This is a genomic window from Chryseobacterium geocarposphaerae (genome assembly GCF_002797535.1).
Taxonomy (GTDB): Bacteria; Bacteroidota; Bacteroidia; order Flavobacteriales; family Weeksellaceae; genus Chryseobacterium; species Chryseobacterium geocarposphaerae.
Map to the genome: position 1 here is coordinate 173015 of NZ_PGFD01000002.1, position 55972 is coordinate 228986.

A 55972-nucleotide genomic window follows, 5' to 3' on the forward strand; every position below is an offset into this window, starting at 1 on the left:
ACAAGGTTTTTCTTAGCGTCTTCAACTGCTTTAGCAATTGCAGAAGCAACCTCTTTAGATTTTCCTAATCCGTAACCGATAACTCCATCTTCGTTACCTACAACTACGATAGCAGAGAATCCGAAAGCTCTACCTCCTTTAGTTACTTTTGTTACTCTGTTAACAGCTACGAGACGATCTTTAAGTTCTAATCCTCCCGGTTTTACTCTTTCTATATTATCTAGTCCTAACATATTTCCGAAATTTTAATGATTAGAATTTAAGTCCACCTTCTCTCGCACCATCAGCTAGAGCTTTTACTCTTCCGTGATATACGAATCCGTTTCTATCAAATACAATATTTTCGATTCCTGCAGCGATAGCTTTAGCAGCAATAGCTTTACCTACAGCAGCAGAAACTTCAGTCTTAGTTCCGTTAGCGTCAACACCTTTCTCTCTAGAAGAAGCAGAAGCTAAAGTTTTTCCACTGTTATCGTCGATTAACTGAGCGTAAATTTCCTTATTACTTTTGTATACAGATAATCTTGGCAATTCAGAAGATCCAGAGATTTTTCCTCTTACTCTTCTTTTGATTCTTATTCTTTTTTCTAATTTACTTAATGCCATAATACTTATAATTTATTAAGCAGATTTACCAGCTTTACGTCTAACAATTTCTCCTACGAATCTTACCCCTTTACCTTTGTATGGTTCAGGCTTTCTGAAAGAACGGATCTTTGCAGCTACCATCCCTAGAAGTTGGTTGTCGTGAGACGTTAAAGTAATAATTGGGTTTTTACCTTTTTCAGTCAATGTATCCACTTTTACTTCGCTTGGAAGCTCTAGTACGATACCGTGAGAGAATCCTAAAGCTAACTCAAGTTTTTGACCTGCGTGAGAAGCTCTGTATCCTACCCCTACTAATTCTAGTTTCTTTTCGAAACCTTGAGAAACACCAACAATCATGTTGTTGATTAACGCTCTGTATAAACCGTGAAGCGCTTTGTGTTGTTTAGCATCAGATGGTCTGTTAACGTTAAGTTCGCCATCTTTTTGTTCTATAGTAATTCCTGCTGTAAGTTCCTGAGAAAGTTCTCCTTTAGGTCCTTTTACAGTCACTACACTGTTATTTTCAGTGATTGTAACTCCTGCTGGAATTGTTATAATTGCTTTACCAATTCTTGACATTTTCCTTTGATTAAAAATTAATAAACATAGCAGATTACTTCACCACCTACTTTTTCTTCTCTAGCTTTCTTGTCAGTCATTACTCCTTTAGAAGTAGAGATGATAGAAATACCCAAACCGTTTAGTACTCTTGGAAGTTCAGCTGAACCTTTGTACTGTCTCAAACCTGGTCTAGAAGCTCTTTGGATAGACTTGATAGCTGGTTTGTTAGTTTGCTTATCGTACTTCAAAGCGATTTTGATCGTTCCTTGAACAGCGTTATCTTCAAACTTGTAGTTTAAGATATACCCTTGATCAAATAAGATCTTAGTAATCTCCTTTTTGATTTTCGATGCAGGAATTTCCACCACTTTGTGGCCTGCGCTTTGTGCGTTCCTTACTCTTGTTAGGAAATCTGAAATTGGATCTGTTACCATTTTTCTTTTAAATTATTGGTTAAAGAACAATCAGTATTGTAAAGACTTGAAGAGTAAAATATCAGACTTCAGAAATCTTCGGTCTGATATTTTGTATCTTTAGTATCTAGACAACTTAATTGTCCCGATTTTTTAATTAGTAATTATTACCAACTAGCTTTTTTAACTCCTGGGATAAGACCGTTGTTTGCCATTTCTCTGAAAGTTACTCTGGAAATACCGAACGTTCTCATGTATCCTCTTGGTCTACCTGTTAGTTTACATCTGTTGTGCAATCTTACAGGAGAAGCATTTTTAGGCAATTTTTGAAGTCCTTCGTAATCACCAGCTTCTTTAAGAGCTTGTCTTTTAGCAGCGTATTTAGCAACTAGTGCTTCTCTTTTGCGCTCACGCGCTTTCATTGATTCTTTAGCCATTTCTTAGTTCTTTTTAAATGGTAAACCGAAGTGAGTTAATAATGCTTTAGCTTCTTTATCTGTTTTCGCAGTTGTAACGAAAGTGATGTCCATCCCTTGGATTTTTTTCACTTTGTCGATTACGATCTCAGGGAAGATGATTTGTTCAGTGATACCTAGGTTATAGTTACCTCTACCATCAAATCCGTCAGCTTTAATACCAGAGAAATCTCTAATACGAGGCAATGCAGAAGAAGTTAATCTATCTAAGAACTCATACATTTTATCAGCTCTAAGAGTAACTTTGGCACCTACAGGCATACCTTTTCTCAATTTGAAAGCAGCTTCGTCTTTCTTAGAGATAGTACCTACAGCCTTCTGACCAGTGATGTTCGTTAATTCTTCAACAGCATAATCGATGATCTTTTTATCAGCAGTAGCGTCTCCTAAACCTTGAGATAAAATGATTTTCTCAAGTCTTGGTACCTGCATTACTGACTTGTATCCGAACTCTTCCATCATTGCTGGAACAATCGTTTCTTTATATGCTTTTTTGGGTCTTGCTATATATTCCATGTGTTATTTAAAATTATAAAGTTTCACCCGTTTTTTTGTTGATTCTTACTTTCTTATCTCCTTCGATTTTGTAACCTACTTTGATAGCTTTTCCGTCTTTTCCAACTAAAGCTACGTTTGAGATATGAATAGAAGCTTCTCTTTCAACGATTCCTCCTTGAGGATTTGAAGCTGAAGGCTTAACGTGTTTTTTGATGATGTTAAGTCCTGCAACAACTACTCTAGGGTCTCTTCCTTCTTTTTTGATCACTTCAATAACTTCACCTGTACTACCTTTAAGACCTTTCTTACCTGTAGTTACGATTACGTTATCTCCTCTTTTTATTTTTAACTTTGACATTTTTTTACAATTTTAAATATTAAAGTACTTCAGGAGCTAATGAAATGATTTTCATATATTCTTTGTCTCTCAACTCACGAGCAACTGGTCCGAAAACACGAGTTCCTCTCATTTCTCCCGCTGCGTTTAGTAATACACAAGCATTGTCTTCGAATTTGATGTATGAACCATCTTTTCTTCTAACCGCTTTTTTAGTTCTTACTACTACAGCTTTAGATACCTGACCTTTTTTAGCGTTTCCTGATGGTGTAGAATCTTTGATAGTAACAACGATTTTATCACCAACTGAAGCATATCTTCTTCTGGTTCCTCCCAGAACTCTGATAACCAATACTTCTTTAGCACCTGTGTTATCAGCAACTTTTAATCTTGATTCTGTTTGTAACATTATTACTTAGCTTTTTCAATGATTCTTACTAATCTCCATCTCTTGTTCTTGCTCAAAGGTCTAGTTTCTTGGATCAAAACTGTATCTCCCTCGTTACATTCGTTGTTCTCGTCGTGTGCAGTATATTTTTTCGTTTTCAATACGAATTTACCGTACATCGGGTGCTTGATTCTCATCGTTTCACTAACAACAATGGTCTTTTCCATTTTATTGCTGGAAACCACTCCGATTCTTTCTTTTCTTAAATTTCTATCCATTGTAAAATGAAATTATTGTTTGTTAGTTAACTCTGTGTTTAATCTTGCGATTGTCTTTCTCAAATCTCTGATTTGAATCGGGTTTTCAATTGGGCTGATTTTGTGAGCCAATTTCAATTTTTGATATTGAACTTTTGCTTCAGTCAATTGAGTTTGAATATCACCCGCGCTTAAATTTTTAATATCAGCTTTTTTCATTGTATTCAAAGATTATAGAGGTTTAACAAAATCGTTAGCAACTACGAATTTAGTAACTACTGGTAATTTCTGTGCGGCAAGTCTTAGTGCTTCTTTCGCTACTTCGTAAGGAACACCTCCGATTTCGAACATAATTTTACCTGGTTTTACTACAGCTACCCAATATTCCACAGCACCTTTACCTTTACCCATACGTACTTCCGCAGGCTTTTTAGTAATTGGCTTATCTGGGAAGATTTTGATCCATAGCTGACCTTCTCTCTTCATATATCTTGTCGCAGCGATACGCGCAGCTTCAATTTGTCTTGCAGTGATCCAAGCACCTTCTGTTGCTTTGATTCCGAAAGTTCCATAAGCTAGTTGATTACCTCTCTGAGCAATCCCCTTCATCTTCATCTTATGAACTCTACGGAATTTGGTTCTTTTTGGTTGTAACATAATTTTCTAAATTTTAGATTTTAGATTTTAGATTTTAGATTTTAAAAAAGTAACGGCAATTTAAAATTCAAAATTTGCAATCTAAAATTTTTAATTATTATTGTTTCTTCTTGGTTTTCTGTTCTCTCTGTCTCCTCTCTCTCTGTTTCCTCCTCCTGCTGGACCTTTCTTCTGTTGTCCCACTAGTGGAGAAAGTTCTCTTTTACCGTAAACTTCTCCTTTCATGATCCAAACTTTAACTCCTAACTTACCGTACTGAGTTAATGCTTCACCGATATGATAATCGATATCTGCTCTGAAAGTTGACAATGGAATTCTTCCTTCTTTGAAAGATTCTGATCTTGCCATTTCAGCACCATTCAATCTACCAGAGATTTGAACTTTGATCCCTTCTGCGCCCATTCTCATTGTACCAGCCATTGCCATTTTAACAGCTCTTCTGTAAGAGATTCTGTTTTCAATTTGCTTAGCGATACTATCAGCAACTAATACTGCATCTAGTTCAGGTCTTTTGATTTCGAAAATGTTGATTTGAATATCCTTACCAGTAAGTTTCTTCAATTCTTCTTTCAATTTATCAACTTCCTGACCTCCTTTACCGATGATAAGTCCCGGTCTTGCAGTTGTGATTGTAACTGTTACTAATTTAAGTGTTCTTTCAATATAAATTTTTGAAATACCACCTTTAGATAATCTAGCTTCAAGGTATCTTCTGATTTTGTAGTCTTCAGCGATTCTGTCTCCATAATCGTTTCCACCAAACCAGTTAGAATCCCATCCTCTGATGATACCTAATCTGTTACCAATTGGATTTGTCTTCTGTCCCATACCTTGATTAATTTTCTTTATTACCTAAGATTAATGTAACGTGGTTAGATCTTTTTCTGATTCTGTACCCTCTACCTTGTGGAGCTGGTCTCAGTCTCTTCAATTGTCTTGCACTATCCACGAATATTTCTTTAACGATAAGGTTTGCTTCCTCGATGTCAGCACCTTCGTTTTTAGTCTGCCAGTTTGCCATAGCAGAAAGAAGTAATTTCTCTAACTTGTTAGATGCTTCTTTTTTAGAATATTTAAGGATATAAAGAGCTTTATCTACCTGCTCTCCTCTAATGATATCAGCAACTAATCTCATTTTTCTTGGAGAAGATGGGCAGTTGTTTAATGAAGCTTTAACAACGTCCTTGTTTGCTTCTTTTCTTGCGATTGCGCTATCTTGTTTTCTTGATCCCATGATTATCTGCTTCCTTTGTTTTTGTTACCACCATGACCTCTGAAAGATCTTGTTGGAGAAAATTCGCCTAACTTGTGACCAACCATGTTTTCTGTAACGTAAACTGGGATAAAAGATTTCCCGTTGTGTACAGCAATAGTTTGTCCTACGAAGTCCGGAGAGATCATAGATGCTCTAGACCAAGTTTTGATAACTGTCTTCTTACCAGACTCTATATTTGCCTGAACCTTCTTATCTAAAGTATGATGAATGAATGGTCCTTTTTTAAGTGATCTTGCCATAATTATTTTCTTTTAGATACGATGTAACGGTTAGACACTTTGTTTTTCTTTCTAGTTTTGTAACCTTTAGATGGTTTACCGTTTCTAGATCTTGGGTGACCTCCAGAAGAACGTCCTTCACCACCACCCATTGGGTGATCTACAGGGTTCATTACTACCGCTCTTGTTCTTGGTCTTCTACCTAACCATCTGCTTCTACCAGCTTTACCTGATACAGTTAATTGGTGATCAGAGTTAGAAACTGAACCAATCATTGCCATACATTCAGTAAGGATCATTCTGGATTCTCCTGAAGGCAATTTGATGATTGCATATTTTCCGTCTCTTGAAGTTAATTGAGCTGAAGAACCAGCACTTCTTGCTAAAATAGCACCTTGACCAGGCTTCATTTCAACACAAGAAATTACAGTACCCAATGGAATATTTTTCAATTTCATTGCGTTTCCTACGTTTGGCTCAACGCTTTCACCTGAAACTACTTTTTGGTCTACTTTAATACCGTTTGGAGCGATGATATATCTCTTTTCTCCGTCTGCGTACTCTAATAAAGCGATAAATGCAGTTCTGTTTGGATCGTATTCTACAGATTTTACAGTTGCTTCAACGTTTGCTTTGTTTCTTTTGAAGTCAATAATTCTGTATTTCTTTTTGTGTCCACCTCCGGTGTAACGCATGGTCATTTTACCTGTTTGGTTACGTCCACCTGACTTTTTAATACCAACTGTTAGAGATTTCTCTGGTTTGTTAGTAGTAATTTCCTCAAAATTGTTTACAATTCTGAATCTCTGTCCCGGGGTGATAGGTTTTAATTTTCTAACAGACATTACTATTATTTATAATTAATAATTAATTTACAGCAAAAATATCGATAACCTCACCTTCAGCAAGTTTGATTACCGCTTTTTTCAATTTGTTTGTCTTTCCTACTTGAAGACCTTTTTTAGTGTATTTTGAAGAAACCTTCGGAGCATAAATCATTGTGTTAACGTCTGCTACTTTTACACCGTAAGCTGCTTCAACAGCCTTTTTGATCTCGATTTTATTCGCCTTAGTGTTTACTAAGAAAGAATAAGAACCTCTTAAATCTGTAAGGTAATTAGCCTTTTCTGAAATAACTGGTTTAATAATAACTGACATGATTTATTTCTTTAAATTTTCCTGGAATTTTTCAACTGCACCTTCGAAGAAAATGATCTCACCAGCGTTTACTAAATCGTAAGAACTGATTTCGTTGAAGTTCATTACTTTAGCTTTAGGTAAGTTTCTTGAAGATAAATATACATTCTTGTTAGCTTCAGGAAGAACGAATAAAGATTTTTTACCGTTAAGTTCCAATGCATTTAATACATTGATGAAATCTTTAGTCTTAGGAGCTTCAAAGCTCATATCTTCTAAAACTTTAATGCTGTTGTCTCTCATTTTCTGAGATAAAACAGATTTTTTAGCCAATCTCTTAAGAGCTTTGTTCAATTTGAATCTGTAGTCTCTTGGTTTTGGTCCGAATACTCTACCTCCACCTCTGAAAACTGGAGATTTAATATCACCATATCTAGCAGAACCAGATCCTTTTTGCTTCTTAAGTTTTTTAGTAGAAGCAGTGATTTCGCTTCTTTCTTTTGCTTTATGAGTCCCTTGTCTTTGTGCAGCAAGGTACTGTTTAACTTCTAAGTAAACCGCGTGCTGATTTGGCTCAATTCCGAATACTGTTTCGTCTAGAGTTACTTTTCTTCCGGTCTCTTTTCCTGATGTATTTAATACTACTAGTTCCATTTTCTGATAATTACATAAGAATTTTTAGCTCCCGGAACAGCACCTTTTACTACTAAAAGATTTTGTTCTTGATCCACTTTTAATACCTGAAGGTTTTGAACAGTTACCTGCTTACCTCCCATTCTTCCAGCCATTCTCATCCCTTTGAATACTCTTGAAGGGTCAGATCCAGCACCGATAGAACCTGGAGCTCTAAGTCTGTTGTGCTGACCATGAGTTGCCTGCATTACACCTCCAAATCCGTGTCTTTTAACAACACCTTGGAAACCTTTACCTTTAGAAGTTCCTGTTACGTCTACATATTCACCTTCGATGAATAGATCAACTTTCACTTCCTCTCCTACTTTAACATCCGTGAATCCATCGTGGAATTCAACTAATTTAGCTTTAGGAGCAGAACCAGCCTTTTTGAAATGACCAGCTAACGCTTTACCAACGTTCTTCTCACTCTTGTCATCGAAACCTAATTGAACAGCTGCATAACCGTCAACTTCTAAGGTTCTGACCTGTAAAACCGAGCATGGACCAGCTTGAATAACTGTACAAGGAATGTTTTTTCCCTCTTCGTTAAACAAAGATGTCATACCGATTTTTTTACCAATAATACCTGACATTGTTTATGTTATAATAAAATTTATCCTTTATTTATCACCATTTTTAGGAAGTCTGAAGTAATTTCTACGTTTGATATAGGCATACTACGCCCCTAAAATGAGTGTGCAAATTTATGAATAATTTTGTAACCCACAAATATTTACAGCAAAATATTTTGATTTTTAATCATTTAGACATTTTTGAAAAATAATCGTTCAATTTTCGTAGAATTATTTTTTGTTTTGTGGAAAATTTAAAAATAGATTCATTTTTATTTAATACTACTATTTAACTGTAGTACTGAACATTTTTCAGAAAGCAACATAAAAAGCTGGGAGAAGAGAGATTTTATTTTCTACCGAATAAATATCCGTAATTTTACGGTGCAATTTTTGTTAGGATATTTTTAATTTTGAACAAATTTTGTGACCACACTATTTCCTCAAAATTTTCACATTGTTTTTTCTGCATTCTCAACTATAAAGAAATAACCATCACTTCACATGAAATTTCTCAAATTACTATTTTTCGGTTTTATCTTCCTGATGTTCTCCTGTAGTAAAAAAGAAAGTCATTCCTATGGTTTTTATTATTGGAAGACCAGACTTGCTCTAAATGATACCGAAAAGAAAACATTGAACCAATCTACGCTACCCTATTTATACACCCGCTTTTTTGATGTTGACAAAATTGCCAATACCTTTCAGCCTGTAGGAGCCATTACGAAAGACAAAAGTTTTGAACCCGGAAAAAAGATCGTCCCAACAGTTTTTATTACCAACCGGACTTTTCTTTACATTAAAAAAGACGAAACAATTTTTCTCGCTAAAAGTATTTACACACTCATCCAAAAGAAAATTGCGGAATATCATCTTATAACAAGTAGTGAAATTCAGATTGATTGTGACTGGACCGCCGGAACACGGAATGACTATTTTAAATTTTTAAAGGAATTAAAAAAAATATCAGGAAAAGAAATCACCTGCACACTTCGTCTTCATCAGATAAAAGATAAGGCCCAGACAGGAATTCCTCCCGTAGAAAAAGTTTATCTGATGTGTTACTCCACTTCTTCACCACTGGAAAACTCTGATAAGAATTCTATTCTGGATGTCAATATTTTGAAAAGCTATCTTTCAAAAATTGATGAATACCCTATCAGGAAAATAGAAGTTGCCCTGCCAATTTATTCATGGGGAATTGTTACCAATCATCTGGAGAAACATAAACTCATCAATGCATTATCTAAAAAAGATCTGGAAAACCCTAATTTCAAAAGGATTTCTGAAAATACAGCAGAAGTTCTGAAAGACGGATTTTATTTTGGGCATTACTTAAATAAGGGCTTTACCATAAAAGTTGAAGAAATCTCCTATGATCAGCTAAAAGATGTCGTTCAGTTTCTCGAAAACAAAATTCATAATTTTAACATTATATATTATCAATTAGATAGTAAATTTGTACTCAATAAGGATTTTAAATTTTAAAATCAACACTAAAAAACACCATATTAATATGAAAAAGTATATTCTTTCACTCTCCGTTTTGGCTCTTTTTTATACCAAGACAAACGCCTGTGCATGGTCAGATCCGGATTACGAGTATTTCAACCTGTTCACACAGAGTATTATCAAGGACAAATCTTATCTGCCTTTTCTTCTTAGTTATTCTACAAGGTTTTATGATCAGTATAAACAAGGCATGATCCCCGATGAAAATATAGAATCCTGGAAAAAGTTTTTCAACAACCAGCTTTCCTATTCAGAAACAGATTATCTGGTTCATAAGATCAGCCTGAATGACCTGAATGATCTGAAGAAAGGAGTACCCAATAATCCACTTTTAAAAAAACTGGGTGTTGGATTTTATCAAAAATATAAAGAAGGAATTGATTATTTGATTGAGGCCAAATATCTGGAGCCTTATATGCGAATCAACTTTGTGGAAAATGAAAATTCATTTTACTACAGTGGAAGCGGCAATGATAAAAACGCTACAAATCTTGATTACTACAAAACAATTGCAGCATTAACTTCTTTATACAACGCCGCAAAAAATCCTGAAATCAAACAACGATATGGGTATCAGATTGTTCGTTTCAATCATTATACAAGGAATTATGATGCTGCAACACAGGCTTTCAAAAAGTATGTTCAGCCCGTTAAACTGAAAGGCACTCCTTATTTTATGGCACTTGATCAGCTTGCGGGAGCACAAAGAGGATTGGAAATGAATTCTGATGCCAACTGGAACTTTTTCCAGGTTTTCATGAACAGTAAAAGCCGTAAAGAATCTGCTTTTGTCTCTATGAAGCTTTCGGACACCGCCTCTTTTAATAATATCATGAAGAGAGCCGGAACCAATGAGGAGAAAAACATGGCTTACTTTCTTTTAGGATACGAAGATTTCAACAACCCTATTCCGATCATGGAGAAAATGTTTGAAATTGATCCTAATTCTGAAATACTGAAAGTGATGGCCGTAAGAAGTATCAATGAACTTGAAAGAAGCTATCTTCCGATTTACTATTATTCTGACAACAACAATACTGTCGTTCAGAAAAACACAAGCGATAAAACTTCATCTGAAACAACCATAGTAAAAAAAGAAGAGAAGCTTTCTATCTGGCAAAAAATTGTACGCTTTTTTAAGAATCTTTTCGGAGGCTCAAAAAAATCTGACAAGAGTAAAGATGAAAACAAGGCTGACCAAAGTGATGATGAGTTACTTGAAAACCCCAACAGAATTCCTGTCTTTTCTAAAAACAACTATTGGTATGATGAAAAGACCAAAGACTATCTGGATGACCTTGAAAAATTTACCGCTAAAACCAAAGAGAAATCTGACGATGAATATTGGCAGATTGCAGATGCCTATCTGAAATTTTTGAAAAAAGACTATAAGGAAAGTACCGAAATTTTAGAAGATATTAAAACCAGCAATCCGGAATATCTTGAACAGATCAAAAGAATGAAAGTACTGAACGATATCGTTTCGCAGCCTAAAATAGATGCAGAATATGAAGATCACCTCATGAAAGATTATGCAGAATATTTTGTGGAAAAAGAAATCAAAAAAGACAGTACAAATACGGATGATTATGACTATTATGGTTCTGTTCCATCAACTGCAGATTTTCTCAAGGATGTTTTAGCTAACCGATATTTCCTTCAGGGTGAAGATGGGAAATCATTCCTGATGAACAATAAGCTTTCCGATCTTCAGTACAATCCGAACTCGAGTTTAGTAAAGAGCGTAGAGGATTTCTACAGAAAACCGAATAAAACTCAGTTTGAACAACAGATCATTGCTAAGAACATGGATAATGTAGGTAATATTGAAGCATTTTTCGCTAACATTTACGGTGACAGAGCTATGAGGACTGCAGATTTTGAGAAAGCGAAATCTTACTATCAGAAAGCACAAAATTTCGCCGGAATTCCAAGAGAAGACTACGAAAAGTACAATCCGTCAACAGGAAAATATGAAAAGCTTGTTTATACCGGGACAAATTATGATGGCTTTAATAATATTCCTGATTATGTTTTCGGGCACAATGTATGGGAGAGTTTTGGAAGTCCGGATGATCAGAGTATGGAAAATGAAAATTATACCGCATTTCCATTCATCAAGCTTAAGATGAATAAACTTCAGCTTGCCGATGCTTTAATTCAGCTTAAAAAAATAGGAAATGGAAAAGACGAAAAATCTGCTAAAGCCAATCAGCTGATCGGAAATCTTCTGTACAATACATCCATTTTGGGATATTACAGACAAATTTTTGTCATGGATATTGATAACAGCAACGGAGGAAAGTATGACTTCTGGCGGACAGAACTGGAAAACCCGTATCAGTATTATTATAAAAATTTCTTAGACAAATCGTTCATTGAACCTGATAATTTTGATTTAGCCATTAATTATTACAAAAAGGCATTAAACCTTTCGACTAATAAAGAAGAGAAGGCAAGAATACTCTTCCAGATGGCAAGTGCCGAGCAAGGAAAATATTACCAGTATGAAGCCAAAAACCAGGCGAATATTGATTATTCAGATCCTAAATGGTCTGAAAAAACAGATGCGCATCAAAAAGAGATGGACAATATTAAAAACCAAAAATACAGAACCTATTTTGCATTACTGAAAACACAGTATGCCAATACGGAAACAGCTAAAAACCTCATAGGAAGCTGTTCTTACTTCGGTTATTTTATGAAATAAATTTAAAATAAAAAGGAATCAAATTGATTCCTTTTTATTTTGCCTTTCCAGCCATTCTTCATGTTTCTTTTTGAAGAATTCGTGCTTATAATCCTGGTTCCTTTGTGCTGCATCTATCGAATGTGAAGTATGAATATCTGCGTCTTCTTTAGCAAAGACCGCCAGTTTTTCATAATAACAGTGGAGCTGGTCAAGCTCTTTTTCTGTAAGGTCTTCAATATCTACAATCCGGTTACTTGCTTTTTCATGTGCTGCAATGAGCTCATTGAGCTTTATCTGAATAGCTTTCGAATCCTTATTTTGTGATTTTTGAATTAAGAATACCATCAAAAATGTGATAATGGTAGTTCCTGTATTGATGACGAGTTGCCATGTTTCTGAATAATCAAAAAGAGGCCCTGTAACCGCCCATCCAACCACAATAGCAGTAGCTCCTATGAAAGCATAAGGGCTTCCTGTAAATCTTGTCGCCCAATCTGAGAATCTCTCAAAAATACTTTTATGTAATTCCGCCATTTGTATCAGTTTAACAAATTATCAACATCAAAAACTCCGCCGAAATTGGTAGAGTTTAGTTTTAATTCATTGGCTGATCATTCATATTTCATTGCTTTATCCCTTTCGATAGGATTATTGCTTTTACGAAGCATTTCCTGAAGTTTCTTCGTAAGATCATTAAATTGTTCTGCTTTGGTAACTTTTGTTCCCATTACAAACATTTCACCCTGCATATTTTCTTTAAAATCTCTTCTCATATCCTGAAGAGGGTCGTTGTAAAAATCCAGTTTTTTCCGGTTTCTTACTTTTTCGGATACCTCCAGAGGCTTTGTTCCGTAATACGTTTCCACAAATCCAACGGTATCGTAAGTCTCCTTCAAATTATTGTTTTTAATTAATGTGAAAATGAAATTGGATCCTGAATCTTCAAGCCGAAAAATCAATCCCGGAAGCCCACGAAACTTATAAGGACCTTCCGAAATATTAACCTCTTTATTAAACCACGCCACCCAGCTTCTTCCTCCAAAATTTGCCGTCGCTTTTTGCAGTGTATTCTCTCCAAACTTTTTGGTTTCATTGGTTAGGTTCCATGAAATTTTATCCTCAGATGGAAATGAAAACATATCATGACCAATCAGTTCATAATTTTGATTTTTATTTGAATTTCTTTCTCTTTTCAAAGAAGGAAACCAGCCACCATATTGATGGTCATATCTTCCCGTTGCCTTATTAATTGAGTCTGATCTTAAATAATTATATTCATAAAATTTAACATCTTTGGGGTTGACGTCTAAAACATAGTTAATTTTCTCATACCGGCTCTGGGTGGAATCCATCTTAAATTGCAATTCATAAATAAATCTCTGGGTCTGTGCATTGATGCAAAAACTCATCATTATTAATAATAAAAGTATTCTTTTCATAGTAATATTTTCAGTAAATATACAAAATAAAAAGAACCTTGCAATACACAGTAGTAATTTATACAATTGAATATATTTTAATCGAACAATAAGGGAAATTTGAGCAGCATAATACCTTATTAATCAAAAATTTAAAATAATTCATTAACAATTGAATTTTTTATTTAATTTTAAAATGTAAATAACCATTAAAACAAATTATTATGAAAACAATCTCAGACGAAGAATTTTATGCAGGTCTAAAAGACCTCCCACAAATCAAGTATCCTTTTCAAGACCTAATTCATCCTGAGTTTCAAGAGGCTCGTGAAATATATTACGACTGGATTGATGAGGAATACGGTTTTCACAGCTTAGAAGCCCGCGAAAAACATAAAAAACATAATTTCGTAGATATTGCAACTCGAGGAATGCCCTTTTTAAAATCGCTGGCGGAATATCATCCTGTATCTGTTTACACTGCAAACGGATCCATGATGGATGACTATTTTGATAAATGTACATTGGAGGAAATGTATACAATAAGTGATCGAATAGATGACCTTCTAACCGGCAGAGAATCTGAAGAGCCGAAGGAAAAAGGCATTTACCATTTTTATTGGCGATTACGTCAGTATGCTATAGAATGTGACTTTCCCGAACATTTATATAAGAGATTTGTAAGCGCAATACATAGAGTATTTAATGCTTATGCTGAAGAAAAGGCTTATTACAGAACGAATACCATACCGCCATTGCACATTTACACCTTAATTCGTATGGATAATAGCGGTGTTCCTCCATTTAGCATTTATGTAGCTTTACAGAAAGACTATCGCACAATTCCAGATGAAATTTTCGACCATCCTCATATCATAAGAATGCAGAATTTATGCGCTTTTATGGTCGGAATACATAATGATTTCATTTCTTTACCTAAAGAACTTCACAGAGAGGGTGATACCATGAACCTTATAAAAGTAATGCAGAATGAATACAATTTACCCCTACATGATGCTTATATGAAAGCTCTTGAGCTTCATGATCAATATCTGGATGAATTTTTAGTTCTGCAAAAGAACCTTCCGTTTTTTGGTGACTTCCAGAATCTTGTAGCTGATTATGTAGCCGACCTTGGAATAATGGTAGCAGGAATATACAGATGGCATACTGCCGATACTTCCCGATATGTAAACGGGGGTTATGTGGAAGGAGAATATGTGAGCCAGCAATAATTTGATTCATCATAAAAAAATAAGAATCCGTTCCTTTTTGGAACGGATTCTTTATAATCATTGCAAAGTATGCAATTATCACACTTTAATTTCTACATCTACACCTGAAGGAAGTTCTAACTTCATTAGAGCATCCACAGTTTTAGAAGAAGAAGAGTAGATATCCATCAATCTCTTGTGAGCTGATAATTGGAACTGCTCTCTAGCTTTCTTGTTTACGTGTGGAGATCTCAACACTGTGAAGATTCTCTTGTTAGTTGGCAATGGAATTGGTCCGTTTACAACAGCACCAGTAGCCTTTACCGTTTTTACGATTTTCTCTGCAGATTTATCTACCAAGTTGTAATCGTAAGATTTAAGTTTTATTCTGATTCTTTGTGACATTTTAATCTAATTTAATATTAACCTTTAGCCTTAGCGATTACTTCTTCAGCAACGTTCTGTGGAGCAGCTTCGTATCTTTCGAATTCCATAGAAGATGTAGCTCTACCTGAAGATAATGTTCTAAGAGAAGTTACATAACCAAACATTTCAGAAAGCGGAACGAAAGCTTTGATAACTTTAGCGTTATTTCTGTCATCCATACCGTTTACTGTACCTCTTCTTCTGTTAAGGTCACCTACGATATCACCCATATACTCTTCAGGAGTTACTACTTCCAGCTTCATGATTGGTTCCATGATAACTGCTTTAGCAGCTCTACCAGATTCTTTGAAACCTAACTTCGCAGCAAGTTCGAAAGATAATTGGTCAGAGTCAACCTGGTGATAAGATCCATCTTTCAATGTAATCTTCATAGATTCAACCTCAAATCCAGCCAAAGGACCGTTCTTCATAGCTTCTCTGAATCCTTTTTCAACTGAAGGGATAAATTCTTTAGGAATGTTACCACCTTTAATTTCGTTGATGAATTCAAGACCAGTTTTACCTTCGTCAGCAGGACCGATTTCGAATACGATATCAGCGAACTTACCTCTACCTCCAGATTGCTTTTTGTAAACCTCTCTGTGGTTAGCTTTTTGTGTAAGAGCTTCTTTGTATTCTACTTGCGGTTGACCTTGGTTAACTTCTACTTTGAACTCTCTTCTCATACGGTCTACGATGATATCCAAGTGAAGCTCACCCATACCAGAGATAATAGTTTGTCCTGAAGCCTCGTCAGTCTTAACCTGGAACGTTGGATCTTCTTCAGCTAATTTAGCTAGAGCGTTACCCATTTTATCCTGGTCAGCTTTAGTTTTAGGCTCAACAGCGATACCGATTACCGGATCCGGGAAGATCATAGATTCAAGAACGATTGGGTTCTTTTCATCCGATAATGTATCTCCTGTTTTGATATCTTTAAATCCTACAGCAGCACCAATATCTCCAGCTTCAATAAATTCAACCGGATTTTGCTTGTTAGCGTGCATCTGATAGATTCTTGAGATTCTTTCTTTGTTACCAGATCTTGTGTTCAAAACATAAGAACCAGCATCCAGTCTTCCTGAATAAGCTCTGAAGAATGCCAATCTACCTACGAATGGGTCAGTAGCAATCTTAAATGCTAATGCAGAGAATGGCTCTTCTACAGATGGTTTTCTTTCGATGTCAGCATCAGTTCTTGGGTCTGTTCCTTTGATATTATCCTTATCTAGTGGAGAAGGAAGATATTTACAAACAGCATCAAGCATGAACTGTACTCCTTTGTTTTTGAAAGAAGAACCACAAGTCATTGGGATGATAGAAAGATCAATAGTAGCTTTTCTAAGTGCTTCGTTGATTTCTTCTTCAGAAATTGAATCCGGATCTTCAAAGAATTTCTCCATCAAAGTCTCATCATAATCAGCTACAGCTTCTACTAATTTCTCTCTATATTCAAGAACTTCATCTTTCATGTCTTCAGGAATTGGAACTACTTCATAAGTAGCACCTTGTCCAGCTTCATCCCAGATGATCGCTCTGTTTTTAATTAAGTCTACAACCCCTTTGAAATCTTCTTCAGCACCGATTGGTAAAACGATTGGAACTGCATTAGATCCTAACATTTCTTTTACTTGTTTTACAACGTTTAAGAAGTCAGCACCTTGTCTGTCCATTTTGTTTACGAATCCCATTCTTGCAACTTTGTAGTTGTCAGCAAGTCTCCAGTTTGTTTCAGACTGAGGCTCTACTCCGTCTACTGCAGAGAAAAGGAATACCAATCCATCTAATACTCTCAAAGATCTGTTTACTTCTACAGTGAAGTCAACGTGTCCCGGTGTATCGATGATGTTGAAGTGGTAAGGTTTTGTTTCAGGTAATTTCTTACCTTGATCTGTTGGGAAATTCCAGTTACAAGTAGTTGCAGCAGAAGTAATAGTAATACCTCTTTCTGCTTCCTGTTCCATCCAGTCCATTGTAGAAGCACCATCGTGAACCTCTCCAATTTTGTGGTTTACACCTGTATAGAATAAAATCCTTTCTGTAGTGGTAGTCTTACCTGCATCAATGTGAGCAGCAATACCAATATTTCTTGTAAATTTAAGATCTCTTCCCATTTCAGATTAGAATTTGAAGTGCGAGAAAGCCTTGTTAGCTTCCGCCATTTTGTGAGTATCAGTTTTCTTTTTGAAAGCTGCACCTTCTTCTCTTGAAGCAGCTACAACTTCGTTAGCTAATTTCAAAGCCATAGACTTATCATTTCTAGCTTTAGAATATTTGATTAACCATTTCATTGCCATAGAAATTTTTCTATCAGCTCTGATTGGCATAGGGATTTGGAAGTTAGCTCCACCTACTCTTCTAGAACGTACTTCTACGTGAGGCATTACATTAGTCAATGCATCTTTCCAGATTTCAAGTGCAGTTTTTTCGTTATCTCCTTTTTTAGTTTCTACGATATCCAATGCATCATAGAAAATTTTGAATGCAATTGACTTCTTACCGTCAAGCATTAGGTTATTTACGAATCTAGTTACCAATTGATCATTAAATTTCGGATCTGGTAACAACGGTCTTTTTTTCGCTTTCGTCTTTCTCATTGTCTTATTCCTTATTTAATGATTATTTTTTCTTTCCTTTTGCTGGTGCAGCTGCAGCCTGACCTGGTTTAGGTCTCTTAGCCCCATACTTAGATCTTCTCTGTGTTCTTCCATTTACACCTGCAGTGTCTAATGCACCTCTTACGATGTGGTAACGTACTCCCGGTAGGTCTTTCACCCTTCCGCCTCTTACCAATACTATCGAGTGCTCTTGAAGATTATGTCCTTCGCCCGGGATGTAGGCGTTAACTTCTTTACCGTTAGAAAGTCTTACCCTTGCAACTTTTCTAAGTGCAGAGTTAGGTTTCTTCGGTGTAGTAGTATATACTCTCGTACATACACCACGTCTTTGTGGACAAGAATCAAGGGCAGCCGATTTGCTCTTCTTGGCAAGCGTGGCTCTTCCTTTTCTTACTAATTGTTGAATAGTAGGCATTTAATTGCTTTTTATTTTAGGGTGCAAAAATAGTAATATTTTTTTAATTAACAAGCAGTTATGTAGAAATTATAGCCAATATTAATTTTTAATTAAAATACAGCTACGGGCAGAGTGTTTGGTAAGAAAGTAATTTCAAAACAATTATTTAAGTTTCAATTGCGACGTATACAAAACTTTTGATTTATCCTGAACCGTATCATTCAGCAACCATTTTATTTTAGGATTCAGAGAACCTGCAATATTTTCTTTTAGACTTCCTTTCTGACTATTTGTATGCTTATATTTAAATGACTTATGTATAACAGGAAAATCATAAGTGGTAATGGTAACCAAATCCTCCTCATCATTATATAAATACTTTTTACCAGTAAATTTAGACATCTGAGGTTTTATAATATTTCTATTTCTCAAAAAATTCCCCGGATCTTTTAAATTATATAATGTGTGAAATACGAAAAATAAACAAGCTATCCGCCAAAGCCATTTATCCGAATCCGAATTTTCAAAATATAAGATCAGAAAAGAAAAAAACAAACAAATATTTGATGCCGCCATCATTCTCACATTCATTTCCTCAATCTGCTGAAACCAGCCCGACACCCACAGAGAGACCCCATACACCAAAGCAGTAGTCCATAATATAATATGGAAAAAATTCAGCTTTCCCTCTTTTGCTTTTTTATAATATTTAAAAAAATAAACAGCTACCGCAATATCCAATATAAAAATTAAGAACTGGAAAATCATGCTTGGCAAACTAATAGAAGCCGGCTTCAGTCCCACAAAAGGATTCACCAAATTGAACAATCCTAAAATATTCCTTATAGTATATATAGAAAAACCGCTTGAAGGCAATCCTCTTTCATTCTCCCCCACCATACTTCCGAAATACAAATAATTAAAAAGTAAATACATTACTACACCAAAGCCAGACATCAAAATACAAAACAATAGAGGTTTAAAGTAGTTTGCGTTTTTTATCCTGTTAAATATCATCCCAAATGAAACAATAAACCCCAATAATATATATATCCCGGAGTATCTCGTTACAAACATACAGATCAGCATTAAAGCAGCATAAAATGCATACATATATTTATACCTCTCTTTCATAAAGATTTCATGTAAAAAATAAAACAGGAAATACATAAAGAAAATAAAGGGACCTTCTGACATGGTCTGAATAAAAACAAAAAAGAGTGTTTTACCAGTAAATAATAAAACCGTCTCCCGAAAGTAAAATTTCTTCCAATAAGAAAAACCTAAAATACCCCCTATAAAAAAGAGACTCAATATTCTTGAAGACAGGAAATAATCATTACAAAATTCATAAACCACTCTTAATAAAACCGGGTAACCCAACGGAAACAAATTAGTTTCCGGAAAAGGCAAATCTGCTGCAATCCCAAAATAAGACAGACTATCCGCTCCAATTCCTCCGTTTGCAATAAAAAATGGCTGAAAAAAATAAATAACAACAATAAAAACCGCTAAGATTTTATATTTAAGCATACCTGATACGTCATTTTGAGCAATAATAAGGAAACTTATCCAAACTATTTTAAGAAAATCAGCAATAGCGAGCATCTATTATATTTAACAGCAGTTCGGCACGGTATTTTCTACCTTTGCGATATATAAATAATAAACCTATGAAAAACGCAAGTATTATTGGATTAAAAGAAGCCGATTGCAAGAAAATTGCTGAAAAACTAAATGTCCTTTTAGCAAACTATTCTGTTTTTTACCAAAACACAAGAGGCTCTCACTGGAACATTAAAGGTGAGCAGTTCTTCACCCTTCATCCAAAATTCGAAGAGCTTTATAATAGCCTGGTACTTAAAATAGATGAAATCGCCGAAAGAATCCTGACATTAGGAGCAACACCTGCACACAACTATTCTGAGTATTTAAAAGTTGCAACCATTAAGGAAAGCCAGGAAGTAAGTGACGGAACTAAAAGCGTGGAAATTATCTTAAATTCTTTCAAAGTGGTTATCGATCTTCAAAGAGAACTTTTAGACATCACCGAAAAAGCAGGAGATGAAGGTACCAATTCTCAAATGAGCGACTATATCACAGAGCAGGAAAAAGAAGTCTGGATGTACAACTCTTATCTTGGCAAATAAGCATAAATTTATCCTTATAGATTAAAAAAATCACCTTACATTTAGGTGATTTTATTTTTAATGACTAAATTTGCGTATAAAATACACAATAATGCACGACATACGACTCAATTCCATCTTGGATAACGATTTCTATAAAATAACCATGCAAAACGCTGTGGTAAAATTATTCCCAAGTTCCATCGTAAAATATGAATTCATCAACAGAGGAAAACATCAGTTTCCGGAAGGTTTTGATACTGCATTAAGAGAAGCCGTAAATAAAATGGCCGAACTTAAGCTTACAAAAGATGAAAAAAGATTTATGGCAAGAACATGCCCTTATATTGATCTCCCTTACCTGGATTTTCTTGAAGGATATCATTACGACCCTTCCGAGGTAAAAATAATTCAGACAGGAAGCGATCTTTCTGTAACCGTAGAAGGTCTTTGGTACAGAACCATACTGTGGGAGGTTCCATTGTTAGCTTTAATCAGTGAACTTCATTACGAAATGAATCATATGGAAAGAGATTCCAATGAAGTTGTAATGAGCAAAACCCTGGAAAAAGCTGATGGGTTAGGAAAATTAGGTGTGAATTTCGCAGAGTTCGGAACAAGAAGAAGACATTCTTATAAAGTACAGAATCTGGTAATGGAAGCTTTAACACAAAAAAAGGATTCAACTTTTATCGGAAGTTCAAATGTTCATTTCGCAATGAAATACGGAGTAAAGCCAATTGGAACACACGCCCACGAATGGTTCATGTTCCATGCTGCCGAATACGGTTTTAAAATGGCCAACGAATTAGCTTTGGAACATTGGGTAGATGTCTACAGGGGCGATTTGGGAGTTGCGCTTTCAGACACCTATACAACAGATGTTTTCTTCCAGCAATTTGATAAAAAATTTGCTAAACTTTTCGACGGTGTTCGTCATGACAGTGGAGATCCACTGGAATTTGCGGACAAAACCATTGCCCATTATCAAAAACACGGAATCAATCCATTATTCAAGTATATTATTTTTTCCGATGCTTTAAATCTGGAAAAGGTAGAGGAAATCACCAATTACTGCAGAGGAAAAATCGGAATTTCATTCGGAATCGGCACTAATCTGACCAATGATGTCGGTTTAAAGCCCATGAATATTGTTATGAAACTTATAGGAGTTCAGGCACCTAATCATGATTGGATTCCAACCGTAAAACTTTCCGACGAACACGGAAAATACACCGGTGATCCAAAAATGATCGAGCTGGCAAAAGAATTTTTAAGAATAAAAAACTAACCATATGAAAGCAAAAATCCTCGTAGCAGTTTTCATTTTCACAGTATTTTTTTCATTTGCTCAAAAGACAACAGAAAAGCCAAAGTTTAACCAACAACTGGCCACAGAACTTGGTGCCGACAAATACGGAATGAAAGCTTATACCATTGTAATGTTAACAACCGGAGCAACCAAAATAGATGACAAAAATAAGATGGGAGAATTGATGAAAGGACATTTGGCTAATATTGGAAAATTAGCAGACGAAGGAAAAATAATTGTTGCAGGACCGTTTTTAGAACAAAATAAGCAGAACTTTCGTGGAATGTTTATCTTCAACACCAAATCAAAGGAAGAAGCTGAGCAATGGGTAAAAACCGACCCCGCAGTTCAGGCAGGAGTTTTCAGTTACGAAATTTTTCCATGGTACGGTTCTGCTGCACTTCCAATGTATTTGGAACATCATAAGGAAATTTCAAAAGAGAATCCGTAAAACTTTAAAATGAAAAAACTAATTTCCATTCTTTCACTTCTCGTATTCGGAGTTTTTTTTGCTCAAAATAAAATCAATGCTGTAGATGTTTCATCCGTACAGTTGCGAATTATGCAGAAATACAGGAATTCAGACTCCATTCAAAAGAAAAAAATTTATTCCGACTCCATCTATTCTCCCTATCAGAAACTATGGAACGGATATCTGGGAAATTCCGACAAAGTGATTAAATGGCACAATGAAAATGAATCGCAAATCAAGGCATGGCAACAGAAAAGTGAAAAGATAAATGGAAAACAAATCTCCAGTTCATTGCAGAAGTTTTCTAAAGAAATGAAGAAACTAACCGGATATGACACCAAAGGAACTTGGTATATATTATTCGGTCCGGCATGGACAGATTTAGGTGGCTTAGGGAAATATGCTATGGTTATTGATCTGTCTCACGAAAACAACACCTCAATAGAAAAAGTAGAATTGATTTTACCACATGAAATCACTCATCAGATTATGATGACAACAAACAAACATATTGACAAAACTGCGCTTGAGCCTATAATAGGAGAAGGCTTTGCCGTATGGATGAATCAAAAATACTGGAAGAAAAAATACTCTCTTGCACAACATCTTGGATATACGGACTCCGAATTGAAAGCATGTGAACAAAACCTTCAAAATATAAAAGATTTCTTTGAAAAAAATAAATTCTCCGAAGACAAAGATATTATTGATATTCTCCGAAGCAGAGAAACAAAGCTAAACGAAAAACTACCCGGAGCTATAGGATATTATATAGGCTATAAAATTATTGAACAGTATGTTTTAAAAAACGGGAAAGACTCATGGAAGGATGTTTTCACAAAATCTCCTCGTGAAATCTATGAAAAAAGCGGATTCTGATTAATTTTATCACAAAACTAAATACCATGAAAACCATCGAAGAAGTTCTTAAAAAATTAGACGCAATCATTATCTGGTGTAAGGAAAACAAAAGCCCGGCCGGATATTTTGCCTGTACTTATAAAATTATGACCGCACAGGTTTTAAAAGGAATTCAGCAGAAAAAATTTGAAGATAACTCAAGAATGATCTTGCTGGATATTGCTTTTGCTCAAAGATATCTTGAAGCATGGGAGAATTATCAGAAAGGTAAAAAATGTACTAACGCCTGGTATTTAGCTTTTGAAGCGGCAAAAAATAAAGAGCTTCTTATTTTACAGCATATTTTCTTAGGGATGAACGCCCATATTAATTTAGATCTGGGAATATCCGCAGCTTCTATTATGCCTTACAGAAAAATAAATCCCTTAAAAACAGACTTTGAAAACATCAACAATGTTATCGCTTCCATCAACCAAAAAGTTCAGGATTCATTAAATAAAATATGTTATCCTGTAGAACTGATCGACAAAATATCGAACGGAAAAGACAACACCGTTCTAGACTTTGCCATATCCAGAGCCAGAGAAACTTCCTGGGCAACAGCAGTCATTGCATCAAATACTCCTAATTTTCTAAGAGATTCGGTTATCGGAATTGTAGATTATGCTGCAGCAAAAGTGGCCACACAAATTTTAAAACCAAGAATTCTGACACCTGCTTTACTTAAAGAATTAAAAAAATGTGAAAGCAGTGATGTAGTGAAAAATATAGAAATCCTTGCTTCAACAAAGAATATTTAATTAAATACATAAAATAGTGCCTTGAATTTTGGCGAAAAATTTTACGGTTTTCCATAAAAGAAATCCACTTTCGTTTTTGTAATTTTGACAAATGGAAATGAGTTATTTGATCATCGGATTTATTGTTGGAGGAATTTCAGGAGGTCTCATCCTTTATTTCATGGTGAAATCATCCAGAGTTTCCAGAACTTCATATGATGAACTTTCCCGTCAAAACATTAAAATGATCTCTGATCTGGAAAATGTAAATGAAAAAGTTCAGGATCTTCAAACTCAGATTTCAAGAGAAAAAGATTCTTACTTAGTTCAGAGCGATCTTTTAGACGATCTCAAAAATGAATTTGCAAAAATATCTGCAGAATACACTTCCATTCAATCTCAATTCGAAGACCAAAAATTAACGCTTTTCAATCAGACTCATCAGATTGAAAAACTTTTGGATGAAAAGCAGGATCTTATTGCTAAAAACGCAGAGCTTTCCGCAGTAAACCAAAACCTCAAAACTTCTCTGGAAACTCAGAAAGAAGAAATTTCAAAAATTCAGGAAGAAGGAAAATTGCAATTTGAAAACTTAGCCAATAAAATTCTAGAAGAAAAAAGTGAAAAGTTTACGTCTTTAAATCAAACCAATCTAAAAACGATCCTTGAACCGTTTCAGGAAAAGATTAATGATCTCAAGAATAAGGTAAATGAAGCCTATGAAAAAGAGAATAAAGAACGTTTCTCACTGGCTGAAAAAGTAAAAGAATTAGCCTTACTGAACCAGCAAATTTCTGAAGATGCAAAAAGACTGACAAAAGCATTAAAAGGAGAAAGCAAAACTCAGGGAAACTGGGGCGAAATGATATTGGAAAGTATTTTAGAAAAATCAGGACTGGTAAAAGGCCGCGAATATTTTCTTGAACATGAGCTTCGCGATGAAGACAACAAAGCACTTTTTTCAGAATTTTCAGGTAAAAAAATGCGTCCCGATGCAGTCGTAAAATATCCGGACGAAAGAAATGTCATTATCGATTCAAAAGTTTCTTTAACCGCCTTTACGGAATTAGTGGACGAGACCGATGCAGAAATCTACCAGATAAAAATTAATCAACACCTCAATTCCATTAAAAACCACATCACACAGCTAAGTCAAAAAGCATATGATGATTATGGAAAGTCTTTAGATTTTGTGATGATGTTCATTCCCAGCGAGCCCGCTTATATTGCAGCCATGCAGGCAGATCAAAACCTATGGAATTTTGCTTATGAAAGAAGAATTTTACTTCTCAATCCAAGCAATCTTATTACCTCTCTGAAACTTATTGCAGATCTCTGGAAAAGGGAATACCAAAACAGAAACTCTATTGAGATTGCAGAACGCGGTGCGAAACTTTATGATAAATTCTCCGGTTTTGTAGAAAATCTTGAAAAAGTCGGCAAAAATATAGACCAGGCAAAAAATGTTTATAATGACGCATTTAAGCAGCTATACACTGGAAATGACAACCTGATTATCCAGACTCAAAAATTAAAATCATTGGGAATTAAAAATAAAAAAGAACTTCCTCAAAGTCTGATTGACAATTCCCAAACTCCATTAGAATCTTAACAATATGATAGAAAGCTTTCAAAACGAAAAAATAAAAAATCTTACCAAACTTATCACTGACAATCGTCACAGAAAGAAATCGAATGTTTTTGTCGTAGAAGGTGATCAGGAAAACGAAAGAGCTCAGAAGTATGATTTCGAGCCTGTAGAGTTCTATATCTGTGAAAGTATCTTCAAAGGCAAAACTCCCCTGGGAAAAATTCACCTGGTAAGTGAAAAAGTCTATGAAAAAATAGCGTACAGAGGAAGCTCTGAAGGAATTATCGGTATTTATAAAACCAAAAATGAGAATCTGCAAGCATTTAAACCCAAAGAAAATTCAACCATAATTATTGTAGAAGGAATAGAAAAACCCGGAAATTTAGGAGCCATATTAAGAAGCTGTGAAGCATTTGGAATAGACGCTCTTATTGTATCTGATGGGAAAACCGATTTTTATAATCCTAACGTTATTCGTTCAAGTGTAGGTTGCTTGTTCGGTATGAATGTATTTCAGTCGGAAAATCAGGAAACGCTAGATTTCTTGAAAAAAAATCAATTTAATATCTATACAACCATTATGGACGAAACCGCCGAAAATTTACCTCAAAGAGATTTTACACAGAAGTCTGCTATTGTTTTCGGAACAGAACATTCAGGATTAAGTGATTTCTGGCTGAATAAAGGACAAAATACCCTTATTCCAATGAGCGGAAGTATTGACTCTTTAAATCTGAGCAATGCCGTAGCAATTACCTGCTATGAAGCATTAAGGCAAAAAATGATTTAAAAATATAACCTTTACCTTTAGAACATAAAAAAACCGCTTCAAAAATGAGGCGGTTCTTTTATTGTAAGATAAGTTAGAATTATTTCTTAACTTCTTCTTTTTTAACTTCAGTAGTTGTAGTAGTCTTAACAGCTGTAGTATCAGCAGCTTTAGTAGCTGTAGAATCTGTAGTTGGAGCAACTGCTGTAGAATCTGTAGTAGGAGCAACTGCAGTAGAATCTGTAGTTACAGCTGTAGAATCTGTAGTAGTAGTTGTAGCTTCACCTTTTTTACAAGCAACCAAAGAAATAGCAGCGATAGCAGCTACGAATAATGACTTTTTCATAATAAATTAAATTTAATTTTGTTAATATTGTTTTATAAAACTCTTTTCTGTTCTATTATTTGAACGAGACAAAGGTAGAGCAGATAGAAAATTTGTGTATGAAAAATAATTGTAATACTTTTGTAAAACAATTTTACAAATAAACACAACTGAATTTCAACAACTTAATCATTTAAACTAAAATTGACAGATTTAGATCTATTGCATTTTGAGCAGCTAAAAAAGGACGTACAGGCTCAATATTTGGAACAACACACCCCTTCTTTTGAGGATATTTCAAAATGGAAGGGTATTGATATCATCTATTTCCAGGAAGATCTTCGTAAAAAAGCAAAAGGCAACATCAGCGAAAAGTCTTTTTATACTTATTTCAAAACTTCTCCAGTCACCAAGCTTCCCCGAATTGATATGCTCAATTTATTGAGTGTTTACACGGGTTACGAATCTTGGTACGATTTTAAAAAGCAACACCTTTTTGCCGGAGAATTACTCACAGAAGATGAAAAATTAACCGAAGAAGAAAATAAAGAATTAGAAAAAACGGTATCAGCATCACTTAATTTACCCAAAACCGAAAATTTGGCAGCAAAAACAGAGTTTACGCCTCAGGAAAATGCCAATTTACAAAAAAACAACACTGAAAATCAAATAATTAATAAAAATATTCAGAAATCAAACAGCTCTGATTCTGAGGTCCAAAAAACCAAGAAAAATTTCTTCAAAAGGAACGCTTGGGCCATCATTACTTCAATTTTAATTCTTATTACAGGGTTACTTGGTTTCAAGGATGTCATTTTTCAAAAAACTTACACCTATTGTTTTACGGATGCAGATCGCGCCGTTTCGGTGATGAATACGATTGAGATAAAAGTTATCAAAGAAAATGAATCTCCTATTCTTTATAAAATTAAACCCGGAGAATGTTTTCGTTATTCTACCAAAGATAAGAACCTAAAGCTCCAGATAAGCGCGCCTTTTTATGAAGATCTTGAAATAAACAGAAGTCTTGAAAATGCACCTGAAGAGGAAATGATTGAATTAAAACCTGATGATTACAAAATGGCTGTCAATTATTTCTCAATAAAAGACGCCAATGGCAACCCTGAACTACTGAAACAGAAACGTAAACAACTGGACAATCTCATCAGTGACAACGCTATCATTTATCAGGTTTACGACAACGCCACCTATGGTATCGAAACTTTAGACAAACAAAAATATATTACTCTGGTAACCACTCCTACGACTTCTCTTAAAAACCTAAGCGTTATTGAAATGAAAAGAGAAAAAGGAAAAATAGTATCTATTAAATTTAAAATTGCTAATACAGATGAAAATAATAAATAATCTTTTAGTCTTGGCAGTAATGCTTTTCGGTTTAGCATCATGTAACAAAAAAAGCGCTGAAGTAAGCGATTTAGATAAATTAAGAAACAGCAACAACAAAAAAACGTATCCTGCTGTACAAATGGACAGCGCACAAGCGATTAACTTCATTACCAAACAAAAAGTCCAGGAATTACTGGATCTTTCGACGCTTTATCTCTCAGGAAACAAAGACACAGAAATTGATACTGTTATCTATTCTCAAATGCAAAGCTACTTCAATAAACCGGACAGTCTTACGTTCAAAAGATTATTCCGTGAACTTGACAGCTTAAAGGTCAAAACAGTAAAAGTAAACAATCTGGAAGTGTATAAAGATGTTCATAAAAAAGACACCTTAGATTTCGCAAAATTCAGTGTTGAATATTTTGATAACAAGAATAAATCTATCGGGGTTTTTGAGAAAAATGCACAATATATCTTGCAATCCGCACCCGTGAAATTTAAAAAAGAATTTAAGTTTTATTTCTTAAATTTCTATTCTAAACCTTTACCAAAAGACAGTACATCAGTCGGAGTTACCAAGTAGTCGAGCGGAATATCATTTTCCCAGACATCATCGATATTTTCATCGGGGTTAAAGTAATTAACTCCGATTTTTTTTACGTCTTCGGAAATATTTTCAAAAAAGTTATCATAAAAACCTTTTCCATACCCCACTCTATTTCCTTTTGTATCACAATATAAAAGCGGAGTAATTACATAATGAAAGAAAGCCTCCCCCGAATCTTCGTTGGAAACAGGTTCAGGAATTCCCCAATAGCTGTTTTCAAAGAGAGTATCTTCAAAAATTTCAATATGAATTAATTGATCAGCAACAACCTTAGGGACAAAAACACGAATATTCTGTTTTAAAAAGTAATCAATGAATATTTGAGTATCAATTTCTTTTTTTTCTACAATAGGAATAAAGAGATGCACTTTTTCTCCTTTTTCAGGCTTAAAGTAACCAATGAAATTTTCAAAAATCTTTTTAGATAACAAGAAAGCCTCATCAGTTGACAAGGCTTTTCTTTTTTGCATATATTTTTTTCTAAGCTCAGCTTTTAACATAATGGTTATGCATTTTCAGACGGCTGCGTAATTTTATATAATTTATCAGACAAACGAACTCTGAAAGGAAGCTCAAAAGTAATCTGATCTCCTGCTTTTGCAGAATCACTAAAGTCACCGTTTACAAAAATCTGAGTAATGATAATTTCCTGATCGCCCGTTGTTGGTCCGGAAATTAAAACTTTATCTCCTACAGAAAGCTCTTTATTCTCAATTAAAAACTGTGCAATTTTTGATTTTGAATAATAATGTTCAGCTTTTCCGATTAAAGTCTTTTTAACTTTTATTTTCTGACGGATATCTTTTGTTTCAGGTTTTGCTTTTGCTAAGGTTTGGGTTGATAAATCTCCTGAATTTTTAAATTTCAAAGCTTCAGATTTTCCTTTTCTGAACACTTTGTTACCAACCTGTAATCCTTTTCTTAATTTGACCTGCTCTTCCCAAGGTAAGTGAATCGTCTCAAGACATTCGGTAGAACAAGTATTTTCCATCGCCGCTTTACACTCATCACATTGAATAAATAATAAATGACAGGCGTCGTTGGCACAATTGGTATGGTTATCACAAGGCTTTCCGCATTGATGACACTGAGCGATAATATCATCTGTAATTCTTTCTCCCAAACGGTGGTCGAATACGAAGTTTTTACCAATAAACTTACTTTCAATCCCCTCCTCTTTTATCTGGCGGGTGTATTCAATAATTCCGCCTTCCAACTGGAAAACATTTTTAAAGCCCCGATGTTTGAAATAAGCACTCGCTTTTTCACAACGGATTCCCCCGGTACAATACATCAACAGGTTTTTATCTTCCTTAAAATCCTGTAGCTGATCATTAATAATCGGTAAGCTTTCTCTGAAGTTCTCTACATCCGGAGTAATGGCCCCTTCGAAATGCCCCACTTCACTTTCATAGTGATTTCTAAAATCCACTACAATCGTGTTCGGGTCTTCCAGCATCTCGTTAAATTCACGGGCTTTTAAGTGAACTCCCTTATTGGTAACATCGAAAGTTTCATCATTCAGACCGTCTGCAACGATCTTGTTTCTAACTTTGATGGTTAGTTTTAAAAAGGAATGATTATCCTGCTCCACTGCTACATTCAATCGAATGCCTTTCATAAAGTCATATGCTTCCAGCGTATCACGAAATGCTTCAAAATTGTCCGCAGGAACGCTCATCTGAGCATTAATTCCTTCATGAGCAACATAAATACGTCCCAATGCATCAAGCGCATTCCAGGCTATAAATAAATCGTCGCGAAATTTTTTTGGATCTTCAATTTTGGCATACGCATAGAAAGACAATGTAAGACGTTCCTTACCAGCTTCATCAATTAGTTGAGCTCTTTCTTCTGCGCTTAAGGTGTTGTACAGTTGCATGCTATAAACGTTTTAAGTGAGAAAAATTTTTGCAAAGGTAATCATTTAATTTTAATTGAATCCTGGTTGATCAGTGATTAATATTAATAGTATAGTATGCTGTTTATTACGTTTTGGAATAAAATTTATAGTTTTAAAACACAGAATTTAACTTTTGAATCTATCTGTTAATCTTACACTATGTCATATTGTCATTTAATAAAATTTTAAGATTAGTTAATAGTGACAAATAATTACCACATAACATCTAAAATAATGTTATTGTAGTTAAATTTTAGTTAAAAGTGAAACATTTAATACCGATTGCATACCTATTTAGCATTAAATTTGTTTACAATAAAACGAAAAGATAAATAACATAAATAATTAAGAAAGATATACAATGAAGAGTACTTTAAAAAAACTATTACCATTTGCAGTAGTAGGCGTTATGTCCGGAGCTACTACCGTTGGAGCATTGCAATATTTTAATCATGATTCCAACAACGGAGACCAATCATATTTTACAAAATCAGCGTCAAATGTTTCTTTTGCAGGAATGAATTCTGCAGCCGTAGGTGAAGATTTTGTGAAAGCAGCAAAAACAACAGTTCCTGCAGTAGTTACTATTAAAAACTATCAATCAAGATCAACGAGCAGAGCTTCAGAACAAGATCTTTTTGATTTTTTCTTTGGTCCACAAAATGGGAGAGGTCAGCAAAGACAGCAACAACAGGCTCCTGACAATATGCCATCGGGAATGGGATCAGGAGTAATCATTTCGCCAGACGGTTATATTATTTCAAACAATCACGTGGTAGCCGGAGCGAATAAGCTTGAAGTGGTTTTAAGCAATAAAAAATCTTATATAGCAACCTTGGTAGGAACCGATCCGAATACGGACATTTCTCTATTAAAAATTGAAGAAAAGGGATTACCTTATTTAAATTTTGCGAATTCTGACAATATTGAGGTAGGACAATGGGTGCTTGCCGTAGGAAATCCGCTTGGATTAAATTCTACAGTTACCGCAGGTATTGTATCGGCTAAAGGAAGAGGAATCGGGATTTTAAGTTCACAAGGAAAAGCAGCCAACCCTATTGAAAGCTTTATTCAGACGGATGCGGCAATTAATCCTGGAAACTCCGGAGGAGCTTTGGTAAATACGAACGGAGACCTAATTGGTATTAACTCAGCGATTCAGTCTACAACAGGTTATTATCAGGGATACGGATTTGCAGTTCCTTCAAACCTGGCCAGAAAAATTGTTGAAGACATTAAAAAATTCGGTATTGTACAAAGAGGATTCCTTGGAGTAACAACGATAGATCTTTCAAATGATCAATTAGTAGCGGCTTACAATAAAGATCAAAAGACTAATATAAAAGCCGGATCTGGTATGTATGTTACAGGCTTTGGAGAAAATAGCGGTGCGGAAGATGCAGGCATTAAAAAAGGAGATATCATCACTAAAATCGACTCTTATGCTATTACAGACTTTGCCGATCTTTCTGCTGCCATTGGAAGTAAAAGACCTGGAGATAAAGTACAGGTTACTTATCTAAGAAATGGCAAAGAAAATGTAACAACAGCTACCCTTAGAGATCAAAAAGGAGGAACTTCTACAAGAACCAAGGCAGATCTTAGTGTTACAGAAAGAATCGGGGCAGAATTCAAGCCTTTGGATGAGAGATTCAAAACTGATTACGGATTAAACAGCGGAGTTATCGCGACCAATGTAACAGAAGGAGGCGAAATTGCCAAAATCGGAATTGTAGACAATTATATCGTAATCGAAGTGAACGGAAAACCGGTAAATTCACAGAAAGATGTTGAGAAAATCCTTGATAAATATTCAGGAAATGTACAGGTGAAATTTGTGGATGCTTACGGACAGATCTACACAAGAGGTTTCAAAATGCCTTAATTAAAAGCTAAACTTAAACTTCATACAAAAAACGCTGCAATCTGCAGCGTTTTTTATTATTTATGATTTATTCATTTTCTCAGCGATTCTTTTTTTCTTACTACGTTCATACAGCACTTCAACAATTTTTCCTCCGATCCAGGAAAATGGAAAAAAGGTAAGGAAAATAGAGATCTTATAAAATGTAGGATGATATGGAAAAATGATAACATCCAACATTGCTATAAACAGCATGATGAAACCAATAAGAATAGCATAAGCCACTTTAGCATATTTAACGATAATTGCCGTTGCCACTCCTCCTACTGTAGTTCCTAAGCCGGAAATAAACAAAAGGAATCCGAAGAAAGCTTTATCATTCTGCATGCTCTGAAGAAATCTTTGCCAATGCTCAAACGGAGCAAAAGCTTCAAAAGTAACCCATTGTGGAAACACTCTTATCCCAAGAGTAATAATAAGCCCCGCAATACCGAGCCCTACAATAACCGCCAATGTATTTCTTAAAAAGTTCATGAATTACTGCTTAATCCTGATGTGCAATCATAGAAATTTCGATATCAACATTCTTTGGCAGACAAGAAACCTGAACCGTCTCACGGGCAGGATAACTATCAGCATCTAAATAAGAAGCATAAATATCATTCATTACTGCAAAATCATCCATATTTTTAAGGAAAATTGTTGCCTTTACAACGTTTTTAAATGTCATTCCAGCTTCTGTAAGAATAGCTTCAAGGTTTTTCATTACCTGGTGCGTTTCTTTTTCAATTCCTTCCACCAATTTACCAGTTGCAGGATCTACAGGAATCTGTCCGGAAATATACAAAACTCCGTTTGCAAAATTAGCTTGTGAATAAGGTCCGATAGCTGCAGGTGCATTAACTGTGTTGATTATTTTTTTCATTAGAATTTATTTTGGGTGCAAATATAAAATTTATATTCCATTTCTCTCCTTCAATATCACTTCCATCTTAGAAAGGTGCATTTGGCTGCGTAAAGCTTCTGTCTTTATACTTCAATGCGTCACTTAAAATGTTCGCTTTTATCCCGATAAAGAAGTCGTATACCTTATAGCGTCCAAAAGGAACCCAGTTAAAATTGATGGTAAAACTTCTCTGATCCCTTGAAAAACCAATACGCGTTAAAGCCAAATCTTTCGTCACTAAATCATAATGCGTACTTCCGGTAATATTCCAATACGGTGTTAATTTAATGCTTCCGTCAAGCCCCAGAGAAGCCATTCTGTTAGGAGTTCTGGACAAACCTTTTGAATACTGATAGTTTGTACTGATATTAAGTGTCCAGGCCTGATCAAAATGAGCATAATTATCGTCATCAAAATAATAAACTTCATTTCGGATATCTCCTTTTGCAGGATATTTTTTAGGATAATCTACTTTTTCACCAAAAATTTCACTGCTCAAAGGATAAGACATCTGTACATTAAAGCCCTGTAAACTAAAATGACCAAAGTCTTCGGTTCTTATCCCGGTTTCTGCTCCCGGCTCAAATATAATTCTATAGGGGTCTAATGATAAACTTGTATTTACAGTAAGCTTGTTATTAAAAAAAGACGATTGCCCGTTGATTGTCATTATAGACCAAGGATGATCTTTTGCCGCAAAATTATAATTCCCGGCAAGGCTTAGTGATTCAAAGATTTTTACTTTTTTCAATCCGGTGGAATCACTTTTTGATTTTACTTTCATTTCAATATTGTTTCCAATATTAAAATTAAGCGCTCCTACCATTCCTGTAGTTGGAGATCCTATAATTCCGTTATTTTCAAAAATAGAATAAGGTGTAAGCGCACCATTTGCTGTATAATAATTTTTATAGTACCCGAATTTTGTATCTCCAAAATCAGGGGAATAAGTAAACCCAATGCTTGGTGTCACCACATGTCTGATTGCTTCAATAGTCGATCCTTTTTTAAAGTTTGCCTGACCGTATAATGTAGTCTGAATACTTGCAGTAGTAGAAAAAGTGGAATATCCTGCAATTTTATTATTCATTTTATTCACCACTTCCATTTCAACAGGATCATAATACTTCGTTAATGTTTTAGTGGTTAAAGCATTGTCAATATTCGCCCCTAAACTAAAAGTAAAATATTTTGCAACTGTAGTATTCGTTCCCAGTGTAATATTATTCTTTATTCCGGTCTGCAATTTATCCCACATTGCTTTTTTAAACAATTCACCACTATTGGCCTGAACATAATTATTAAGGTTCAAACTTGTATTCACAGTAATATTTTCAAGAAGCCCACTTCTTGTTCCGGTTTTTGACTTGAACAAATAAAATTGGTTTACCGCTACATTCATCTGAGGAAGTCGCAAATCTGAAAGCCCGGTTGCAAAGTTTTGTGAGTAAGAGGCAGTTCCTGTAATTGTAATAGGCAGTGTTAGGAACCTTTTGGTAAGCGTTAATGTTGAATTCTGTTGTGTCTGCAGCACACTCTGATCCAAAATATAACCATTGTTTACCGTATTATTATAGAATGTCTGGCTGGTTGCATTAACAGAAGCAGAGAATGTTAAAAACGGATTAGCTTTTGTATCCTGTGTATGGGTCCATGCAATCCTATAAGTTCCTGTTTCGGTATAATTTTCAAGTCCTTTTATTCCTCTAATAGTCTTTCCTATGTCCGCTGAAAAGCTACCCGAATACCTATATTTTTTTAAATAATGCATTTCGGGACGTAAGTTCCAGCTTCCTTTTGTATAAATATCTGCTAGAACTTTGAGATCGAAATGCTCCCCGATAGGCTGATAATATCCGATCCCGTTTAAAAAGAATCCTACATCCTGTCGCTCTCCAAAACTAGGAATTAAAATTCCGGCAGATCTTTTAGAAGAAAAAGGAAGGATGGCAAAAGGCAAGATGAGTGGAGTCGGAATCTCCTCAATATACATCCTGATGGGTCCTGTTACAATCTGGGAATTGTTTTTTGTCTTGATTAATTTAATATTGGAAGCCCTCATTTTATAATCGGGCAAAGTATCTTTCTTTTGGATAAAATAAGTATCAGTAGTGTAATCTCCGTTCTTCATTGCAAATACAGTATCACTGTATTTCTTTGTTTTCTGTGCTATGATAACTCCTTCACTTTCTTCCGTTCGAGCATTATAAGCAATAGCCTGCCTGGTTTTGGTATTATAGCTGAATTCTGTTGTTTCATACTTTTTCCCCCCTTGATTGGTGATTACATTTTCTATAATCTTTCCGGAAGCATCCTGCTTTCCTCTTGCATAAATCAAACTTCTTTCATGATCTATCGAAATATAATCTGCATCTATCTGCATATCCTGGTATTTCACCTGGGCATTTTTCAACAGATAGGTCATTTTCTTCTGAACATCATTTCGCTCTTCATCAGCTTTTGTTCTCAGAACATCTTCTAAAGATTCTTTTTTTACAGCAATGGTATCCTTTTGGATAATAGTATCATTAACCGCACTTTTAGGCAATTTTTCAGGCGTTTTCTGTGCTAAAAAATTGTTAAAAATTAGGATAATTAAAATTTGTAATATATTTTTGGAGACGGTTTTGGCCAATTTTATGTTATATAATTAAGGTCCAAAATTAATATAATTTTTAAAACTGTAAGATGTACAAACAAAATTTTAAAATAATTTTATCATTTCTTGCGATACTCCTTTTCAACTTTTCCTCTGCTCAAAAAAAATTCACCGTAGTCTTAGATGCAGGTCATGGCGGAGGAGATATAGGAGCCAACAGAAACTACTCTGATATAGGGCTTGTACAAGAAAAAGACGTTACACTCGGCATCGTTCTTAAACTGGGAGCCATGCTTGAGAAAAATAAAGACTTTAAAGTCATATACACCCGTAAGATTGACGAATATCCTTCTTTAACGGACAGAACCAATATCGCCAACAGAAGTAAAGCGGATTTATTTATTTCCGTACACGTAAACTCATCTCCGAGTAAAACAGCTACCGCAAGAGGAACAGAAACCTTTGTACAGGGGCCTGCCCAAAACAGAGAAAACCTGGAGGTAGCAAAACAGGAAAATAATGTGATTTACCTTGATGAAAAAGATAAAGAAACATTCTCCTCTTATGATCCCTCCTCACCGGAATCATTGATTGCCTTAAAATTACAGCAGAGCAAATATCTCGAAAACAGTCTTATTTTAGGAACCTTTGTGGAAGATAATTTTGCTAAAACAGGAAGGTATTCCCGTGGAGTAAAACAGGAAAACCTCCACATCTTAAGAAGAAGCGCCATGCCTTCTATTTTAATTGAAACTGGTTTTGTCAACAATTATGATGATGCAGCATTTTTAAATTCCGAACAGGGACGACAAGAGACTGCTGAAAATATTTATAAAGCTATTATTGATTATAAAAAGGCGGTGGACCGAAAAACTTCTTCAGGTACCATTGTGAAAAAACCTGAGCCGGAAAAACCTGCCGAAGTTGCTTTGAAAAACGATTTCAGAATACTTCTAATCACTTCATCTGTAAAATATAATGACGGAGACCCTGCTTTAAAAGGACTTAATTATATTCTGACCATAAAAGAAGGAGGAGTTTACAAATATTACTACAGTGTTACGAACATGGCCTCAACGAGAGACATCAATCTTAGAACCGCAAAAGATGCCGGATTTAAAAACGCATACGCTGTCGGGTTTATGCCTAACCAGAAACTGAGTACCGGGTATTATACCATTGAATTATATGCAGGTCCGGATAAACTGAGCAGCAATTCTTTCATTCTTCAGTCTCTTAAAGATGTAGACAGAACCAAGACCAATGGAACCTTCTACTACACCTATGGAAAGGCGGATTCTTTAGAAGGAGCAATAGACCTCCAAAAAGACCTTGAGAAGAAGGGAATTAAAAACACTGTTATTCAGAAAGTTTACAAATAGGTCAAAAAATAATTTTGAAGTTTAAAAGTTTATTTATACTTTTGCAACCTCAAAATTTGGCCTATTCGTCTAGTGGTTAGGACTCAAGATTTTCATTCTTGCAACAGGGGTTCGATTCCCCTATAGGCTACAAATAAAAGATAATATTAACTCGCGAGAGGATAAATTAAAAAAACCAAAAATTTTTAAATTTTTTAAAAAATAAATTTGGTAGATAAAAAAAAAGTTTATACTTTTGCACTCACATTTGAACGATATGGCAAATCATAAATCAGCATTAAAGAGAATTAGACAGAACGAAGCAAGAAAACTTCGTAACAGATACTACCACAAGACTGCTAGAACAGCAATGAAAGTATTGAGAAATGAAGAGGACAAAGCTGCTGCTGCAGAACAATTGCCAAAGGTTATCTCTTTGTTGGATAAATTAGCTAAGAAAAACATTATCCACAAAAACAAAGCAGCTAACTTGAAAAGCAAATTAACTAAGCACGTTAATAAACTAGCTTAATAAGTATAGTTGGCCCGTTCGTCTATCGGTTAGGACCTCAGATTTTCATTCTGGTAAGAGGGGTTCGATTCCCCTACGGGCTACAAGATTTAATTACTACTCTAACCTGGTAATTAAATAAGAGTTGAAACTTATAAAAACAAAAAGCTAACCCTGCATTTGCAAAAGTAGATGGCCCGTTCGTCTATCGGTTAGGACCTCAGATTTTCATTCTGGTAAGAGGGGTTCGATTCCCCTACGGGCTACTTAAAAGAGATTCAAAAATGAATCTCTTTTTATTTTACCCAACTTTCTTTATTCAATTATAAAAATAATATCATTTATTTCTGACAAAGTGAAATTTAATGTATATCTTTGCAATTCATCAGATGATATGATGTATTAAAATATGCAGATCCAAAGAAAAACATTAGCACAGGAAGTGGCAGATCGATTGATTGAAGGAATCGTCAGCAATGAATATGCTGTTGGGGAGAAATTGCCTACCGAGCCTGAACTTATGAAAATCTACGGAGTGGGAAGATCAAGCATTCGTGAAGCCATCAAAATACTTTCGATTCAAGGAGTATTGGATGTGCAACAGGGAGTGGGGACTTTTGTTATTTCTAATATCATTCATGAATCGCTGGAATCTCAGATGGATAAGGCGCAGATTGAAGATGTACAGGAAGTGCGTTCTTTACTGGATGCTAAAATTGCAGCCAAGGCAGCACTACATCGTGATGAAGAACAGTTGGAGAAAATCCAATTCTATCTGAATCAAAGAAATACATTGGCGGAAGAAAAAAAAGCACTGGAATGTTATCAGGCAGATATCAATTTCCACATTGCCATTGCCGAAGCCTGTGGAAACAGTCTTTTAAAGGAAATTTATAAAATAACAAGTTCCCATATTTTGAGATCTTTTGAAATCAGGCATAATGACACTTCCTCTTTTATTATTTCCCAGGCTATTCATGAACGACTGTATTTGGCTATAGAAAATAAAAATGCGGAGGAAGCAGCCTTTATTGCTCAACAAATTGTTGATCAGATTTATTAAAAATTAAACTTTTAACAAAATTCATCAGATGATCTTATGAATTGAAATTATTATGGAAAATATCACAACAAAAAACATCGACACCAACAAAATTGTCTATCCTATTTTATTTATGATCAGTTTCTCCCATTTTTTAAATGACCTGATCCAATCTACCATTCCTTCACTCTACCCCATCGTGAAAGGTGAATTTAATTTATCTTTTGCCCAAATTGGAATTATCACACTGGTATTTCAGCTTACAGCTTCCATTTTACAGCCATTCGTCGGAATTTATACCGATAAAAAGCCGAATCCAAGATCTCTGGCTATCGGAATGGGATTATCAATGGCAGGTTTATTATTGCTGGCAGCAGCTCAACAATATTACGTAATCCTGATTGCAGTCGGGCTAATCGGAATGGGATCATCCGTTTTTCACCCTGAAGCATCAAGAGTAGCTCAATTAGCTTCCGGAGGACAGAAAGGTTTGGCACAATCTATCTTTCAGGTTGGCGGAAATTCAGGGAGTGCTATTGGGCCTCTATTGGTTGCATTAATTATCCTCCCGTTAGGAAAAGGCTATGTCGGTCTTTTTGCCATTGCAGCGTTTATCGGGATCATTGTTCTGTGGAGAATCGGAAACTGGTACGCAGAAAGATTAAGCTTAAAAAAATCATCAAAACATCCGAGTGATATTATCCATATCAATCTATCCCGTAAAAAAGTTATTTTTTCAATTACCATCTTATTAGCACTGGTATTTTCTAAATACATTTATCTGGCGTCGATGACCAATTATTTTACATTCTTCCTGATTGATAAATTTCATATTTCTGTAAAGGACTCTCAGTTGTACTTATTCATGTTTCTTGCAGCAGTGGCAGTAGGAACTATTTTAGGGGGAAAATTAGGAGATAAATACGGAAGAAAGAAAATTATCTGGATCTCAATTCTAGGAGCGGCTCCGTTTACGCTTTGCCTGCCTTATCTTTCCTTATTCTGGACCATCACTTTTGCTGTTATCATCGGATTAATTATTGCTTCGGCATTTTCGGCAATCCTGGTATTTGCGACTGATCTTTTGCCTAATAAAATAGGATTGGTTGCAGGATTGTTCTTTGGATTTATGTTTGGAATGGGCGGAATCGGTTCGGCCGTATTAGGAGCAGTTGCAGACGATACCAGTATTGAATATGTATTTAAAATCTGCGCATTTTTACCATTAATGGGAATCATCACCGCATTTCTGCCTAATCTAAAAAAATAAAGAAACCTCCACCTTTTCTCGGTGGAGGTTAACAACAAGTGTTCCATTACTACTTTAAAATATCAGTTAAATCCCGAGATTCAGGAAAATACTGAAACGGGATTTAGCTTCAATATCACCTCCCGCCAAACGGGAATATACGGGAAGCATGACTTCACTTCCCAAGCTGAATCTTTTATAAGAGGTTTCAAAACCAATTTTACCATACAAAGCGCTTCCTGCTGTATTAGGTAAAACCTCATCAAATTGTCTGTTTCTGTCATAAACTTCCCCCTGGAAACCTGCCTTTCCCGAAAAAACAGTTATATCATTTCCTAAAAGCTGGTAAAAGCCTGTTGCCGCATAATTCCACTGGTTTCCGAAATGGTAATGTTTTTTATTTTCAGTTTTAACAATGTAATCTGTATTCAGCAGAACAGCGATCTTATTTTTCTGAAATTTATAATTGACAACCATCTGATAATCCCAACTTCCTGTTCCTAACTGAAAGCTCGGATTGACACCTGTAATACCCTTTTCATCAAATTTCCCCAGCGGAAGTTTCAGTCCAAATCCTCCATTCAGCTGATGGGTATTATCTTTTGAATTCAAAAACTGATAAATTCCCATCAGGTTCAAATCTCCGATTCCATTGATATTGATATCTCCCTGCATAGTTTTCTTTTCATGGAAATGAAACGGTAAGCTTGCATACACACTTAGTTTTTTCGTCAAAGGAATTTTACCCCAAAGCTGTATAGTATTAAAATACTGATCCTTAGTTAAGTCCTTTACAAATAGGTTTTCCTTCGCTTTATAATGCTGGGCAAAATATTTAATCCCGATAAACTGAGGATTCAGTAAAGATTCAAAACCGGAAGAGCCGTTTCCTGCAGCACATCCGCAAGCATCACAATCATCTAAAACAACCGGATTAAAATACTTAGGAATAAAAAGGCTATCATGGATTGTTTTAGCCTGAAATCCATTCAACAAAATCAGACCTATGATTAAAAAAAACTTCTTCATTTTATTCTGCAAATTTTGGATTCGTGATAAAATTTTTATCGGAAAGTGTTTTCAGAAAAGCAATAATCAGTTGTTTTTCCTGAGGTTTCATCGCAATTCCTAGATGTCCGTTTTTCTTCAGTTGCGGATCAAGATTCGGACTGTTTTCTACGTTATCTGAATAAAAATTAAGTACCGCTTCCAATGTATAAAATCTTCCATCGTGCATATAAGGTGCTGTATATTCTACATTTCGCAAACTCGGCACCCGAAATTTCATCCAGTCGTTTTGATCAAGTGTCACCCGATACCTTCCTGCATCTTTAAACTGCACGTTGTAATACATTCCTGTATTCCTGAAACTTTCATCCGTAAATAATGCTCCGCTGTGACAAGACGCGCATTTTTGCTGAAATAAGCTCATGCCTTGTGTTTCTTCTGAAGAAAAATTTTCTTTTCCTTGCTTTACCCTGTCATATTTAGAATCCGCGGAAATCATGGTTACCATAAACTGGGATAATGCTTTCAGTACTCTTTCTCCTGTAATATTCTCATCTCCATAAGCTGCCTTGAACAATTTCTTATATTTAACATCTGAACTTAACTTCGAAACTACTTCCGGCATCGAGCTATCCATTTCGTCTTCATTGGTAATGGGAATAATCGGCTGTTCATCCAGATTATGGACCACTCCGTCCCACATATATCGCTTTAGAAAAGCCATATTCTGAATGGGTGGTGCATTCCGGATTCCGATTCTGTCGTCTACTCCATGACTTACCGTATGACCGTGATGTGTAAACGCATTTTCCTGGATATGACAGAACCCGCATGAAATCGTATTGTTGCGCGAAAGTCTTCCTTCATAAAATAATTTTCGTCCCAACTCCACGCCGTTTTTTGTGACCGGATTTCCGGAGGTATCAAAAATCATTTCCGGAAAGTACGACGGGAATGAAAGACTGTAAACCTCATCTTTTTCCAACGGTTCTATCACCTCATCAGAACATGATACAAAACTTAAAAAAAATAAGGATAATAACCCGGTTTGAAATATCTTAATCATTGTGAACATGGTCTACTTTAAACATTTTCGTCAGGTTATCCGTTACATTTACTAAATGTTGGCTTGAGCCCATCATCATATTATTGGTAGAATTTAAAAACAACGGCGTTTCTCCACTTAAATACTGATTAAGATCAGCCAGAATATGAATAGAAGGTGTAATTTGATTTGTCACTCTTGCTGTTGTCGGAAGATTCAAAGTAATTTCCCGGTAAAGATCCGGAGTACCATTGGCCGTTACATTCCCCATATTTCCGGTATGATTCATGAATTCTGTGTCGAGAGAATTGATCCCGTATTTCCCTTCGAGCTTTACAAAAACATAACCTGCCGCCCAGGACCAAGACATTCCTTTTTGTTTGGCCTTATTCCAGAATTCCGCTTGCCCGTCCTGTCCCAACAGATAGGCATTCTGACTGATTCCCAAACCCAATTTTATTTTTTTATAATTGTTCTTCGGGATTTCATTGAGATTAACATAGACAATGCCTGCAATTGCATCAGCCTGGTCGATGATGAAAGCACCTTTATCAGGATTATTTTCGTGATATTTAAATTCATTTTCGTTTTCATCAATCAGACTGATGTTACTGATCACATATTTTATGTTGGAGAACTGATGCTTCTGTCCCTGTGAAGATGTTTGTGTGGTCTGATTCAAAACGATATCTCCCAGATTATTAAACCCGTTTTCAAATTTGAGCTGAAGGTTTCCCTTTGCTTCTGCTGATGAGTCATCTTCATCGTTGCTACGACAGGAGATAAAAGTGAAAAAAGAAAAAGCAATAAGGGATAATGATAAAAATTTATAAATTTTCATTGTTGATTTTTTAAGTTAAAATTTTTAATTGATTATTGATTGAACGGTAGAACGTTCATTTTTTTAACTGCAAAAGCTGACACAGAATAAGCACCTCTTTGTCATTTCGTAGAAATCTAAGGGGAGTTATTTAAATTATAACGTGAACATCTTCGCCGAGACTCCTATGGAATGACAGTTACACATTTAAATTAAAGATGAAAACTCTTGCAGTAAAACAAGATTTTGAAAAATAACTTAAAAAACGGGTGGTCTGAAAATATGTTTTAAAAACAGGAAAGAGTACGCTGTTTTATAAAGGAAATTAGAATTTGAAAAGAATTTTTTTTCTGCTGCAGTAATTTCAGCAATTTCAGGGAGAACGTAGATATCCAGTAATTTCTGTCCTGAATTTTTTGTTTTGTTTAAAGGGGAAGAATCGGTATCATTTGTTTTCGCTATTTCCCTGCTCAGGTAACATTTTCCGTTACAGTGAATCTCCGGATTGCTCTTATTGATACACAACACTTCGGAGATATACTCATAATTTACAGCATATTCCACCAGTGGAACCAGAGGCCTGAATACCACAAATAAAGTGAGAAATATGCTGCAAACTAAGTTCATTCAATCATTATTTTTTGCTGGTCGCTTCTTCGTATCTTCTGCTGATTTCCTTCCAGTTGGTTACGTTCCAGATCGCAGCTAAATAATCAGCTCTCTTATTCTGATATTTCAGATAATAAGCATGCTCCCATACATCAATACCGAAAATAGGAGTTCCTTTTTCTTCCACAACATCCATCAAGGGATTGTCCTGATTAGGTGTCGAGGAAACGAATAGTTTTCCGCTTTTATCTACCGCTAACCAAGCCCATCCTGAGCCAAAACGGTCTGCTCCCGCTTTGCTCATCTTTTCCTTGAAGGCATCCATACTTCCGAAAGCATCATTAATCGCTTTTGCCAGTTTTGCAGATGGCTGTGTATTTTTTTCAGGCGTTAAAACCGTCCAGAACAATTCGTGGTTGTAATGACCTCCTGCATTATTTCTCACTGCAGCCGGCAATTTTGATACATTCGATAAAATCTGAAACAAGGTTTGTTTCTCCTGTGGTGTTCCTGCAATGGCTTTATTCAGATTCGCAACATAGGCAGCTGCATGTTTTGAATAATGAATTTCCATGGTCTGTGCATCAATATTACCCTCCAGTGCATTGTAAGCATACGGCAAAGGCGTCTGTTTGAACTGAGCTAATGCAAACTGCGCCGCGAAAACTGCGCTTAAGGCAGCAATTTTTAAAATTTTCATAATGTTTTGTTTTTTAGTGGTTAAACAATAATTATTTTAATAATTTCTTAATGTCTTCAATTAATATCTCCCGGTCAGGATGATATTTCCCCATCAGTTTCGCTGTTTTTCCTTCCGGATCCTCATAGTTTAACCCGGAATAATAAAGGATCGGCATATTGTCTTTATTATATCTGCAGCGGATATTCCCTTCTTCATCTACAAGAGCAATCATTCCGCTGTGATTAAGACTTTCGCTTTCATCTTCTTTGTCCCCAACGTAAATATTGAACTGATCTGCCAATTTTCCGATATAATCTCTGTTACCCGTTAAAAAATGCCAGTTCGGAGACTTTACACCAATTCTTTGAGCATGTTCTTTCAGTGATTGAGGGGTATCATTTTCGGGATCAATACTTATTGAAATAATTCCGAAATCAGGGTTGTTGATCTCGTCCTCAATTGCTCTCATGTTAGTATTCATTACCGGACAGATTGTAGTACATCTGCTGAAAAAAAATTCTACCAAATACACTTTTCCAAGCATATCTTTGTTGGTGATTTTTTTATTATCCTGGTCCGTCAACTGGAAATCAGGAACCTTCATTACCGTATAAAGGTTCTTTTTAAAGTAGCCCATTCCTACACCGATTCCCAGAAAAAGCAACGCAAAAACCGCAATCGGAATAATCACTTTGCTTTTTGTATTGTTTGGGTTTTTATTTTTGGGCATACTTTTCAGGATTTTTTTTGAATTCGTCTTTGCATAATGAACTGCAAAAACCGTACGTTTTATTTTTATATACTGCCGTATCTTTCATATCAGGCTCTGTCGGCATATGACATATAGGATCTACTGCGTTGGCAAATTTTATCTTTTTTACATCTGATTTTACAGCGGTATTGGCTTTTTTATGCTTTACTTTAGGGGTTTCCTGAGCACATGCCATTAATGAAACGGACAATAATGCCGTCAAAAAAATTTTTGATTTCATTTTAAATTAAATTGAAATTAATAGTGGTATTGAAAAAATAATTGATTTTTAAACTAAAATTAATATGAGCTGAATCAATTTTGAAGAAGCCAAGTCCATGATTCTTTAAGCATTCTATTTCACCTAAAGATATTTTTAATTTTCTTGAAACTTGATAAAATCAGTGATTTAAGCTAACTAAAAATTTAGTTTAAATCATTTAAGACAAAGGAGGATGGAATATCCTGGCGAAATATTCTGAAGTGTGAGATTTGCTATAATCCGAGGATGGACTTTTTATAGGAATATCAAATTGATTTTTGTCTGAAAAGGAAAGAATCTCTTGAGAAAGAAAAACATCTAAGCCGGTAATTTTTATATTCTGGCTATTATTTGACTGTTTTTCTGTCTTTGCCAGTTCTTTTTCAACATAACATTTCCCTTTACAGGTAGACTGGGGAATATTTCTTTTTTCACAAAGGTTTTTAACGATGTAATCATAATTAACCGCATAATTAATCAAAGGCAACACAGGACGTATCGCAATTGTGAAAATAATAAATATGGAAATGAAAAACTTCAACAATCAATTCTCTTCTACAAATATACTACTGAAATTTGTTTTTACGGTTGATTTATGATGAATGTCATTGTTATTTTTTTCCCACAGATCTCTCAGATTACACAGACCTATTTATATTCGTGGAACCTGCAGGAGGTTGATTTAAATAGATGCTAAATGTATTTAAATTTTATCTCCCGTAAATTGGGCTGATTACGCAGATTTTTATATTCTAATTGCAATAAAAAACAAGTGCAATCATCTGTGACATCTGTGTGATCTGCGGGAGATAAATTTCAGGATGCTTTTCCCACAGATCGCACAGATGTTATCTACATTTTTAATCTGTGAAATTTGTGGGATCAGTGGGAAATGATCTATAGTTTATTTAAAATTTCATCCGTTGAATTCTTACCGCATTTAAAATAGCCAACAACGCAACCCCAACATCTGCAAAAACCGCTTCCCACATCGTTGCCAATCCTCCCGCCCCCAACGTCAGAACAATTGCTTTAACTGCAAACGCCAGGACAATATTCTGCCAAACTATTTTTTTAGTTTGCTTTCCTATATTGATCGCCATTGGAATTTTACTGGGTCTGTCATCCTGAATTACGACATCTGCGGTTTCAATCGTCGCATCGCTTCCCAATCCGCCCATGGCAATTCCTACATCGCTTAAAGCAACAACAGGTGCATCATTTACTCCATCTCCTACAAATGCTACGGTCTGATTTTTTGCTTTGATTTCTTTTACTTTATTCACCTTGTCTTCAGGAAGCAGGTCTCCGTAAGCATTCTGAATTCCTAGAGTATCGGCAACATACTTCACAACAGACGGTTTATCTCCACTCAGCATTGTCGTTGCTACGTTTAATGATTTTAATTTATCGATGGTTAATTGTGCGTCGGCTTTAATAGAATCTGCAATTGTTAAATAACCGACAAACTTTTTATCATAAGCCACAGCAATTAAGGTATAGACAATATTTTCAGGTTTTATATGGTAGCTGATTCCGAACTTATCCATCAACTTGAAATTACCTACAAGTAATTCCTTTCCGCTAATGATTGCTTTTAATCCGTGTCCTGCAATTTCTTCCACATTTTCCAATGAAATGGAGTGATCAATTTCTCCAACATACTCATGGATTGCGGTTGCAACGGGATGCGAACTTTTACTTTCTAAAGCATTGACGAATTTTAAAATTTCATCTTTATTAAATTCATTATCAAAATCAACTTCCTGGACTTTGAAAACCCCTTCCGTCATCGTCCCGGTTTTGTCCATCACTACATTCTGAACATTTGCCAAAACATCCAAGAAGTTACTTCCTTTGAATAAGATCCCATTGCGGCTTCCCGCTCCTATTCCTCCGAAATATCCCAACGGAATGGAAATCACCAATGCACAGGGACAGGAAATCACCAGGAATACCAATGCTCTGTACAGCCAGGTTTTGAATTGATAGTCTTCAACAAAAAAGTATGGCAATAGCGTAATCCCGATAGCGAGAAAAACAACAATCGGTGTATAAATTTTCGCAAATTTTCTGATGAATAATTCTGTTGGAGCTTTCTGAGCCGTTGCATTCTGAACCAATTCCAAAATCTTGCTCAGCTTACTGTCTTTGTAAGCCGTGGTGACTTTCACCAAGCTGACTGTATTTAAATTAATCATTCCCGCTAGAACAGTTTCTCCTTTGGTTTTGATATCCGGTTTACTTTCACCCGTTAATGCAGCCGTATTAAATGAAGCTGTTTCAGATAACAGCTCTCCATCCAATCCCAGTTTCTCCCCCGATTTTAACTGAATTATTTCACCAATATTTACGTTTTCGGCTTTTACAGTTTCAGGTTTACCATCTTTTAAAACGGTTACTTCATCAGGACGTTGATCGAGCAAGGATTTGATATTGCTTTTTGCTCTCGTTACTGCCATTGCCTGGAAAACTTCACCTACCGAATAGAAAAGCATTACTGCAACACCTTCGGGGTATTCACCAATAGCAAAAGCTCCTACTGTTGCGATTCCCATTAAGAAAAATTCAGAAAAAACATCGCCTTTTGTGATGCTTTCATAGGCTTCTTTTAAAACAGGCAATCCAACAGGAATGTAAGCAACTAAATACCACACTAAACGAATCCAGCCAACAAACCAATCCTGTTTTATATAATTGTCTAAAGCAATACCTACTAATAATAAAACAAAGGAGATTATCGCCGGCAGAAACATCTGAAATACTGATTGATCTCCCGTATCATGAGAATGACCATGATCATGACCTTCATGATTGTGATTATGTTCTTTTTTTGGTTTTGTGCTACAGCATTCTTCCATAACTTAAAAATTTTAATCAAAATTAGGAGCAAACTGAATGCAATGCTATTGCAAACTTTCGAGACAAGTTTCACAAATTCCTTTCGCAAAAAGTCTTATTTCATCTATTCTGAAATTTGTCTGAACATTTTCCGGAAACGAGATATCTTCTTTACAGGTGGTCTGTTTGCAGATTTTGCAGTAGAAGTGCAGATGCCAGTCTTTATGCGTAGTTTCGTCGCATCCGTCATGGCAAAGCTTATATTTTGTTGTTGTATTCTCCTGAATACTGTGGACAATTCCTTTTTCTTCAAAAGTTTTTAATGTTCTGTAGATGGTAGTCCGGTCTGCATGATCGAAGTGACTTTCGATTTCAGACAATGATAATGCTGCGTCCTGAGAACTTAAAAAGTCATATACCAAAATCCTCATACTTGTAGGTTTGGTATTTTTGTTAATCAATTTATCTTCGATGTGTGTTTTCATTCTTCAGGATTTAAGGTTCTTCTCAAAGTTAGCTGTTTTTTCAATGTTTTCATCATTGGCTGCTTCTGTTTACATCTATCAGACGTCATTTAAGTTTACAAAAGTCTTTCTAAAATTGTTGCAATCATATTGCAAAATTCAAGGTATTAAAAATAACTTCAACCCAAACGTTATATGTATAAATAACATTTTTTAATTACTTTACTGTTTTAAAAAAAATTATATTGGATAACCAACTTAAATCAATTCAAATATGAAAAACATAATAATGATATTATTCCTAGGATTATTAGTAAGCTGTGATCCTGGGTATACCATATACATTAGAAACAAATCACAAAATAACTTATATGTTGAAACTGATCGTGCAATAGAAAATCGGTTGGTAAGCAAAAGAGGGCCTATTTGTGATTCAATTATTTCAAAAAAGGTGGGCTCATCAAATCTAAAAGAGCTTTATAAAGTAAATAAAAATCAAAATATTTTATTATTCTCTTATTTAGGCGCCCCGAACTCAGATTACTTCCCGTACAAGAGTGTTAAAATAATAAAGAATTCGGATACCATTAAAATTGATAAAAATAACCTCATTCAAAAAATTACCAAGGGCAAGAATAGCAACTACTATATAAATATAGATTAATTGTAATAATATCATCTCAAAACAATGAAATTAGATAATTTAATACCAATAAACTAACCCATTTCTGACAATCACAGATTATATTTTCACACTATAAATAAAAAAGAGCAAGAAATTCACTTGCTCTTTTTAATTATTACAAATTCGGATTATTTTCAATCTCTTTCTGCGGAATAGAGAATAAATAATATTTGCTGTTGGCTACAAACGGAGACTGATCAGGGAATGCAAAAATCGTATGTCCTCTTCCGTTAACGGTTTTTACAACACCAGCCGGAGTCGTGATCTGTACCTGAATCGCCTGTCCGCTTGAATTGGTAAACGGTTTTCTCACGACAGTTCCCTGCGTTCTGATAATGTCTGACAATGAGAATCCTTCACCAAACAATTCTTTTCGTCTTTCAATCAATACTTCTTTGATCACATCGTTTTGTGCTAAAGAACCAGAATATTGATTGGCGTTTCTTGCTGATTTCAACTGATTTAAAACGGTTACAGCATTTGTAACATTTCCGCTTCTCGCTTCAGCTTCGGCCTCAATTAAATACATTTCAGCAGCTCTCATGTAAACAATATCTGCAATTAAATTGGCTTTAAATTTAAACTTCGCATATCGCAGCAATCCTTCCCTTCCCGGATTTCCATCCCATGAAAACAGTGAATAACGGATATCATTGGTATCAAACAGGTCTTTAAAATAAGGATCCGCCATAAAGCTGTAATAATAACTTCCCGAAGACGACACATCTAAAAAGTGGAAAGCATAGCTTTCACCTGACTGTTCCTGTGTCTGGCCGTGTCCCCAGATCCATTCTCCATTACTGATATCATTGAATCCGTCTTTATATTTTTCCGCCGTCATCAAAGCATACCCATTTCTCGCAATTTTTGCAGAAGCTGCAGCTTTTGTCCAGTCTCCGGTATTCAAATAAGCTCTTGCCAGTAATCCATTGACAACTGATCTGTCAATTTTGTCCTTGTTGTTTCTTGAATAACTTTGAAGCAACTGATCCGCATCTGCCAAATCACTTTTAATTAAAGTATAGATTTCTTCAAGGCTGGCTTTTTTCTTTCCTACTGAGCTTGTTGTTGTCGGTTCAGTATAAATTGGAGCCGTTAAAGCCGTTTTATCTTTTAAATAACTGAATTGATAAAAACTCGCCAGATTTAAATAACAAAATGCCCTCAATGCTTTAGCCTGACCTTTCACCTGATTTTTTTTCTCCTGGCTCCCCTCTACTCCATCGATTCTTGCAAGAACATTGTTCATATTATTGATGGTAGAATACAGCAGACTCCAGATAAAAAGTGGCCTGCTTCCCGTATTATTCACCAAATCTGTAAAAGCATACGCTCCGGGAAATCCATATTTATTGGTTAAAACCGCCACATCACTTCCCATAGCATCACTTGTTCTCAACACTGTGGAGTACCCGATATTCGCGTAAGTTGTCCCATCGTCATTAAATTTAGCCCAGGTTCCGTTGATTACCGTTTCCGCACTTTCTGCTGTCTTGAAAACTTCCTCTTCATTAGCCTGATTGGTCGGAGCAGTTTCCAGATCACTTTCACAGCTGATTAAAGACCATGCTGTGATTAATGCAAAAGATATATATTTTAATTTTTTCATTGTTTTTCATTTTAAATGTTAAAGAGTTGCCTGTACACCAAACGTAATTGTCCTCATGGCAGGATATCTGTAATAGGTTGTTCCGTCTAAGGTTTGTTCAGGATCCATTCCTTTATGCTTATAGAATGTTAAAAGGTTTTCTGCCTGAACATAAACTCTGAACTTCTTCAAACCTATTTTTTCAAAATAATCCGATGGAAGTGTATAGCCTAAGCTCACATTTTTCACTCTAGCATACGTCCCCGAGTATAAGAATCTTGAAGATGTTGAAGTCCAGTTATTCGTTGTTGTACTTAAAGCCGGGACATCGGTGTAACGGTTTTCAGGCGTCCATCTGTTCAGCATTTCCGCACTCCAGGCTCTACCTGCTGAACTTCCGTTATGCATCAGCATCGTATAATCCGTATCTAAAATTTTTCCTCCAATAGCAAATGATACTAAGGTTGAAAAATCAAAGTTTTTGTAAGCCAGACTCGTGGTAATTCCTCCCATTACTTTCGGAAGAGATGAACCCTGCAGTGTTTTTGTAGCTTTTGCATATTCTGAAGTGGTTCCTTCTACCGTATTTCCGCTGGCATCTGTTGTAATCGTTTTCCAAAGCGGCTTTCCGTTATTCGGATCTACTCCTGCCCATTCAGGAATGAAGAAATCATAAACAGAACCACCTACCTGCAATAGTTTTGTACCACTTACAATAGAGCCTTTCGGAAGTTTCGTGATTTCATTTTTGAGAGTACTTAAATTCACATCCACATTCCACTCAAAATCTTTTGTTTTAATGGGTGTTGTGAATAATGAAAATTCAAAACCGGTATTTTTTAGTTCACCAATATTCGCCTGATATTCACTGAAACCTAATGACGGAGCCAAAGGCATTCCAAACAGAAGATCTTTACTTTTTCTCTGGAAATATTCTACATTACCTTTAATTCTGTTATTCAGAACAGAAAATTCAATACCTGCATTCAAATTCAGGTTGGTTTCCCATTTCAGATCCGGAGTCGGCAGTTTGCTTGCTACCGTTCCTCCTTCTCCCAAATTATTATAAAAAGCATATAAACTTTGGTAAGCATAATAAGTACTCAGCTTATCATTTCCCTGGCCTCCGTAGCTTGCACGAAGTGTCAACTGGTTAAAGACATTTAAATTTTTAATAAAATCTTCATTCGACGCCTTCCATGATCCTCCTACCGACCAGAATGTCCCCCATCTGTTTTCCGGAGAGAATCTTGAAGAGCCGTCTGCTCTTACCGATCCTGAAACAAAATATTTATTTTTATAATCGTATTCAGCTTTCCCTAAGAAACTCAACAATCCCAATTTGTCACTATTTCCTGAGAAGCTTCCCAGCAAAGCTGCAGCATCAGGCTCATAATAATACGGCAATGAAAACTGGCTTCGGCTTCCTGAAATCGTCTGATATTCGTAATGGTAAAATTCCTGACCACCCAAAATATTGATGTGATGCTGTCCGAATTTTTTATCGTAGGTTAAAATATTACTTGTTGTGTAGGACAGCGTTCTCGAATTGGTTTTTGTAACAGCCCCCCCGATTTCAGTTCCCTCTCCTAATAACGGATTGGTATAATAATGGCCATTATAATTAACCAGATCAACCGAAAAGCTTGATTTAAATTTCAATTCAGGCAGGAAAGTGAATTCTGCAAAACCTTTCCCTGAGAAGTTATCTTCTCTGTTCTCATTTTTATCCAAAGGTAATGTTGCTGCAGCATTTTCATTTTGTAATGCACTTGTAGGCCTGTATTTTCCGAAATCATAAATATAATTTCCGCTGGAGTCCAATTTATAGCTTCCGTCTGCATTTCTTTCGTAGTAAGGATAAAAAGATGGTATAACTCTCGCCGCATTGATCACATTATCCGTTCTCGAATCCGATGACGGCGGTGCTTCCTGAAGACTGTTCGTATACGCTAAATTCGCTCCTACATTCAGCCATTTTTTGACTTCAGAATTGATTTTTAATCTTGTGCTGTATTTTCTGAAGCCAGACTCAATGGCAATTCCTTTATCATCCAAATATCCTAAAGAGAAAAAATAATTGCTCTTCTCATTTCCTCCACTAAAATCCAAATCAACCTGATTTCTGGAAGCCGTTCTCTGCAAAATATCTTTCCAGTTGTCATTCCATAAAGCTGTTGCACCCGGCAAAAGTTTCCCGTCAGTTCCTACTGGTTTTACATAATTTGCTCCGTAAGGATTGATTCCTAAAGCGTTTACCAAATTATCGGTTGCCATCTGTGCCGCCTGCTGGGAAGAAACCTGGCTTGATGTGTATCCGTTTCTCAAGGCTTCCCAATACAATTGAAAATATTGGTCGGTGGTTACCTGCTCATAATCCTTTACTGCTCTGCTTGAGAAACCCTGGCTTATATTAAAGTTTACTCTCGCTTCGCCCTTTTTACCGGATTTAGTCGTTATGATAATTACACCATTTGCCCCTCTGGAGCCATATAATGAACTTGCTGTAGCATCTTTCAGAACACTGATCGATTCAATATCATTAGGACTTATCGCGTTGATATTTCCGTCAAAAGGTATCCCGTCTACCACAAATAAAGGATTACTCGACGCACTGACAGAACCGATTCCACGAATTCTGATTGATGCTGTAGACCCCGGCTGTCCTGAAGCGCTTACCGCCTGAAGTCCGGGAACCTGCCCCTCCAATGCTTTTGTGATGTTGGTAACAGGCCTGTTATTAATTTTCTCACTCGAAATCGTCGCTACCGAACCTGTATAGCTTGTTTTCTTAGCTTTTCCATACGCCACAACAACCACTTCATCTATTTCTTTTTCATGAAGCGTATCTTTTTTTGCTTCCTGGCCATTCACATTACCGATCCCAAGAAAGAAGGTTGCAACGGGGGGAATCCAAACTTTAGAAATAATTAAATTTTTATTAATCATAATCAATTTTATTTGCTATTAATTAAATTTTATTCTTTTATAGAAAAGACAGCAAATAGCATCAATAATCATGATTAACACTGTGCTCATCTTTCCTTTTTCAAGGCTGAATGTAACACCTTGCATAATGCAGGTTGTTAAGATTTCACAGGGTCAGTTCCCTCCATCTTTCTTTATAAGCCGTTGCAAATCTAAAAACAAAAAGTCCACAAAACAAGTAGACTTTAAAATTTTAATTATAAATTTTATAAAAATTAACTAAATTTTATTTTAAAACAAACAAAAATAGACAGTTATAAAAAATGTTAAATTTATAAACATGAGAAATATCATTAAAAATAATGCAATCCTAAATTTTTACTCTAAAATGGATTTGAAAAAAAAATTCTATTTTCATTTTGAGCATATTTTGAGTTTTAAGACAGCTCTCGATACATTTTTCTTCATTTCATTTCGAAAAACACTCGAACTGACGTACGATTAATTCAAAAAACTTTTTAATTTTATCAAATGAAAGTTTTAATTATAAATGGTCCTAATCTCAATTTATTAGGAACAAGAGAGCCGGAAATTTATGGAACGATTTCGATGGAGGATTGTTTGGAAAACTTAAAATCTGAATTTTCTTCTCATCAAATACAGTATTACCAGTCGAATATTGAAGGCGAACTGATTAACAGGCTTCAGAAGAATGACTTTGATGCTCTGATTATTAATCCGGGAGCTTTTACCCATTATTCTTATGCAATTGCAGATTGTTTAAAAAATATTCAGAAGCCGAAAGTAGAGGTACATATCAGTAATATTTATAAAAGAGAAGAGTTCCGCCAGAAATCCGTAACGGCTGCAAATACGGATGCGGTTTTATCAGGATTTGGAATGGACGGTTATAGGCTGGCTGTTTTGAGTTTGAAATAGCTAATCGTTCTCGTTCTGATTTTACAGATGGCGCAGATGTTTGAAAATATATTTGATCTGACTGATTTGTAAAATCTTTAGAATAAAAAAATCCTCATCAAATGATGAGGATTTTATTTTTAGTTTGTTGTTTGTTCTTGTAACTGAGGTCCTGAAGGAATCAATTTTTTACCTTCTTCAGTATTGCAATACTGCTCAAAGTTCTTGATATATCTTGCAGCCAAGTCTTTTGCTTTTTCTTCCCATTCAGAAACATTGCTATAAGTATCTCTCGGATCCAAGATACCTTCAGAAACATTTGGTAATGTTGTAGGAATTTCAAGATTCATAATAGGAACCATTGCTTTAGGAGCATTTTCTATAGAACCATCAATAATTGAATCAATAATCGCTCTTGTATCCTTTAAAGAAATTCTCTTTCCGGTACCATTCCAACCTGTATTTACCAGGTAAGCTTTTGCGCCATGCTCTTTCATTTTCCCGATCAATGTTTTTGAATACATTGTCGGATGTAATGTTAAAAATGCTTCACCAAATGCTGGAGAAAAAGATGGTTCCGGCTCAGTAATTCCTCTTTCAGTTCCTGCCAATTTTGAGGTATATCCGCAAAGGAAGTGATATTGGGCCTGGTCTTCATTCAAAACAGAAACCGGAGGCAATACCCCAAATGCGTCTGCAGAAAGGTAAACAATCTTTTTTGCATGTCCTGCTTTTGAAGGCAACACAATTTTATTGATATGATAAATCGGATAAGAAACCCTTGTATTCTCAGTGATAGATCCGTCTGTATAATCAGCAACACCATTATTTACTACAACATTCTCCAATAATGCATCTCTTTTAATGGCAGCGAAAATGTCCGGTTCTTTTTCAGCAGAAAGATCAATTACTTTTGCATAACAGCCTCCTTCATAGTTGAACACTCCATTGTTATCCCAACCATGCTCATCATCACCGATTAAGTATCTTTTCGGATCTGCGGATAAAGTCGTTTTTCCTGTTCCTGAAAGTCCGAAGAAAAGAGCAACATCCCCTTCTTCTCCTACGTTCGCAGAACAGTGCATAGAAGCCATACCTTTTAACGGAAGATAGTAGTTCATCATAGCGAACATTCCTTTTTTCATTTCCCCGCCGTACCAAGTACCTCCAATGATCTGAAGTTTTTCAGTAAGGTTGAACATCACAAAGTTTTCGGAATTCAATCCCTGAGCTTCCCAGTTTGGATTGGTAGTTTTAGAACCGTTGATTACAGTGAAATCCGGCTCTCCAAAGTTTTCCAGCTCGTAATGCGAAGGACGAATAAACATGTTAGTAACAAAATGTGCCTGCCACGCTACTTCAACAATG

Annotated in this window: 63 protein-coding genes, 3 tRNA genes and 1 riboswitch (2 of these 67 cut by a window edge); of the genes, 22 read left to right on the plus strand and 44 right to left on the minus strand. The window is 35.4% G+C overall.

The genetic code is table 11. The features are described 5' to 3' along the window. The 18 genes from rpsE to rplC form a co-directional block, all read right to left on the minus strand. A protein-coding gene (gene rpsE / locus CLV73_RS12305) for a 30S ribosomal protein S5 (protein WP_062162717.1) crosses the window boundary here: on the minus strand, positions 1–233 show its beginning. The gene continues 289 nt to the left of window position 1, outside the view; 233 of the gene's 522 nt are visible here — the first part of the coding sequence; it begins with the start codon at positions 231–233; its stop codon lies off the left edge, out of view. 19 nt (positions 234–252) lie between these two features. Then, the gene (gene rplR, locus CLV73_RS12310) at positions 253–606 is read right to left on the minus strand and encodes a 50S ribosomal protein L18 (protein ID WP_100377194.1); all 354 of its coding nucleotides are present in this window, start codon (positions 604–606) and stop codon (positions 253–255) included. A gap of 15 nt (positions 607–621) precedes the next feature. Then, complete coding sequence (gene rplF, locus CLV73_RS12315) at positions 622–1167, minus strand: 50S ribosomal protein L6 (protein WP_100377195.1); 546 nt, start codon at positions 1165–1167, stop codon at positions 622–624. A gap of 17 nt (positions 1168–1184) precedes the next feature. Next, a complete protein-coding gene (rpsH, locus tag CLV73_RS12320) occupies positions 1185–1583 on the minus strand; it encodes a 30S ribosomal protein S8 (protein ID WP_089745113.1) in 399 nt (132 codons plus the stop codon). A gap of 146 nt (positions 1584–1729) precedes the next feature. Then, positions 1730–1999, minus strand: coding sequence for a 30S ribosomal protein S14 (rpsN, locus tag CLV73_RS12325; protein ID WP_029297771.1), 270 nt, complete (start codon positions 1997–1999; stop codon positions 1730–1732). 3 nt (positions 2000–2002) lie between these two features. Further along, entirely contained in the window at positions 2003–2554 is a 552-nt protein-coding gene (gene rplE, locus CLV73_RS12330; protein WP_100377196.1) for a 50S ribosomal protein L5, read from the minus strand. A 13-nt stretch (positions 2555–2567) separates the two neighbouring features. Further along, positions 2568–2894, minus strand: a complete 327-nt coding sequence (gene rplX, locus CLV73_RS12335) for a 50S ribosomal protein L24 (RefSeq protein WP_100377197.1) — start codon at positions 2892–2894, stop codon at positions 2568–2570. A 19-nt stretch (positions 2895–2913) separates the two neighbouring features. Beyond that, a complete protein-coding gene (rplN, locus tag CLV73_RS12340) occupies positions 2914–3282 on the minus strand; it encodes a 50S ribosomal protein L14 (protein WP_007839504.1) in 369 nt (122 codons plus the stop codon). Between the two features lie 2 nt (positions 3283–3284). Beyond that, entirely contained in the window at positions 3285–3539 is a 255-nt protein-coding gene (gene rpsQ, locus CLV73_RS12345) for a 30S ribosomal protein S17 (RefSeq protein WP_100377198.1), read from the minus strand. A 12-nt stretch (positions 3540–3551) separates the two neighbouring features. Beyond that, on the minus strand, positions 3552–3737 hold the full coding sequence (rpmC, locus tag CLV73_RS12350; protein WP_100377199.1) for a 50S ribosomal protein L29: 186 nt from the start codon (positions 3735–3737) through the stop codon (positions 3552–3554). Positions 3738–3749: 12 nt separating this feature from the next. Continuing rightward, positions 3750–4175, minus strand: a complete 426-nt coding sequence (rplP, locus tag CLV73_RS12355) for a 50S ribosomal protein L16 (protein ID WP_039364064.1) — start codon at positions 4173–4175, stop codon at positions 3750–3752. A 90-nt stretch (positions 4176–4265) separates the two neighbouring features. Further along, the gene (rpsC, locus tag CLV73_RS12360) at positions 4266–5003 is read right to left on the minus strand and encodes a 30S ribosomal protein S3 (protein ID WP_100377200.1); all 738 of its coding nucleotides are present in this window, start codon (positions 5001–5003) and stop codon (positions 4266–4268) included. A gap of 7 nt (positions 5004–5010) precedes the next feature. Then, complete coding sequence (rplV, locus tag CLV73_RS12365; RefSeq protein ID WP_039364058.1) at positions 5011–5409, minus strand: 50S ribosomal protein L22; 399 nt, start codon at positions 5407–5409, stop codon at positions 5011–5013. A 2-nt stretch (positions 5410–5411) separates the two neighbouring features. Further along, complete coding sequence (rpsS, locus tag CLV73_RS12370; RefSeq protein ID WP_002983209.1) at positions 5412–5690, minus strand: 30S ribosomal protein S19; 279 nt, start codon at positions 5688–5690, stop codon at positions 5412–5414. A 2-nt stretch (positions 5691–5692) separates the two neighbouring features. Next, positions 5693–6514, minus strand: coding sequence for a 50S ribosomal protein L2 (rplB, locus tag CLV73_RS12375; protein ID WP_072953574.1), 822 nt, complete (start codon positions 6512–6514; stop codon positions 5693–5695). 22 nt (positions 6515–6536) lie between these two features. Continuing rightward, positions 6537–6827: a 50S ribosomal protein L23 gene (gene rplW / locus CLV73_RS12380; protein WP_039364049.1), complete on the minus strand. Its 291-nt coding sequence runs from the start codon at positions 6825–6827 to the stop codon at positions 6537–6539. A gap of 3 nt (positions 6828–6830) precedes the next feature. Further along, positions 6831–7460 carry a 50S ribosomal protein L4 gene (rplD, locus tag CLV73_RS12385; RefSeq protein ID WP_100377201.1) on the minus strand — a complete coding sequence of 210 codons (630 nt, stop codon included), beginning with the start codon at positions 7458–7460 and terminating at the stop codon, positions 6831–6833. Beyond that, positions 7451–8074: a 50S ribosomal protein L3 gene (gene rplC / locus CLV73_RS12390; protein ID WP_100377202.1), complete on the minus strand. Its 624-nt coding sequence runs from the start codon at positions 8072–8074 to the stop codon at positions 7451–7453. The genes rplD and rplC overlap by 10 nt, the downstream gene beginning before the upstream one ends. Positions 8075–8557: 483 nt before the next feature. Between rplC and CLV73_RS12395 the strand changes: the two genes are divergently transcribed. Beyond that, positions 8558–9541, plus strand: coding sequence for a hypothetical protein (locus CLV73_RS12395; protein WP_100377203.1), 984 nt, complete (start codon positions 8558–8560; stop codon positions 9539–9541). Positions 9542–9569: 28 nt separating this feature from the next. Beyond that, positions 9570–12275, plus strand: coding sequence for a hypothetical protein (locus tag CLV73_RS12400; protein ID WP_100377204.1), 2706 nt, complete (start codon positions 9570–9572; stop codon positions 12273–12275). 18 nt (positions 12276–12293) lie between these two features. Here CLV73_RS12400 and CLV73_RS12405 read toward each other — a convergent pair whose 3' ends face one another. Together CLV73_RS12405 and CLV73_RS12410 are read right to left on the minus strand one after the other, a co-directional pair. Further along, positions 12294–12791: a low affinity iron permease family protein gene (locus tag CLV73_RS12405; RefSeq protein ID WP_100377205.1), complete on the minus strand. Its 498-nt coding sequence runs from the start codon at positions 12789–12791 to the stop codon at positions 12294–12296. 77 nt (positions 12792–12868) lie between these two features. After that, the gene (locus CLV73_RS12410) at positions 12869–13696 is read right to left on the minus strand and encodes a GLPGLI family protein (RefSeq protein WP_100377206.1); all 828 of its coding nucleotides are present in this window, start codon (positions 13694–13696) and stop codon (positions 12869–12871) included. Between the two features lie 203 nt (positions 13697–13899). Between CLV73_RS12410 and CLV73_RS12415 the strand changes: the two genes are divergently transcribed. Continuing rightward, positions 13900–14910 carry a terpene synthase family protein gene (locus CLV73_RS12415; protein WP_228424361.1) on the plus strand — a complete coding sequence of 337 codons (1011 nt, stop codon included), beginning with the start codon at positions 13900–13902 and terminating at the stop codon, positions 14908–14910. Positions 14911–14988: 78 nt separating this feature from the next. On the opposite strand, the gene rpsJ is transcribed toward CLV73_RS12415, so the two are convergent. The 5 genes from rpsJ to CLV73_RS12440 form a co-directional block, all read right to left on the minus strand. Further along, entirely contained in the window at positions 14989–15294 is a 306-nt protein-coding gene (rpsJ, locus tag CLV73_RS12420; protein ID WP_002661363.1) for a 30S ribosomal protein S10, read from the minus strand. A 17-nt stretch (positions 15295–15311) separates the two neighbouring features. Next, positions 15312–17429: an elongation factor G gene (gene fusA, locus CLV73_RS12425; protein ID WP_100377208.1), complete on the minus strand. Its 2118-nt coding sequence runs from the start codon at positions 17427–17429 to the stop codon at positions 15312–15314. Positions 17430–17435: 6 nt separating this feature from the next. After that, positions 17436–17912, minus strand: coding sequence for a 30S ribosomal protein S7 (gene rpsG / locus CLV73_RS12430; protein ID WP_002983149.1), 477 nt, complete (start codon positions 17910–17912; stop codon positions 17436–17438). Positions 17913–17934: 22 nt separating this feature from the next. Continuing rightward, positions 17935–18348 (minus strand): 30S ribosomal protein S12, encoded by a 414-nt coding sequence (rpsL, locus tag CLV73_RS12435; RefSeq protein ID WP_002983146.1) that lies wholly within the window; start codon positions 18346–18348, stop codon positions 17935–17937. Positions 18349–18492: 144 nt separating this feature from the next. Beyond that, positions 18493–19863, minus strand: a complete 1371-nt coding sequence (locus tag CLV73_RS12440) for a hypothetical protein (RefSeq protein ID WP_100377209.1) — start codon at positions 19861–19863, stop codon at positions 18493–18495. Positions 19864–20003: 140 nt separating this feature from the next. Between CLV73_RS12440 and CLV73_RS12445 the strand changes: the two genes are divergently transcribed. The 7 genes from CLV73_RS12445 to CLV73_RS12475 all read left to right on the plus strand — a co-directional run bounded on the left by CLV73_RS12445 (position 20004) and on the right by CLV73_RS12475 (position 26264). After that, entirely contained in the window at positions 20004–20480 is a 477-nt protein-coding gene (locus CLV73_RS12445; protein WP_100377210.1) for a Dps family protein, read from the plus strand. Positions 20481–20571: 91 nt separating this feature from the next. Further along, a complete protein-coding gene (gene pncB / locus CLV73_RS12450) occupies positions 20572–21750 on the plus strand; it encodes a nicotinate phosphoribosyltransferase (RefSeq protein WP_100377211.1) in 1179 nt (392 codons plus the stop codon). Between the two features lie 4 nt (positions 21751–21754). After that, positions 21755–22222, plus strand: a complete 468-nt coding sequence (locus tag CLV73_RS12455; RefSeq protein ID WP_100377212.1) for a YciI family protein — start codon at positions 21755–21757, stop codon at positions 22220–22222. Positions 22223–22231: 9 nt separating this feature from the next. Beyond that, complete coding sequence (locus tag CLV73_RS12460) at positions 22232–23122, plus strand: gliding motility protein GldB-related protein (RefSeq protein WP_100377213.1); 891 nt, start codon at positions 22232–22234, stop codon at positions 23120–23122. A gap of 26 nt (positions 23123–23148) precedes the next feature. After that, a complete protein-coding gene (locus CLV73_RS12465) occupies positions 23149–23904 on the plus strand; it encodes a DUF5995 family protein (RefSeq protein ID WP_100377214.1) in 756 nt (251 codons plus the stop codon). Positions 23905–23995: 91 nt separating this feature from the next. Next, a complete protein-coding gene (rmuC, locus tag CLV73_RS12470) occupies positions 23996–25495 on the plus strand; it encodes a DNA recombination protein RmuC (RefSeq protein ID WP_100377215.1) in 1500 nt (499 codons plus the stop codon). 4 nt (positions 25496–25499) lie between these two features. Beyond that, a complete protein-coding gene (locus CLV73_RS12475) occupies positions 25500–26264 on the plus strand; it encodes a TrmH family RNA methyltransferase (RefSeq protein ID WP_100377216.1) in 765 nt (254 codons plus the stop codon). A gap of 79 nt (positions 26265–26343) precedes the next feature. Here the strand turns inward: CLV73_RS12475 and CLV73_RS12480 are convergent, their stop codons facing one another. Next, positions 26344–26589: a hypothetical protein gene (locus tag CLV73_RS12480; protein ID WP_100377217.1), complete on the minus strand. Its 246-nt coding sequence runs from the start codon at positions 26587–26589 to the stop codon at positions 26344–26346. Positions 26590–26772: 183 nt separating this feature from the next. On the opposite strand from CLV73_RS12480, the gene CLV73_RS12485 reads away from it, so the two are divergent. Next, positions 26773–27936: a hypothetical protein gene (locus CLV73_RS12485; protein ID WP_100377218.1), complete on the plus strand. Its 1164-nt coding sequence runs from the start codon at positions 26773–26775 to the stop codon at positions 27934–27936. Next, positions 27920–28504, plus strand: coding sequence for a hypothetical protein (locus CLV73_RS12490; protein ID WP_100377219.1), 585 nt, complete (start codon positions 27920–27922; stop codon positions 28502–28504). Before CLV73_RS12485 ends, CLV73_RS12490 begins: the two co-directional genes overlap by 17 nt. Here CLV73_RS12490 and CLV73_RS12495 read toward each other — a convergent pair. Together CLV73_RS12495 and trhO are read right to left on the minus strand one after the other, a co-directional pair. Further along, on the minus strand, positions 28453–28998 hold the full coding sequence (locus tag CLV73_RS12495; protein ID WP_262496334.1) for a 5-formyltetrahydrofolate cyclo-ligase: 546 nt from the start codon (positions 28996–28998) through the stop codon (positions 28453–28455). The genes CLV73_RS12490 and CLV73_RS12495 overlap by 52 nt on opposite strands. A gap of 35 nt (positions 28999–29033) precedes the next feature. Next, on the minus strand, positions 29034–30410 hold the full coding sequence (trhO, locus tag CLV73_RS12500) for an oxygen-dependent tRNA uridine(34) hydroxylase TrhO (protein ID WP_100377221.1): 1377 nt from the start codon (positions 30408–30410) through the stop codon (positions 29034–29036). Positions 30411–30792: 382 nt separating this feature from the next. Here trhO and CLV73_RS12505 point away from each other — a divergent pair, with 382 nt between their 5' ends. Continuing rightward, positions 30793–32316, plus strand: coding sequence for a trypsin-like peptidase domain-containing protein (locus CLV73_RS12505; protein WP_100377222.1), 1524 nt, complete (start codon positions 30793–30795; stop codon positions 32314–32316). 60 nt (positions 32317–32376) lie between these two features. Here the strand turns inward: CLV73_RS12505 and CLV73_RS12510 are convergent, their stop codons facing one another. The 3 genes from CLV73_RS12510 to CLV73_RS12520 form a co-directional block, all read right to left on the minus strand. Further along, a complete protein-coding gene (locus CLV73_RS12510; protein WP_100377223.1) occupies positions 32377–32829 on the minus strand; it encodes a hypothetical protein in 453 nt (150 codons plus the stop codon). Between the two features lie 10 nt (positions 32830–32839). Then, positions 32840–33220 carry a RidA family protein gene (locus CLV73_RS12515; protein ID WP_100377224.1) on the minus strand — a complete coding sequence of 127 codons (381 nt, stop codon included), beginning with the start codon at positions 33218–33220 and terminating at the stop codon, positions 32840–32842. Between the two features lie 67 nt (positions 33221–33287). Further along, positions 33288–35876: a putative LPS assembly protein LptD gene (locus tag CLV73_RS12520; protein ID WP_100377225.1), complete on the minus strand. Its 2589-nt coding sequence runs from the start codon at positions 35874–35876 to the stop codon at positions 33288–33290. Positions 35877–35929: 53 nt separating this feature from the next. Between CLV73_RS12520 and CLV73_RS12525 the strand changes: the two genes are divergently transcribed. The 7 genes from CLV73_RS12525 (at position 35930) to CLV73_RS12555 (ending at position 40024) form a co-directional block, all read left to right on the plus strand. Continuing rightward, on the plus strand, positions 35930–37222 hold the full coding sequence (locus CLV73_RS12525; RefSeq protein WP_100377226.1) for an N-acetylmuramoyl-L-alanine amidase family protein: 1293 nt from the start codon (positions 35930–35932) through the stop codon (positions 37220–37222). Between the two features lie 58 nt (positions 37223–37280). Next, positions 37281–37352, plus strand: a tRNA-Glu gene (locus tag CLV73_RS12530). A gap of 126 nt (positions 37353–37478) precedes the next feature. Next, the gene (gene rpsT, locus CLV73_RS12535; RefSeq protein WP_100377227.1) at positions 37479–37733 is read left to right on the plus strand and encodes a 30S ribosomal protein S20; all 255 of its coding nucleotides are present in this window, start codon (positions 37479–37481) and stop codon (positions 37731–37733) included. 11 nt (positions 37734–37744) lie between these two features. Further along, a tRNA-Glu gene (locus CLV73_RS12540) sits at positions 37745–37816 on the plus strand. Between the two features lie 90 nt (positions 37817–37906). After that, positions 37907–37978 (plus strand) — tRNA-Glu (locus tag CLV73_RS12545). A 143-nt stretch (positions 37979–38121) separates the two neighbouring features. Then, entirely contained in the window at positions 38122–38775 is a 654-nt protein-coding gene (locus tag CLV73_RS12550; protein ID WP_100377228.1) for a FadR/GntR family transcriptional regulator, read from the plus strand. A gap of 52 nt (positions 38776–38827) precedes the next feature. Then, the gene (locus CLV73_RS12555; RefSeq protein ID WP_100377229.1) at positions 38828–40024 is read left to right on the plus strand and encodes an MFS transporter; all 1197 of its coding nucleotides are present in this window, start codon (positions 38828–38830) and stop codon (positions 40022–40024) included. A gap of 66 nt (positions 40025–40090) precedes the next feature. Here CLV73_RS12555 and CLV73_RS12560 read toward each other — a convergent pair whose 3' ends face one another. The 10 genes from CLV73_RS12560 to CLV73_RS12605 form a co-directional block, all read right to left on the minus strand. Beyond that, positions 40091–41032, minus strand: coding sequence for a transporter (locus tag CLV73_RS12560; protein WP_100377230.1), 942 nt, complete (start codon positions 41030–41032; stop codon positions 40091–40093). Position 41033: 1 nt separating this feature from the next. Further along, positions 41034–42086 (minus strand): cytochrome-c peroxidase, encoded by a 1053-nt coding sequence (locus CLV73_RS12565; RefSeq protein WP_185116774.1) that lies wholly within the window; start codon positions 42084–42086, stop codon positions 41034–41036. Further along, positions 42070–42897, minus strand: coding sequence for an MbnP family protein (locus CLV73_RS12570; protein ID WP_100377232.1), 828 nt, complete (start codon positions 42895–42897; stop codon positions 42070–42072). The genes CLV73_RS12565 and CLV73_RS12570 overlap by 17 nt, the downstream gene beginning before the upstream one ends. Before the next feature lie 237 nt (positions 42898–43134). After that, entirely contained in the window at positions 43135–43503 is a 369-nt protein-coding gene (locus CLV73_RS12575; protein ID WP_100377233.1) for a hypothetical protein, read from the minus strand. A 7-nt stretch (positions 43504–43510) separates the two neighbouring features. After that, positions 43511–44185 carry a superoxide dismutase gene (locus CLV73_RS12580; protein ID WP_100377234.1) on the minus strand — a complete coding sequence of 225 codons (675 nt, stop codon included), beginning with the start codon at positions 44183–44185 and terminating at the stop codon, positions 43511–43513. A gap of 31 nt (positions 44186–44216) precedes the next feature. Further along, on the minus strand, positions 44217–44897 hold the full coding sequence (locus tag CLV73_RS12585; protein WP_100377235.1) for an SCO family protein: 681 nt from the start codon (positions 44895–44897) through the stop codon (positions 44217–44219). Continuing rightward, the gene (locus CLV73_RS12590) at positions 44884–45159 is read right to left on the minus strand and encodes a YHS domain-containing protein (RefSeq protein WP_100377236.1); all 276 of its coding nucleotides are present in this window, start codon (positions 45157–45159) and stop codon (positions 44884–44886) included. The genes CLV73_RS12585 and CLV73_RS12590 overlap by 14 nt, the downstream gene beginning before the upstream one ends. A gap of 199 nt (positions 45160–45358) precedes the next feature. After that, the gene (locus tag CLV73_RS12595; protein WP_228424363.1) at positions 45359–45724 is read right to left on the minus strand and encodes a hypothetical protein; all 366 of its coding nucleotides are present in this window, start codon (positions 45722–45724) and stop codon (positions 45359–45361) included. Positions 45725–46088: 364 nt separating this feature from the next. Continuing rightward, positions 46089–48041 (minus strand): heavy metal translocating P-type ATPase, encoded by a 1953-nt coding sequence (locus CLV73_RS12600; protein ID WP_100377237.1) that lies wholly within the window; start codon positions 48039–48041, stop codon positions 46089–46091. Positions 48042–48086: 45 nt separating this feature from the next. After that, positions 48087–48506, minus strand: a complete 420-nt coding sequence (locus CLV73_RS12605) for a Fur family transcriptional regulator (protein ID WP_100377238.1) — start codon at positions 48504–48506, stop codon at positions 48087–48089. 253 nt (positions 48507–48759) lie between these two features. Here CLV73_RS12605 and CLV73_RS12610 point away from each other — a divergent pair, with 253 nt between their 5' ends. Continuing rightward, positions 48760–49149: a hypothetical protein gene (locus CLV73_RS12610; RefSeq protein WP_100377239.1), complete on the plus strand. Its 390-nt coding sequence runs from the start codon at positions 48760–48762 to the stop codon at positions 49147–49149. 136 nt (positions 49150–49285) lie between these two features. Here the strand turns inward: CLV73_RS12610 and CLV73_RS12615 are convergent, their stop codons facing one another. Together CLV73_RS12615 and CLV73_RS12620 are read right to left on the minus strand one after the other, a co-directional pair. Continuing rightward, entirely contained in the window at positions 49286–50779 is a 1494-nt protein-coding gene (locus CLV73_RS12615; RefSeq protein ID WP_100377240.1) for a RagB/SusD family nutrient uptake outer membrane protein, read from the minus strand. A gap of 18 nt (positions 50780–50797) precedes the next feature. Next, positions 50798–53707 carry a SusC/RagA family TonB-linked outer membrane protein gene (locus CLV73_RS12620; RefSeq protein ID WP_100377241.1) on the minus strand — a complete coding sequence of 970 codons (2910 nt, stop codon included), beginning with the start codon at positions 53705–53707 and terminating at the stop codon, positions 50798–50800. Between the two features lie 83 nt (positions 53708–53790). Then, a riboswitch (SAM riboswitch) is annotated at positions 53791–53889 on the minus strand. A 328-nt stretch (positions 53890–54217) separates the two neighbouring features. Between CLV73_RS12620 and CLV73_RS12625 the strand changes: the two genes are divergently transcribed. Then, positions 54218–54625, plus strand: a complete 408-nt coding sequence (locus tag CLV73_RS12625) for a type II 3-dehydroquinate dehydratase (RefSeq protein ID WP_100377242.1) — start codon at positions 54218–54220, stop codon at positions 54623–54625. Positions 54626–54744: 119 nt separating this feature from the next. Here CLV73_RS12625 and pckA read toward each other — a convergent pair whose 3' ends face one another. Continuing rightward, a protein-coding gene (gene pckA, locus CLV73_RS12630; RefSeq protein WP_100377243.1) for a phosphoenolpyruvate carboxykinase (ATP) crosses the window boundary here: on the minus strand, positions 54745–55972 show its 3' portion. The gene runs 392 nt beyond the window's last position; only the last 1228 of its 1620 coding nucleotides appear in the window; its start codon lies off the right edge, out of view; it ends in the stop codon at positions 54745–54747.

What these genes read in the sequence shown, in the direction of transcription:
- rplP (WP_039364064.1), bottom strand. Translation starts at nt 4,175, where the DNA reads ATGTTACAACCAAAAAGAACCAAATTCCGTAGAGTTCATAAGATGAAG.
- fusA (WP_100377208.1), bottom strand. Translation starts at nt 17,429, where the DNA reads ATGGGAAGAGATCTTAAATTTACAAGAAATATTGGTATTGCTGCTCAC.
- CLV73_RS12625 (WP_100377242.1), top strand. Translation starts at nt 54,218, where the DNA reads ATGAAAGTTTTAATTATAAATGGTCCTAATCTCAATTTATTAGGAACA.
- rmuC (WP_100377215.1), top strand. Translation starts at nt 23,996, where the DNA reads ATGGAAATGAGTTATTTGATCATCGGATTTATTGTTGGAGGAATTTCA.
- CLV73_RS12590 (WP_100377236.1), bottom strand. Translation starts at nt 45,159, where the DNA reads ATGAAATCAAAAATTTTTTTGACGGCATTATTGTCCGTTTCATTAATG.
- rpsC (WP_100377200.1), bottom strand. Translation starts at nt 5,003, where the DNA reads ATGGGACAGAAGACAAATCCAATTGGTAACAGATTAGGTATCATCAGA.
- CLV73_RS12565 (WP_185116774.1), bottom strand. Translation starts at nt 42,086, where the DNA reads ATGTTCACAATGATTAAGATATTTCAAACCGGGTTATTATCCTTATTT.
- CLV73_RS12505 (WP_100377222.1), top strand. Translation starts at nt 30,793, where the DNA reads ATGAAGAGTACTTTAAAAAAACTATTACCATTTGCAGTAGTAGGCGTT.
- rplE (WP_100377196.1), bottom strand. Translation starts at nt 2,554, where the DNA reads ATGGAATATATAGCAAGACCCAAAAAAGCATATAAAGAAACGATTGTT.
- CLV73_RS12475 (WP_100377216.1), top strand. Translation starts at nt 25,500, where the DNA reads ATGATAGAAAGCTTTCAAAACGAAAAAATAAAAAATCTTACCAAACTT.
- rplW (WP_039364049.1), bottom strand. Translation starts at nt 6,827, where the DNA reads ATGTCAGTTATTATTAAACCAGTTATTTCAGAAAAGGCTAATTACCTT.
- CLV73_RS12580 (WP_100377234.1), bottom strand. Translation starts at nt 44,185, where the DNA reads ATGAAAATTTTAAAAATTGCTGCCTTAAGCGCAGTTTTCGCGGCGCAG.
- rpsN (WP_029297771.1), bottom strand. Translation starts at nt 1,999, where the DNA reads ATGGCTAAAGAATCAATGAAAGCGCGTGAGCGCAAAAGAGAAGCACTA.
- trhO (WP_100377221.1), bottom strand. Translation starts at nt 30,410, where the DNA reads ATGCAACTGTACAACACCTTAAGCGCAGAAGAAAGAGCTCAACTAATT.
- CLV73_RS12550 (WP_100377228.1), top strand. Translation starts at nt 38,122, where the DNA reads ATGCAGATCCAAAGAAAAACATTAGCACAGGAAGTGGCAGATCGATTG.
- rplF (WP_100377195.1), bottom strand. Translation starts at nt 1,167, where the DNA reads ATGTCAAGAATTGGTAAAGCAATTATAACAATTCCAGCAGGAGTTACA.
- CLV73_RS12455 (WP_100377212.1), top strand. Translation starts at nt 21,755, where the DNA reads ATGAAAGCAAAAATCCTCGTAGCAGTTTTCATTTTCACAGTATTTTTT.
- CLV73_RS12560 (WP_100377230.1), bottom strand. Translation starts at nt 41,032, where the DNA reads ATGAAGAAGTTTTTTTTAATCATAGGTCTGATTTTGTTGAATGGATTT.
- rplR (WP_100377194.1), bottom strand. Translation starts at nt 606, where the DNA reads ATGGCATTAAGTAAATTAGAAAAAAGAATAAGAATCAAAAGAAGAGTA.
- CLV73_RS12615 (WP_100377240.1), bottom strand. Translation starts at nt 50,779, where the DNA reads ATGAAAAAATTAAAATATATATCTTTTGCATTAATCACAGCATGGTCT.
- CLV73_RS12415 (WP_228424361.1), top strand. Translation starts at nt 13,900, where the DNA reads ATGAAAACAATCTCAGACGAAGAATTTTATGCAGGTCTAAAAGACCTC.
- CLV73_RS12480 (WP_100377217.1), bottom strand. Translation starts at nt 26,589, where the DNA reads ATGAAAAAGTCATTATTCGTAGCTGCTATCGCTGCTATTTCTTTGGTT.
- CLV73_RS12515 (WP_100377224.1), bottom strand. Translation starts at nt 33,220, where the DNA reads ATGAAAAAAATAATCAACACAGTTAATGCACCTGCAGCTATCGGACCT.
- rpsL (WP_002983146.1), bottom strand. Translation starts at nt 18,348, where the DNA reads ATGCCTACTATTCAACAATTAGTAAGAAAAGGAAGAGCCACGCTTGCC.
- rplN (WP_007839504.1), bottom strand. Translation starts at nt 3,282, where the DNA reads ATGTTACAAACAGAATCAAGATTAAAAGTTGCTGATAACACAGGTGCT.
- CLV73_RS12495 (WP_262496334.1), bottom strand. Translation starts at nt 28,998, where the DNA reads ATGCAAAAAAGAAAAGCCTTGTCAACTGATGAGGCTTTCTTGTTATCT.
- rpsS (WP_002983209.1), bottom strand. Translation starts at nt 5,690, where the DNA reads ATGGCAAGATCACTTAAAAAAGGACCATTCATTCATCATACTTTAGAT.
- rplC (WP_100377202.1), bottom strand. Translation starts at nt 8,074, where the DNA reads ATGTCAGGTATTATTGGTAAAAAAATCGGTATGACATCTTTGTTTAAC.
- CLV73_RS12440 (WP_100377209.1), bottom strand. Translation starts at nt 19,863, where the DNA reads ATGCTTAAATATAAAATCTTAGCGGTTTTTATTGTTGTTATTTATTTT.
- CLV73_RS12460 (WP_100377213.1), top strand. Translation starts at nt 22,232, where the DNA reads ATGAAAAAACTAATTTCCATTCTTTCACTTCTCGTATTCGGAGTTTTT.
- CLV73_RS12465 (WP_100377214.1), top strand. Translation starts at nt 23,149, where the DNA reads ATGAAAACCATCGAAGAAGTTCTTAAAAAATTAGACGCAATCATTATC.
- CLV73_RS12555 (WP_100377229.1), top strand. Translation starts at nt 38,828, where the DNA reads ATGGAAAATATCACAACAAAAAACATCGACACCAACAAAATTGTCTAT.
- CLV73_RS12445 (WP_100377210.1), top strand. Translation starts at nt 20,004, where the DNA reads ATGAAAAACGCAAGTATTATTGGATTAAAAGAAGCCGATTGCAAGAAA.
- rplB (WP_072953574.1), bottom strand. Translation starts at nt 6,514, where the DNA reads ATGTCTGTTAGAAAATTAAAACCTATCACCCCGGGACAGAGATTCAGA.
- rpsQ (WP_100377198.1), bottom strand. Translation starts at nt 3,539, where the DNA reads ATGGATAGAAATTTAAGAAAAGAAAGAATCGGAGTGGTTTCCAGCAAT.
- rplX (WP_100377197.1), bottom strand. Translation starts at nt 2,894, where the DNA reads ATGTCAAAGTTAAAAATAAAAAGAGGAGATAACGTAATCGTAACTACA.
- CLV73_RS12510 (WP_100377223.1), bottom strand. Translation starts at nt 32,829, where the DNA reads ATGAACTTTTTAAGAAATACATTGGCGGTTATTGTAGGGCTCGGTATT.
- pncB (WP_100377211.1), top strand. Translation starts at nt 20,572, where the DNA reads ATGCACGACATACGACTCAATTCCATCTTGGATAACGATTTCTATAAA.
- CLV73_RS12490 (WP_100377219.1), top strand. Translation starts at nt 27,920, where the DNA reads ATGAAAATAATAAATAATCTTTTAGTCTTGGCAGTAATGCTTTTCGGT.
- CLV73_RS12585 (WP_100377235.1), bottom strand. Translation starts at nt 44,897, where the DNA reads ATGCCCAAAAATAAAAACCCAAACAATACAAAAAGCAAAGTGATTATT.
- CLV73_RS12620 (WP_100377241.1), bottom strand. Translation starts at nt 53,707, where the DNA reads ATGATTAATAAAAATTTAATTATTTCTAAAGTTTGGATTCCCCCCGTT.
- CLV73_RS12575 (WP_100377233.1), bottom strand. Translation starts at nt 43,503, where the DNA reads ATGAACTTAGTTTGCAGCATATTTCTCACTTTATTTGTGGTATTCAGG.
- CLV73_RS12605 (WP_100377238.1), bottom strand. Translation starts at nt 48,506, where the DNA reads ATGAAAACACACATCGAAGATAAATTGATTAACAAAAATACCAAACCT.
- CLV73_RS12395 (WP_100377203.1), top strand. Translation starts at nt 8,558, where the DNA reads ATGAAATTTCTCAAATTACTATTTTTCGGTTTTATCTTCCTGATGTTC.
- rplD (WP_100377201.1), bottom strand. Translation starts at nt 7,460, where the DNA reads ATGGAACTAGTAGTATTAAATACATCAGGAAAAGAGACCGGAAGAAAA.
- CLV73_RS12600 (WP_100377237.1), bottom strand. Translation starts at nt 48,041, where the DNA reads ATGGAAGAATGCTGTAGCACAAAACCAAAAAAAGAACATAATCACAAT.
- CLV73_RS12405 (WP_100377205.1), bottom strand. Translation starts at nt 12,791, where the DNA reads ATGGCGGAATTACATAAAAGTATTTTTGAGAGATTCTCAGATTGGGCG.
- rpmC (WP_100377199.1), bottom strand. Translation starts at nt 3,737, where the DNA reads ATGAAAAAAGCTGATATTAAAAATTTAAGCGCGGGTGATATTCAAACT.
- CLV73_RS12400 (WP_100377204.1), top strand. Translation starts at nt 9,570, where the DNA reads ATGAAAAAGTATATTCTTTCACTCTCCGTTTTGGCTCTTTTTTATACC.
- rpsJ (WP_002661363.1), bottom strand. Translation starts at nt 15,294, where the DNA reads ATGTCACAAAGAATCAGAATAAAACTTAAATCTTACGATTACAACTTG.
- CLV73_RS12410 (WP_100377206.1), bottom strand. Translation starts at nt 13,696, where the DNA reads ATGAAAAGAATACTTTTATTATTAATAATGATGAGTTTTTGCATCAAT.
- rpsH (WP_089745113.1), bottom strand. Translation starts at nt 1,583, where the DNA reads ATGGTAACAGATCCAATTTCAGATTTCCTAACAAGAGTAAGGAACGCA.
- CLV73_RS12525 (WP_100377226.1), top strand. Translation starts at nt 35,930, where the DNA reads ATGTACAAACAAAATTTTAAAATAATTTTATCATTTCTTGCGATACTC.
- CLV73_RS12610 (WP_100377239.1), top strand. Translation starts at nt 48,760, where the DNA reads ATGAAAAACATAATAATGATATTATTCCTAGGATTATTAGTAAGCTGT.
- rplV (WP_039364058.1), bottom strand. Translation starts at nt 5,409, where the DNA reads ATGGGATCAAGAAAACAAGATAGCGCAATCGCAAGAAAAGAAGCAAAC.
- rpsG (WP_002983149.1), bottom strand. Translation starts at nt 17,912, where the DNA reads ATGAGAAAGACGAAAGCGAAAAAAAGACCGTTGTTACCAGATCCGAAA.
- rpsT (WP_100377227.1), top strand. Translation starts at nt 37,479, where the DNA reads ATGGCAAATCATAAATCAGCATTAAAGAGAATTAGACAGAACGAAGCA.
- CLV73_RS12570 (WP_100377232.1), bottom strand. Translation starts at nt 42,897, where the DNA reads ATGAAAATTTATAAATTTTTATCATTATCCCTTATTGCTTTTTCTTTT.